Here is a 56,845-nt window from a genome sequence, read left to right on the forward strand (position 1 = left end):
ACCGTGCGGGACGCCGGGGCCAGGCGTACGCCGCGGACTTCAAGGGGACGGTGCGGTGGACGATCATCCTCGACGAGCACACCGGACGCATCCTGGGCACGGAGCTCTCCAGCATCAGGACCGACCCGGAGATGCGGCTCGAGCCCGGTGACGTCGAGCAGTACGACGCCTACCTGGGCTGAGGCCCCGCGGCTCCTCGGGCGGGCCGGGCCGCCGCGGCCTCGACGTGGGCGAGCTGGGCGCCGAGCAGTTCCACGAACGCCTCGCGGCGGTCCACCCCGAGCGGGCGGACCTCGCGGGCGAAGTGCGACAGGGCGGGGAAGCGCTCCGGGTCGGCGCCGAGCACCGCGACGCGGAACAGCTCCATGCCCTGGTCGTACTCCTGGGGGGTGATCGTGCTGACCCCGGCCTCGGAGGCGACCAGCGCGGAGATGAGGACCGCGAGCCGGTGATAGTGCGCCGGGATCTCCTCGTCGGGCAGGCCCGACGCCCGCAGGTCCTGCAGCACCGCTTCCATCACCAGCCGGGAACCGGCGCCGCTCGACGCGTAGCGCCCCCAGACCGAGGCGAGCTGCGGCTGCCGGCCGAAGGCCTCCCGCAGCCGCAGGCCGAGGGAGGTGATGCGCTGCTTCCAGTCGCCCTCGGGGCGGTAGCCGTCCATGGCGGCCAGGAGAATCCGGTCAGCGACCGCGCGCAGCAGTTCGGTCTTGCTGCGGAAGTGCCGGTACAGGCTGGAGGAGTCGGTCCCGAGGACCGCGGCCAGCTTGCGCACACTGAACGACTCCGCGTCGCCGGTGCGCAGCAACTCCGCCGCCGCATCCAGGATCTCCTCGGTCGACCAGCGCCTTCTCCCTGCCATCCGGTTCCTCTCGTCCCGTTCGCCGGGTCCCAGCCTAACGTATGCGTTTGGTGTTGCACGCACCGCGTGCATAATGAGGGCATGAGCGTGCCGAGCAGCCGGCAGCAGACCGGCCGGCCTGCCCGCGTACCCCGTCACCCGGTCCGTGCCGCCGACGCCGAGGCCACCCCGGGTCCACGAAAGGACGCAAGCCGTGACGAACACACTGGACCCCGCTCAACTGAACGCCGCCATCGACAACGTCCACCGCGCCGGAATGCCGGGCCTGTTCGCCGAAGTACGCGACGGCGACCGGACCTGGCGCGGAGCCGCCGGGACCGCCGACACCACCACCGGCCGCCCCGCCACCGCCGGCATGCGACACCGCGTCGGCAGCGTCACCAAGACCTTCACCGCCGCCGCCGTACTGCAACAGACCGAGAACGGCCGGATCGGCCTCGACACACCGATCGGCCGGTACCTTCCGCAGCTCGTTCCCGGGGAACGCGGTGAGGCCATCACCGTCCGCATGCTCATCAACCACACCAGCGGCCTCGCCGAGTACCTCCCCTACGCCTACCCCTCCCTCAAGGGGTTCCCCGACATGGCCAACACCGGGCCGCAGAGCCTGGACGACAACCGGTTCACCCGCTTCGACCCCGTCGAACTCATCGAAATGGGAGTCCGCGCACCCGCCACCGGAGCCCCGGGCAGCACACCGGGCATCTACTCCAACACCAACTACCTGCTCCTCGGCGAACTCCTGGAACACACCACCCACACCACGGCCCAGCAGTGCATCACCCGGAACGTCATCGAACGCGCCGGACTCCGCAACACCGCGTTCCCCACCGGACCGCACGTCGACGGCCCGCACTCACAGCTCTACGAGTCGTGGTTCGGCATGATCGACCCCCCGCGCGACTACAGCGTCTACGACATGTCCTGGGTGGGACCGGCGGCCGGACTGATATCGACCGTCACGGACCTCAACCGCTTCTACGGCATGCTGCTCGCCGGCAAGATCGTCGGCCCCGCATCCCTGGCCCAGATGCAACGCACCGTCCCGGTCGTCTCCCAGGAAGGAAAGACGATCGAGTACGGCCTCGGCCTGTACCCGACCGAGGCACCCGGCCAGGCCACCTTCTGGGGCCACGGCGGCACCGTATGGGGCGGCGGAACGCTGTCCGTGACCCGCGCCGACGGCAACCGCCAACTGTCCCTCGCGCTCAACCTCCAGCGGTGGAACGCCCTCGACCCCGCCGGCAGACCGCGCCCCCACCCCATCGACGACGCACTCGCGGCCCTGTGCCGCACAGCGATGTACGGCTGACCGCACAACGGGGCCCGAGACCGGGCCAGGAGCGGCAGGACCGGACACAAGCCGGGGCCGTCGCCCGGAACCGCACCCTGGTTCCGGGCGACGGCCCCGCACCTATACCAGCCGAACCCCCACAACCCCACCCCCATCGCACACCCGTCCCCCTTTCGAGTTCAGATCACCGCGCTCACCGGCCACGCCACCCAAAACCCGGACAAGCTGGGATGTCCACCCATGCGCTCCGAAGGGCCACCACCTCCATGCCCACCCCGCCCCTCGCCGGAGGCACCACCGGCCCCGCCGCCCTGCGCCCCCTCATCGACACCGTGCTCACCGCGCTCCACGACGGCGCCCGCCGACGCGACGGCCCCCTCCCCGCCGGCGGCCCCGACACCGTCACCCCCCGCCTGCGCACCGCCCTCCACCCCGTCATCCCGGACCACGGCACCGGCGCCCACCACGCACTCGCCACCCTCATCGGCGCCCTCACACAGGGCGCCGCAGACCCCGCCGACCCCCTCTGCGCGGCCCACCTCCACACCCCGCCGCTCGCCCTCGCCGCAGCGGCCGACCTCGCCGCCTCCGCCCTCAACCCCTCCATGGACTCCTGGGACCAGGCCCCCGCCGCCTCCGCCCTCGAAGCCGACCTCACCACCGCACTCGCCGCCGAGATCTACCCCCACAGCACCGCGCCCGACGCCCTCGTGACCACCGGCGGCACCGAAGCCAACCAACTCGCGCTGCTCCTCGCCCGCGAACGCCACGGCCCCGTCCGGACCATCCAGGGCGCCAACGCCCACCACAGCATCACCCGCGCCGCCTGGCTCCTCGGCCTCCCCGAACCCCTCACCATCCCCGCGCCCACCGGCGTCATGGACCTCACCGCCCTCGCCGACACCCTCGCCCGCCTCCACCGGCGGCCCGGCGCCCCCCTCCTGGTCACCGCCACCGCCGGCACCACCGACACCGGCCAGATCGACCCCCTCCCCGAGATCGCGGCCCTCTGCGCCGCCCACGGCGCCGAACTCCACATCGACGCCGCCTACGGCGGACCCCTCCTCTTCAGCCCCACCCACCGCAACAAGGTCCACGGCCTCGACCGCGCCCACAGCGTCACCCTCGACCTGCACAAACTCGGCTGGCAACCCGCCTCGGCAGGCATCCTCGCCGTCCCCGACCACCACCGACTCGACGCCCTCCACCACCACGCCCCCTACCTCAACGCCGACGACGACACCGAAGCCGGCCTCCCCGACCTCCTCGGCCGCTCCCTGCGCACCACCCGCCGCCCCGACGCACTCAAGATCGCCGTCACCCTCCAGGCCCTGGGCCGCACCGGACTGGCCGACCTCATCGACCGCACCTGCGCCGCCGCCCACCAACTGGCCGACCTCATCACCAAATCGCCCACCCTCGACCTCTACGACCACCCCACCATCTCCACCGTCCTCTTCCGCCCCACCGACATGGACGACCACACCGTCGCCACCATCCGCCGCACCCTCCTCACCCGCGGCCACGCCGTACTCGGCCGCACCCGCACCCGCGGCCGCCTCTGGTTCAAAGCCACCCTCCTCAACCCCCACACCACCCCCGACGACCTGCAGGAACTCCTCGACCTCGTCACCCACCTCGCCACAGAGATCACGGAAGGCAGCACCCCCCGATGACAGCCCGGCCACCCCGACCCGACCGGCCCACCCCCGAGACCGATCAGCCCCACGACCTCGTCGGCATCGGCATCGGCCCCTTCAACCTCTCCCTCGCCGCCCTCGCCCACGGCATCCCCGGCAACCCCCGCCCCCTCGCCGCCACCTTCTACGAACAACGCCCCGCCTTCCACTGGCACCCCGGCCTCCTCATCGACGGCGCCAGCCTCCAAGTCCCCTTCCTCGCCGACCTCGTCACCCTCGCCGACCCCACCAGCCCCTGGACCTTCCTCAACTACCTACGCACCCGCGACCGCCTCTTCCCCTTCTACTTCGCGGAGCGCTTCCACATCCAACGCGCCGAATACGACGCCTACTGCCGCTGGGTCACCGAACAGCTCCCCGGCCTCCACTTCGGCCACCAGGTCGACGCCATCCGCTGGAACCCCGAACGCGCCTTCTTCGAAGTCGACTTCACCCAGCTCGACGCCCGCGGCGAAGCCGAGGCACTCGGCCGCGCCCACACCCGCAACATCGCCCTCGGCGTCGGCACCGAACCCCACATCCCCGAACCCCTCAAACCCCTCGCGGAAGCCGGATCCGTCCCCGTCATCCACTCCGCCGACTACCTCCACCACCGCGAACGACTCCTCGCCGCCGAACACATCACGGTCATCGGCTCCGGCCAGTCCGGCGCCGAGATCTTCCTCGACCTACTGCGCGCCCGCCCCGCCGGCCACGAAAAACTCCACTGGCTCGCCCGCACCCCCGCCTTCGCACCCATGGAGTACTCCAAACTCGGCCTCGAACACTTCACCCCCGACTACACCCGCTACTTCCACGCACTCCCCGAACCCGTCCGCGACGAGCTCGTCCCCGACCAGTGGCAGCTCCACAAGGGCATCGACCACGACACCATCACCGCCATCCACGAGGAGCTCTACCGCCGCACCCTCCACGGCGGCTGGCCCGACGCCACCCTCACCCCAGGCGTCCACGTACGCACCGCGGGGCGCGTCGCCACCACCCGCGTCGAACTCCACCTCGAACACACCCAGCAAGGCACCCGCTCCCGCCTCACCACCGACGCCGTCGTCCTCGCCACCGGCTACCGCGAACGCCCCCTCGACCAGATGCTCGACGGCCTCCGCACCCACCTGCGCCGCGACAGCTCCGGCCGCCCCCGCATCGACGAGCAGTTCCGCCTCGACCTCGACCCCGCCATCACCGGCAACATCTACGTACAGAACGCCGAACGCCACACCCACGGCGTCGGCGCCCCCGACCTCGGCCTCGCCGCCTGGCGCAGCGCCACCATCCTCAACAACCTCACCGGCACCACCGCCTACCACCTGCCGCAACGCACCGCCTTCACCACGTTCGGCCTCACCCCCCACACGTCGAACATCCCCACCCAGGCCCCCACCCTCACCCCCCTCGTCCAGAGCAACTGACACCCCGCCCCACCTCAGCGCACAGAGAAGCGGCCGCCCCCACCCCGAAAGGAAAGGAGACGGCCGCCCCATTACGGACTCAGAACACCGGCGTACCGTCCCGCGTCAGCCGCCAGTCCACCGAAGCGAACTGCGCACCGTCCACCGAACCCTTCGCCTGCACCCACGCGATGATCGTGTTCCGGATCTCCTCCGAATTGGCCCACAACTGCTTCGCGGCCGGCACATGCGGGAAGTTGCCCCCACCACTGGCCCGGTAGTTGTTCACCGCCAGCACGAACTGCGCCGCCGGATCAATCGCCTTGCCCTCGAACGAGAGACCGACAATCCGCGAACCGTTCGGCTTCGCGATGTCGATGTCATACGTCAGACCCGACACCGCGTCATAGTTGTAATCCGGAGTGTTGTCCGCGTTCGTCAGCTTCGCCGTGTCCACCGGAGCACCGGCCGCCGTCTGCACGTAGTACCGCGCCGAGAACTCCAGATAGTCCTTGATCTGCGCACCCGTCACCAACCGCGCCTCAAGCGTGTTCTCGAACGGATACAGACCCGCCGCGTCCTTGATCGTCACATCACCGGCCGGGATCTGCGCCGTACGCGAGAAGCACGACGCCTGCGACAGCACCGGAAGCGCCGCGTACTCGCCACCCGCCAGCGCCGCCTTCACCGTCTCCGCCTGCACCACATTGATCAGGTCGATGATCGGCTCGTCCTTCCACGCCGCCTCCGCCGTGGTCATCGCCGCCGTCGACGTACCGATCACCTGGTTGACGTACGCCACAACCTTCTTGTGCTCGTCCGCCAGCAGCCGCGTGATCCGCCGGTCCTCCACCGCCGTGTTGGAGTTCAGCACCTGCGAACCGGCCTTCTCGACCACCCAGCGACCCTTCTCCCACACCAGGTCGAAGTCGAACAGCGTCAGCCGCTGCCCCCACTTCAGCGGCTCCGAAAGAACGACCTTCTTGCCGGTCTCCTTGTTCTCCACGAAGTACTCGGGGATCTCCAGATGCGCGTGGCCCACCAGGATCGCGTCGATCCCCGGCACCTGCTCCGCCACCAGACCCGCCGCGTTCTCCACGTACGGAATCTGATCCCCGTACGACGACGTCCCGCTGTTCCCCGAGTGCGCCGACACGATCACCACATCCGCACCCATCGACCGAAGCCGCGGCACGAACTTCGCCGCCTGCTCCTCAAGACCCGGGAACACCATCTTGCCGCCGACGTTCACCTTGTCCCAGATCGCGATACCCGGATTCGTCAGCCCCAGGATCGCCACCTTCACATCCCGGCCGTGCGGCGTCCGCAGCTTCTTGATCACATACGGCGCGAACGCCGGCTTCAGCGTCTTCGCGTCCAGCGCGTTCGCACCCAGCAGCGGGAAATCACACTGCTCCTCGAACTTGCGCAGCACCGGAATCCCGTAGTTGAACTCGTGGTTGCCCAGCGCCGCCGCGTCGTAGCCGATCACGTTCATCGCCTGCGCCATCGGATGCACCGGACCGCGCTTGGCCGTGATCGGATCGATCTTCGCGTAGTAGTACGACAGCTGCGTCCCCTGGATCGTGTCACCCGCATCGATCATCAGGGTGTTGTGGCGGCCCTTCTCCCGGCGCACCTGCTCCACCAGCGTCGAGATCTTCGCCAGACCGACGTCGTTGTGATCCTTGTCGTCGAACTCCTTGTCCGTGAAGTAGTCCCAGTTGAAGACATTGCCGTGCAGATCCGTCGTACCCATCACGGTGAACGAGTACCGCTTCTGCGGACGCCCGTGGTCGTGCCCGTGCCCATGCCCGCGACCGTGTGCCCCGGCCGGAACCGCGGCACCGCCCACGATCGCGGCACCGGCGCCGGCCGCGGCCGACGTACCCAGGAACGTCCTTCGGTTCAGCGGCATCTCGTCTCCCACATCTCAGTTCTGTCCGTACTCGGTGCTCTCGTGCACAACGCGCGTAGATCCCGCACACGCGCGGACAACGCGCGTAGATAATCACCCACGCACCGCACCCGGCAACACCCCTCGCAGGTTTCGTTTCGATGACCACCAGCTGTCGTACCCGAGTGCGAGAGTGGGCCCATGACCGACACCCCGTACTCCTACGGCACCCCCGACCACCCCCGCCTCGCCGTCCGAGGCGAAGCCCGCCTCGAATTCGACCCCGAGACCGCGCGCGTCGGCATCACCGTCAGCGCCCGCGGCCGCGACCGCCGCGCCGCCCTCGACGACCTCACCCAGCGCAACACCACCGTCCTCGAACTCGCCCGCACCTACGGGCCGGCCGTCGAGAAACTCGAAACCGGCGCCTTCTCCATCACCCCCGAACTCACCCAACGCGGCCGCGACGAGAAGATCCGCGCCTACCACGGACGCGTGCACATCACGGCCGTACTCAATGACTTCACCGCACTCGGTGAATTCACCACCCGCATCGCGGACCTCGACATGACCCGCATCGACGGCCCCTGGTGGAACCTGCGCCCCGACTCGCCCGCCCACGGCGAAGCCCGCCGCCAAGCCGTACGCGAAGCCGTCAAGCGCGCCCGCGAGTACGCCGACGCCGTCGGCGCCGGACTCGCGGCCCTCGTCGAACTCGCCGACCTCGGCGCCGAGAACACCGCCCCACCCATGCCGGCCGCTCCCGGCGGTTACGGCTTCACCCGCGGATACGGCGGCGCCCCCGCCGAAGCCGCCCCCGCACTCGACCTCGAACCACAACGCCAGACGGTCTACGCACAGGTGAACGCCCGCTTCATCATGACCCCGCCGAACCTCTGACCGGAATGCTCATCCGAGCACCCCGCCGCACAATTCAACACTTGTCAAAAGGCCTTCACCCAAAGGATGTTGGGCAGTCATCCGGAGCCAATTCACTACCCGTAGGTAAGGTCTAGGCTCAAACCATGCGCCGAGCAAAAATCGTTTGCACCCTAGGACCCGCCACCGACACATATGACCAGATCAAGGCCCTGGTCGCTGCGGGAATGGACATCGCCCGTCTCAACCTCAGCCACGGCACCTACGCCGAACACGAAGAGCGATACCACCGAGTACGCAAAGCATCCGACGAAGCCGGACGCAGCGTCGGAATCCTCGCGGACCTTCAAGGCCCGAAGATCCGCCTGGGACGCTTCCGTGAAGGCCCCGTACTCCTTGAACGCGGCGACGACTTCACCATCACCGTCGAGCCCATGGAGGGCGACCGCCACACCTGCGGCACCACCTACGACGGCCTCAACACCGACGTCGCTCCCGGCGAGCGCATCCTCATCGACGACGGCCGGGTCACCCTCGAAGTGACCGCCGTCGACGGCCCCCGCGTCCACACCACCGTCATCGAAGGAGGCATGGTCTCCGACCACAAGGGACTCAACCTCCCCGGAGTCGCCGTCTCCGTCCCCGCCCTCTCCGAGAAGGACATCGACGACCTCCGCTGGGCCCTGCGCACCGGCGCGGACATCATCGCCCTCTCCTTCGTGCGCAGCGGACGCGACATCGAACCCGTCCACCGCATCATGGACGAGGAAGGCCGGCGCCTGCCCGTCATCGCCAAGGTCGAGAAGCCCCAGGCCGTCGAGAACATCGACGACATCGTCGCCGCCTTCGACGGCATCATGGTCGCCCGCGGCGACCTCGGCGTCGAAATGCCGCTGGAGCAGGTGCCGATCGTCCAGAAGCGCGCGATCAAGCTCGCCAAGCGCAACGCCAAGCCGGTCATCGTCGCCACCCAGATGCTCGACTCGATGATCGACAACTCCCGCCCCACCCGCGCCGAGGCCTCCGACGTCGCCAACGCCGTCATCGACGGCACGGACGCCGTCATGCTCTCCGGCGAGACCAGCGTCGGCAAATACCCCATCGAGACGGTCCGCACGATGTCCCGCATCGTCGAAGCCGCCGAGGAGGACATTCTCGCCAAGGGCCTCCCGCCGCTCACCGACCGCAACAAGCCCCGCACCCAGGGCGGCGCGGTCGCCCGCGCGGCGGCGGAGATGGGTGACTTCCTCGGCGCGAAGTTCCTGGTGGCCTTCACCCAGAGCGGCGACACGGTCAAGCGCCTCTCCCGCTACCGCTCGCCCATCCCGCTCCTGGCCTTCACCCCGGACCCGGCCACCCGCTCCCAGCTGAACCTGACGTGGGGCGTGGAGACGTTCCTGGGCCCGCACGTGGAGTCGACGGACGCGATGGTCGCCCAGGTCGACGAGGAGCTGCTGAAGATCGGCCGCTGCCGGAAGGGCGACGTCGTGGTCATCACGGCCGGCTCGCCGCCCGGAGTCGCGGGCTCGACGAACCTGGTGCGGGTGCACCACATCGGCGAGGACGACAGCCCGAAGTAGCGGGCTCGCTCAGTATTTCGGCCCGACGTGAGCGTCCATGAGGGCGACGGACGCCCGTCGGGCTACGGAGATGTTTTTCCTGTTGGCGTGCTTCCATTCGACCCCGACCTGGTCGAGCGTGCTGGTGAAGAGGCCCAGAATGTCGGCGGACAGGTTGGTGAAGAAGTAGCGGGGGTACTCGTAGCGTCGTTGAACGCCGCCGACGAGGCGTGTGGTCCAGTTGGTGATTCGGCAGCCGTCCGAGTGGATGAGGCCTCGGATGAAGTCCCACGGGTGTTCATCCACGATGTCCTGCTGCCAGGCGGCGAGAGCGATTCTGCGATCGTGCTTCTTGCCGGCGCCGTGCTGGGGAAACAGGCAAGGCCAGTGCTTGCTGGAGCATGTGACGTACTGACATCCCGGACTCGACACGAGACAGACTTTGTTGGCCGGTCGCGCGATCTGTACGGCTTCGACGCAGGCTTGGATGAGGCCTGGCCAGGCGTCTGCGCATGCGATGCGCAGGCTGTACACGCCTCGTTTGGTCGCGCTGATACAGCCGTCGCCGAGGTAGAGGCCGAGCAGGTACGAATATGCGGCTGGGGCGTCGGGAGATCTGGGCGTATCGCCGCATCGAGGGCATTCGCGGCCGCGGTCGTATCCAAGCGGTTCTATTCGTGCGAGCCAGGAACGGATGGCAGCTCGGGAAATGCCGGTCTGCTTGCTTACGGAGTTCTGACTGAAGCCCTGATCGAGGAGAGCCAGCGCCTGCTTACGTGAGTCGAGGTCGTACACGTGGCCGAGCTTGAAGGGTTCTTTGCGCTCAAGGGGAGGAATGGCGCTGCAGTTACACGATCACGTGAATCCACGCCATTTATGTGCGGCCTTGGAATCCAAGGAAAAGTGCCCCAGGTGGGATTCGAACCCACACTGTCCGCTGTTTGAGAGCGGCCTCTCTAACCAGTTGGAGTACTGGGGCCTTAGAAAAGAAGGGTATCCCCTGCCCTGCGTAGTGCCACCATATCGTAGCTAGGTAGGCTCGTGGGAGCTGTACCTGCCCTGGAACAAGGAGCCCCCGTGACCACCCCCGAGTCGCCCCAGCCCGTCGCCGACGACGACAAGTCGCACGTCCCGCCGCTGACGACCCGCGTCGTCATCGCCGAGGACGAGGCGCTCATCCGCCTGGACCTCAAAGAGATGCTGGAGGAAGAGGGGTACTCGGTCGTCGGTGAGGCCGGGGACGGGCAGCAGGCTGTCGAGCTCGCCCGGGAGCACAAGCCCGACCTGGTCATCCTCGATGTGAAGATGCCGGTCCTCGACGGGATCTCGGCGGCCGAGAAGATCGCCGAGGAGTCCATCGCGCCGGTCCTGATGCTCACCGCGTTCTCGCAGCGCGACCTCGTGGAGCGGGCCCGGGACGCCGGGGCGATGGCGTACCTGGTGAAGCCGTTCAGCAAGAGCGACGTGGTGCCGGCCATCGAGATGGCGGTGTCGCGGTTCGCGGAGCTGAAGGCGCTGGAGGGCGAGGTCGCGGACCTGTCGCAGCGGCTGGAGACCCGGAAGCTGGTGGACCGGGCGAAGAGCATCCTGCAGACGGACTACGGGCTGTCCGAGCCCGCCGCGTTCCGCTGGATCCAGAAGACGTCGATGGACCGGCGGCTGTCGATGCAGCAGCTCGCCGAGGCGTTGATCGAGGACGCCGAGGAGAAGAAGAAGGCCGCGGAGTAGCTCCGTACACCTACGCAGAAGGCCCGCGCCCCGGACGGCTCAGTCCGGGGCGCGGGCCTTCTGCGTACGGGCTCAGTCCTCGCCGAGGTAGGCCTTGCGGACCGACTCGTCGTGGAGGAGGTCCGCGCCGGTGCCGGAGAGGACGATCTTGCCGACCTCCATGACGTGGCCCTGGTCGGCCAGCGAGAGCGCCGCCTGGGCGTTCTGCTCGACGAGCAGGATGGTGGTGCCCTGGGCCTTGAGCTCGACGATGGTCTCCATGATCTTCTGCATCATGATCGGGGAGAGGCCCATGGAGGGTTCGTCGAGCATCAGGAGCTTGGGCTGGCACATCAGGGCCCTGCCCATGGCGAGCATCTGCTGCTCGCCGCCCGAGAGGGTGCCGGCGGCCTGCTTGCGGCGTTCCCCGAGGATGGGGAAGAGGTCGTAGGCGCGCTGGATGTCCTTCTCGATGCCTGCCCTGTCGTTGCGGAGGTAGGCGCCGAGCTGGAGGTTCTCGGTGATCGTCAGCCGGGGGAAGATGTGGCGGCCCTCGGGGGAGTGGGCGAGGCCCAGGGCGACGATCTTGTGGGCGGGGATGCCCGTCAGCGGCTTGCCCTCGAACAGGATGCGGCCGCCGAGCGGCTTGAGCAGTCCGGAGAGGGTGCGCAGGGTGGTGGTCTTGCCCGCACCGTTGGTGCCGATCAGGGTGACGACCTGGCCGGCCTCGACGCTGAAGGAGATGCCCTTGACGGCTTCGATCTTGCCGTAGGCGACGCGGAGGTCCTCGACCTCTAGCAGTGCGGTCATCGGGTGTCCTCCTCCTCGGTGCTGGTGGTGTCGGTGGTGGGTGCGGTGGTGGCCGCGGGTGTCTTGGTGGCCACTGCCTCGGCGGCTTCGACCTCGGCGAGCTCTTCGGCGCCGGGGGCGCCTTCGAAGGGGGTGCCGAGATAGGCGGCGACGACGCGTTCGTCGCTCTGGACGACGTCGGAGGTGCCCTCGACGAGCTTTTCGCCCTGGACGAGGACGGTGACGCGGTCGCAGAGGTTGAAGATGAAGCGCATGTCGTGCTCGATGACGAGTACGGCGATGCCCTGGTCGCGGATGGCGAAGATGAGCTCTTCGGTGACGCGGGTTTCCTGCGGGTTCATGCCGGCGGTGGGCTCGTCCAGGAGGAGGAGTCCGGGGTCGCTGGCGAGTGCGCGGGCGATTTCCAGCTTGCGCTGGTCCCCGTAGGGGAGGTTGCGCGCGAGGTGGTCGGCCTTGTCCTGGAGGCCGATGAACTCCAGGAGTTCCATGGCCCGTTCCCGGCTGGCGTTCTCGGCCCTGGTGAATCCGGGGAGGCGCAGGAGGGCGGACCAGAGGCCTTCCTTGGTCCTGGTGTGGCGTCCGACGAGGACGTTCTCCAGGACGGTCATGTTGGCGAAGAGCCGGATGTTCTGGAAGGTGCGGGCGATGCCTGCCTGGGTGACGAGGTGGGGCTTGGGGGGCAGGACGGTGCCCTTGTAGCTGACCTTGCCCTCGGTGGGGACGTAGAGGCCGGTGAGGCAGTTGAAGAAGGTGGTCTTCCCGGCGCCGTTGGGGCCGATGAGGCCGACGATCTCGCCCGCGTTGACGGTGAGGTCGACGTTGTGGACGGCGGTGAGGCCGCCGAACCGCATGGTGACGCCGCTGGCGTCGAGCACGGGGGTGCCGGTGTTCGTGGTGGTGGTCATGGTGGTCACGCCCCCGCCTTGGCGATGCCCGCGTCGACGTCGTCGGATTTCCGGGGCTCCGGTACGTCGAGCTGGTCGGTCTCGTGGAATTCGAGCTGCTTCCGGCGGTCGGCGACCAGTCCTTCGGGGCGCAGGCGCATCAGGAGGATGAGTGCGACGCCGAAGAGGAAGAGCTGGTAGTCCTGCATGAACTGGAGCTTGGCCGGGATGAGGTAGAGCAGGGCCGCGCCGACCAGGGGTCCGCTGAGGGTTCCCATGCCGCCGAGGATGACGGCGGCGAGGAGGAACGCGGAGTTCGGCGGTACGGGGCCGGCGAACTGATACTGCTCGGGCGTCACCGTGTAGTTGACGTGTGACTGCACGGTGCCGGCGAGTCCGGCGAGGGTGGCGCCGAGGGCGAAGGCGAGCAGCTTGAGCCGGAAGGCGTTGATGCCCATGGCGGTGGCGGCGGTCTCGTCCTCGCGGATGGCGACCCAGGCGCGGCCGATGCGGGATTCCCCGGAGCGGCGGAAGACGAGGACGACGACGGCGGTGAACAGGAGCATCAGCAGGTAGTAGTTGGCGGACCTGCCGAGGGTGAAGCCGCCGATGTCGTGCTTGAGCCCGAAGTCGATTCCGAAGAGGTTGAGGTCGGGGATGCTCGGGATGCCCTGGGAGCCGTTGGTGAGGTCGGGTCCGCTGTTGCCGTTGAGGTTGTTCACGGTGAGGCGGAAGATTTCACCGAAGCCGAGCGTGACGATGGCGAGGTAGTCGCCGCGTAGTCGCAGGGTTGGGGCGCCGATGAGGACGCCGAAGACCAGTGAGGCTCCGGCGCCGGTGAGGATGGCGGCCCAGAAGGGGAATTCGACGCCGATGGCCGACATGGTGGAGCCGGAGACCAGGGCGGCGGCGTAGGCGCCGACGCCGAGGAAGGCGACGTAGCCGAGGTCGAGGAGGCCGGCGAGGCCGACGACGACGTTCAGGCCGAGCGCGACGGTCGCGAAGATGAGGATGTTGGCGCCGATGAGCGCGTATTCCTCTTTCTGCTGCGTGAAGGGGAAGCAGACGGCTGCGACGAGTGCGGCGGTGAGGGTGATGTTGCGGTGCTTCGAGGTCAGCGCGGTGATGCGGGAGATGAGTCCGGCGCGGTTCAGCGCGGTGAAGGCGAAGGCGGCGGTGATGAGGAAGCCGATGAAGAGTTCGGTGTAGTCGGTGTCGATGCCGTAGGCGAAGATGAAGAGGCCGATGCCGAAGGCTATGACGATGGTGAGGATCTCGGCCCAGGCGGGCAGGGGTGCCGCGCGGCGGGCGGAGGGTGCGGCGAGGCCGTTGCGGAAGCGCTGCCAGCCGGAGCCCGCGTTCCCGGTGTCGGGGAGGGGCTGGTCGGCGGGGAGCCCGTGGGCGGCGATGACGGCGAGGAGTGAGCCGATGCCGCTGACCCAGGCGCCGGGTTCGAGGTTGACGACGCCGCCGAGGTCGTAGGTGATGGCGCCGATGGTGTAGGCGGTGGTGCCGAAGGTCCCGAGTGCCAGGAGGCGTACGGGGCTGTTGGTGCCGCCGGGGGTGAGCCAGCCGAGGCCGCGGATGCCGTACCCGGAGAGGGTGAGGAGCAGGGTGAGTGCGGCGCCGATGAGGGTGAGGACCTGGAGGCCGCCGGGGTAGCCGGTGACGGTGAGGTCGCCGGGGAACTGGTCGGTCCAGGTCCAGGCGAGGAAGGTGCCGACGAGGGCGACGGCGGCGCCTGCCGTGGTCGCGATGCGGGCCGCGGAGGCGGGCATCGGGATCGGGGCGGCGGCGGGGGGCGTGGTGGTGTTGGTGGTCATCCGTATCACGCCCGATCCGCGACGCGTTCGCCGAGCAGGCCCTGGGGGCGGAGCAGCAGGACGATGATGAGGAGGACGAAGGCCCATACGTCCTTCCAGGCGCCGCCGCCGAAGAGTTCCATGCCGGGGACGTCGCTCATGTAGCCGGTGGCGAGTGATTCGGCGATGCCGAGTACGACGCCGCCGAGCATGGCGCCGTAGATGTTGCCGATTCCGCCGAGCACGGCCGCGGTGAAGGCTTTGAGGCCCATGATGAAGCCCATTTTGAAGCCGATCTGGCCGCTCTTGAGCCCGTAGGCGACGGCGGCGACGGCTGCGAACGCGGCACCGATGGCGAAGGCCATGACGATGATGCGGTCGGTGTTGATGCCCATGAGCTTGGCGGTGTCGGGGTCCTGGCTGGTGGCCTGCATGCCCCGGCCGGCGCGGGTCTTGGAGACGAAGAGGCCGAGGGCGATCATGCAGACGGGTGCGCTGATCAGGACGAAGAGGTCGCCGCGCTGGATGTGGGCGCCGAAGATGTCGAGGGCGTCACCCTTGAACTGGGGGAAGGAGCGGTCCTTCTTGGCGTCCGGGTACCACTTCCAGATGGCCTGCTGGAGGGCGAGGGAGAGGCCGATGGCGGTGATGAGCGGGGCCAGCCGCGGTGCGTTGCGCAGGGGCCGGTAGGCGAAGCGTTCGGCGGCTGCGCTGATGGCGACGGAGCAGACGACGCCGCCGATGATCATGAGGGGGATGATTGCGAGGAGGTTGGAACCGGCCGGCATCCAGAGGTAGACGGTGAGGGCCCCGAAGCCTCCGATCATGAAGATCTCGCCGTGGGCGAAGTTGATGAGCTGGATGATTCCGTAGACCATCGTGTATCCGATCGCGATGAGTCCGTACATCGCGCCGAGGATGAGTCCATTGGCCAGCTGTTGCGGCAGTTCGTGCACCGCAGGGCCTCCGTGGAGTGGTTCGGATATGGCACCGCGCGGGAGCGCTCTTGGCGCTCCCGCGCGGTCTGGTGTCAGTCAGTGGTGACCGGGGAGCTGGTTACGGCTTGTAGGCCTCGCTGAGCTTGGAGGCCCACTTGCCGCCGTCGACCTGGTAGGCGGTCATCATGGTGTTGGTGGTGTCGCCGAACTCGTCGAAGGAGACGGGGCCGGTGACGCCGTCGAACTTGACCTTGCTCATGGCGTCGAGGACCTTGGCGCGCGGGTCGTCGGGGAGCTTGCCGTCGTTCTCGGCGACGACGAGCTTGACGGCCTCGATGATCGACCAGGTGGCGTCGTAGGTGCCGCCGCCGTAGGCCTCGTAGGCGTCCTTGTATCCGGCCGTCTTGTAGTCCGCGATGAAGGTCTTGGCGGAGTCGAGCTCCTCGACGGGCTTGCCGACGGAGGTGGCGATGTCGCCCTGGGCCTTCTTGTTGAGCTTGATGAAGTCGGCGCTGTAGAGGCCGTCGCCGCCCATGAGGGGGATCTTGACGCTGTCCTTGAGCTGCTGGCTCAGGGGCGCGCCGGCGGGGTACTCACCGCCGTAGTAGACGGCCTTGGCGCCGGACTTCTTGACCTTGGTGACGACGGCGTTGAAGTCGCGGTCGTCGGGGTTGATGTGGTCGGCGCCGGAGATCTTGCCGCCGAGGCCGGTGAAGGTCGCCTTGAAGGAGGCTGCGAGACCGGCGCCGTAGGGCTTCTGGTCGTCGATGAGGTAGACCTGCTTGATCTTCGCGTTGTTGTAGAGGTACTTCGCGGCGAAGGCGCCCTGGATCTGGTCCGTGGTGGCGGTGCGGAAGTAGGTCTTGAAGGGGCGCTTCTTGTCGCCGGTCTTCCAGTTCTCGCCCTGGGTCAGTTCGGTGCCCGTGTTGGCGGGGGAGACCTGGGTGAGGCTGGCGTCGTTGAGCGGCTTCTGCATCGACTGCGAGACGCCGGAGTTCAGGGGGCCGACGACGCCGAGGACGGTGTCGTCGTCGATGAACTTCTGGGCGTTCTGCTGGCCGACGGAGGGCTGCGCCTGGTCGTCGAGGGGCTGGACGACGAACTTGATGCCGGGGACGGTCTTGTCCTTGTTCGCCGTCTTGGCGGCGAGGTCGGCGGAGTTCTTGATGCCGAGGCCGAGCGCGGACAGGTCACCGGTGATGGGTGCGTCGACGCCGATGACGACGGTCTGGGTGCCGCCGCTGTCGCTGCTCTTCTTGTCGTCGTCGCGCGACCCGCAGGCGGTGAGTGTCAGTGCTCCTGTGGTGAGCACTGTGGTGAGGATGAGCAAAGAACGGTGTCGCACGAAAAGTCCTTTCCCTGGCGCGGCCTCCTCTGCTTGAGGTGCCGTGTCGTTCGCCGGGCCGTACTGGTTGGTACAGGGCCGTGCCGCAGTCGCGCCCGGCGGCGCGGTGACTGGCGGTGACTCTAAGGGCAGGGGCGGGGGTCGGGGATGGGTCAGCCGAATGATGTGACTGTCTTGTTATGCCTTTGAGGAAGGCTTGAGGTGGCTGTGGGGACATGTACGGCTTTTTACTGGAGCGCGAAGTGACCGCATTCTGAGAACGCGCAGCTCTGCTAAGGGGCTTGAAGCGATCTTGCTGCTGTCGCGTGGTGGGGGCGCGGGAGGCCGCGTGAGCGCGCGCGGAAGTGCCCGGTGCCTGCGGGGCCGGGTGGCCCGGGGTGTGCCGGGGAGGGTTCACATTGCGCAGATGTTACGCAGTGTTACGTCGGGGGCGGTGTGGTCGACGCGGGGTGGCGGGTACGCGGGCGGGCGTGGCTGCTGAGTGGGCCATAGAACGAGGCTCGGGGTCAAGGGTGTTGGGCGGTGCGGGTGGGCAAGTTCGTTGTGCGGGGCGGTGATTGTGGGTGGATATGGCGCTGCCCGGCCGGTTTGCGGTCCGGCCGGGCAGTGGGGGTGCGGGGGTGCCGGGCGGTCAGGCGGTCTCGTTCTTGGGCACGTCGCGCAGGAGGCAGGTGAGGCGGGCGGTGCAGACGCGCTTGTCGTGTTCGTCGGTGATGACGATCTCGTAGGTGGTGGTGGTGCGGCCCCGGTGTACGGGGGTGGCGACGCCGGTGACGAGGCCGCTGCGTACCCCTCGGTGATGGGTGCAGTTCAGGTCGACGCCGACGGCGACCTTGGTGGCGCCGCCGTGGAGCATGGCGCCGACGGAGCCGAGGGTCTCGGCGAGGACGGCTGAGGCGCCGCCGTGCAGGAGTCCGTAGGGCTGGGTGTTGCCCTCGACGGGCATGGTGCCGACGACGCGGTCGGCGGCGGCCTCGGTGATCCGGACGCCCATGCGTTCGCCGAGGTGTCCGGCGGAGAAGAGGGCCGGCAGGTCGACGCCGAGGGCGGCGTACTCGTCGATGATCTCCTGGGGGAACTTGGGTGCGGTGTGCTCGCCCATGGGTCCGGCTCCGTCTCTCTGCGGTGGTGCGCTGTGGCGTGTGGTGTCCGTTGTTCTTATCAGACGGCTGAGCGGGCGCTTAGGTTTTGTCGCCGGGATCACGCCCGGCCCGGGTGTCAGCGGACGTTCTCGAAGCGGATCACGACGGATTTGCTGGCGGGGGTGTTACTGGTGTCGGCGGTGGAGCCGAGGGGGACCAGGACGTTGGTCTCGGGGTAGTAGGCGGCTGCGCAGCCCCGGGCGGTGGGGTAGCGGACGACGCGGAAGCCGGGGGCGCGCCGCTCGGTTCCGTCCTTCCATTCGCTGACGAGGTCGGCGTAGGCCCCGTCGGCGAGGCCGAGGGCGGTGGCGTCGTCGGGGTTGACGAGGACGACGCGGCGGCCGCCCTTGATGCCCCGGTAGCGGTCGTCGAGGCCGTAGATGGTGGTGTTGTACTGGTCGTGGGAGCGCAGGGTCTGCAACAGCAGGCGCCCTTCGGGGAGTTCGGGGAACTCGACGGGGGCGGCGGTGAAGTTGGCCCGGCCGGTGGCGGTGGGGAAGCGGCGGGAGTCGCGGGGGCCGTGCGGGAGGGCGAATCCGCCGGGGTGGGCGACGCGTTGGTTGAAGTTGTCGAAGCCGGGGACGACGCGGGAGATGCGGTCGCGGATCGTGCCGTAGTCCTTCTCGAACTCCTCCCACGGTGTGGTGGAGGCGGGTCCGAGCACGGCGCGGGCGAGGCGGGCGACGATGGCGGGTTCGGAGAGCAGGTGGGGGCTTGCGGGGGTGAGGTTGCCGCGCGAGGCGTGGACCATGCTCATGGAGTCCTCGACGGTGACGAACTGCTTGCCGCCGGCCTGGACGTCCTTGTCGGTGCGGCCCAGGGTGGGCAGGATGAGGGCGCGGGTGCCGGTGACGGCGTGGGAGCGGTTGACCTTGGTGGAGACGTGGACGGTGAGGCGGGCCCGGCGCATGGCGGCCTCGGTGACGTCGGTGTCGGGGGTGGCTGCGACGAAGTTGCCGCCCATGGCGAAGAAGACCTTGGCGTCGCCGTCGCGCAGGGCCTGGATGGAGCGGACCACGTCGTAGCCGTGGTGGCGCGGTGAGGTGATGCCGAACTCCTGGTCGAGGGCGTCGAGGAATTCGGGTGCGGGCCGTTCGAAGATGCCCATGGTGCGGTCGCCCTGGACGTTGGAGTGGCCGCGGACGGGGCAGACGCCGGAGCCGGTGCGGCCGATGTTGCCGCGCAGGAGCAGGAAGTTGACGACTTCGCGGATGGTCGGCACGGAGTGCTTGTGCTGGGTGAGGCCCATGGCCCAGCACACGATGGTGCGCCTGGAGGCGAGGACCATCGTCAGGGCCTCTTCGATGGCGGCGCGCTCCAGGCCGGTGGCGGCGAGGGTCTCGTCCCAGTCGGCCTCGGCGGCCGCTTCGGCGAACGCCTCGTAGCCGTGGGTGTGTTCCGCGACGAAGGCCTCGTCGACGGCGCCCTCGGTCTGCAGGATCAGCTTGTTGAGGAGCCGGAAGAGGGCCTGGTCGCCGCCGATGCGGATCTGGAGGAACAGGTCGTTGAGGGCGGTGCCCTTGATCATGCCGAGCGGGGTCTGCGGGTTCTTGAACCGTTCGAGGCCGGCCTCGGGCAGCGGGTTCACGGAGATGATCTTCGCGCCGGCGGACTTGGCCTTCTCCAGGGCGGAGAGCATCCGGGGGTGGTTGGTGCCGGGGTTCTGTCCGGCGACGATGATCAGGTCGGCGTGGTGCAGGTCCTCCAGGGACACCGAGCCCTTGCCGACGCCGATGGTCTCCGTCAGCGCCGAGCCGGAGGACTCGTGGCACATGTTGGAGCAGTCGGGCAGGTTGTTGGTGCCGAATTCGCGAGCGAACAGCTGGAGCAGGAACGCGGCCTCGTTGCTGGTGCGCCCGGAGGTGTAGAAGAGGGCCTCGTCGGGGGAGCCGAGCGCGCCGAGCTCCTCGGCGATGATGGCGAAGGCGCGCTCCCAGGTCACGGCCTGGTACCGGTCGGCGCCCTCGGGCAGGTACACGGGCTGCGTGATGCGTCCCTGCTGGCCGAGCCAGTAGCCGCTGCGGGTGGCGAGGTCGGCGACGGGGTGGGCGGCGAAGAAGTCCGGGGTGACGCGGCGCAGCGTCGCCTCCTCCGCGACGGCCTTGGCGCCGTTCTCGCAGAATTCGGCGGTGTGCCGCTTGTCGCCCTCGGGCCAGGCGCATCCGGGGCAGTCGAAGCCGTCCTTCTGGTTGACCTTGAGGAGGGTCTGCGCGGTGCGGCGCACCCCCATCTGCTGCTGGGCCATGCGCAGGCTGTGGGCGACGGCGGGCAGCCCGGCGGCCGCGTGCTGGGCCGGTTCGACCTGCGGCGCGTCCTGGACCGGGTCTCCTGCGGGCGGCTTGCTGGCCATCGTCTTTCCCCTTTGAGCCGGCTGCGGACCGGCTGGGGTCCGCTGTGCGTGTTTCCTTCTCTCCCGATCCTGGCACGCGGCGCGCCGCAGCGGCCCGCCGAGCGGTCCGGGGGCGGCCGCGGACCGCGGCCGGTCCGGATTGTCAGTGGTACGTGGCAGGATCGGGGGCGTGGCTGAGACGGCATCGAAGAAGACGGCAGACAACCGACCGCGCCTGCTCCTGATGGACGGGCACTCCCTGGCGTACCGGGCGTTCTTTGCGCTGCCTGCGGAGAATTTCACGACCGGGGCGGGGCAGCCGACGAACGCGGTGTACGGCTTCGCGTCGATGCTGGCGAACACGCTGCGTGACGAGGCGCCGACGCATTTCGCCGTGGCGTTCGACGTGTCCCGCAAGACCTGGCGCTCGGAGGAGTTCCCCGAGTACAAGGCGAACCGGTCGAAGACCCCGGACGAGTTCAAAGGCCAGGTCGAGCTGATCGGGGAGCTGCTCGACGCGATGCACGCCGACCGTTTCGCGATCGACGGTTTCGAGGCGGACGACGTGATCGCCACGCTGGCCACCCAGGCCGAGGCGGCCGGGTTCGAGGTGCTGATCGTCACCGGTGACCGGGATTCCTTCCAGCTGATCACGGACAACGTGACGGTGCTGTACCCGACCAAGGGTGTCTCCGAGCTGACCCGCTTCACCCCGGCGAAGGTCGAGGAGAAGTACGGGCTCACCCCGCAGCAGTACCCGGATTTCGCGGCGCTGCGCGGTGACCCGTCGGACAACCTTCCGGGCATCCCCGGGGTCGGCGAGAAGACGGCCGCGAAGTGGATCAACCAGTTCGGTTCGTTCGACGAGCTGGTGGAGCGGGCCGAGGAGGTCAAGGGCAAGGCCGGGCAGAATTTCCGCGACCACCTGGACGCGGTGCGGCTGAACCGGCGGCTGACCGAGATGGTCCGCGACGTCGCGCTGCCGAAGACCCCCGTCGACCTCGAGCGCGCCCCGTACGACCGCACCGCGGTCACCGGAGTGCTCGACGTGCTGGAGATCCGCAACCCGAGCCTGCGCGAGCGGCTGCTGGCCGTGGACCCGGGCAAGGCGGAGGACGAGGCCCCGGCGCCGGCCGCGGGCATCGAGCTGGACGGCGCGGTGCTGGGCGCGGGCGAGGTCGCCCCCTGGCTGGCCGAGCACGGCGGGCAGCCGCTCGGCGTCTCCACGGCCGACACCTGGGCGCTCGGCAGCGGCACGGTCACCGAGATCGCGCTCGCCGCGGCCGGCGGGGCCGCCGCCTGGTTCGACCCCGCACAGCTCGACGAGGCCGACGAGCAGGCGTTCGCGGCCTGGGTCTCGGACGCCACCCGGCCGAAGGTCATGCACAACGCGAAGAGCGCCATGCGGGTCTTCCCGGAGCACGGCTGGCGGATCGAGGGCGTCTCGATGGACACCGCGCTCGCCGCGTACCTGGTCAAGCCCGGCCGGCGCTCCTTCGCGCTGGACGCCCTGGCGGTGGAGTACCTCGGGCGGGAGCTGGCCCCGGCGGCCGCCTCGGACGGGCAGCTCGCCTTCGGCGCGGACGACCGCGCGGAGGCCGACGCGCTGATGGCGCAGGCCCGTGCGGTCCTGGACCTCGGGGACGCGTTCACCACCCGGCTCAAGGAGGTCGGCGCCGCCGAGCTGCTCCACGACATGGAGCTGCCGACGTCCATCCTGCTGGCCCGCCTGGAGCGGCACGGCATCGCGGCGGACCGCTCCCATCTGGAGGGCATGGAGCAGCAGTTCGCGGGCGCCGTGCAGCAGGCGGTGAAGGAGGCGCACGCGGCGGTCGGCCGGGAGTTCAACCTCGGCTCGCCCAAGCAGCTCCAGGAAGTGCTGTTCGGCGAGCTGGGTCTGCCGAAGACGAAGAAGACGAAGACCGGTTTCACCACGGATGCCGACGCGCTGGCGTGGCTGGCCGCGCAGACGGAGCACGAGCTGCCCGTCATCATGCTGCGCCACCGCGAGCAGGCGAAGCTCCGGGTGACGGTCGAGGGCCTGGTCAAGACGATCGCGGCGGACGGCCGCATCCACACCACGTTCAACCAGACGGTGGCGGCGACCGGCCGGCTCTCCTCGACCGACCCCAACCTGCAGAACATCCCCGTCCGTACGGACGAGGGCCGGGCGATCCGCCGGGGCTTCGTCGTCGGCGAGGGCTTCGAGACGCTCATGACGGCGGACTACAGCCAGATCGAACTGCGGGTGATGGCCCACCTCTCCGAGGACGCTGGCCTGATCGAGGCGTTCACCTCCGGTGAGGACCTGCACACCACGGTCGCCTCACAGGTCTTCGGCGTCGAGAAGACCGCCGTCGACCCGGAGATGCGGCGCAAGATCAAGGCCATGAGCTACGGGCTGGCCTACGGTCTCTCCGCGTTCGGCCTCTCCCAGCAGCTGAACATCGAGGCGGGCGAGGCCCGCGGCCTGATGGACACCTACTTCGAGCGCTTCGGCGGGGTCCGTGACTATCTGCACCGGGTGGTCGAGGAGGCCCGAGCCACCGGTTACACGGAGACGGTCTTCGGCCGCCGCCGCTACCTGCCCGACCTGAACAGCGACAACCGCCAGCGCAGGGAGACGGCCGAGCGGATGGCGCTCAACGCCCCGATCCAGGGCACGGCGGCGGACATCGTGAAGGTCGCGATGCTCCAGGTCGACCGGGCGCTCACCGAGGCGGAGCTGACGTCCCGGATGCTCCTCCAGGTGCATGACGAAATCGTGCTGGAGATCGCCGCGGGCGAGCGGGAGCAGGTGGAGAGCATCCTGCGCCACGAGATGTCGACCGCGGTGCAGCTGCGCGCCCCGCTCGATGTGTCGGTCGGCGTCGGCACGGACTGGGAGTCCGCGGCGCACTGAAAGCCGGGGCCGTCGGGGCCCCCGGGCCGCGCGGGTCCTGCGCGTCCCCGGGCCCCGGCGGGCGCCGCCCTCAGCTGTCGGACGGGTTCGTGCTGCGGGCCCGTTCCGCAGCGGGCAGTGGCGGTGCGCCGGGTCCGCCGCGTCCCGGGAGCCGCATCCACACCCCGTAGAGCACCAGCCCCACCGCGAGTCCGGCGCCCGCGCCGAAGCACGCGGTCGGGATGATGTCGAGCGGGGTGTTGATGTGCCCGAAGTACGCGTACCAGCGCGCGCACCGGTGAGCGGTGCCCAGCAGCACGCACAGCCCGATGGCTCCGCCCGCGTACCACCGCGCCCGCCGCTCCAGCACCGGAACGGAGGCGGGCGCCGGCTGCGCGCCGGTGCGCCGCAGCGCGGAGAGCGTGAACCAGGCGAGCACGGTCAGCGCCAGGGCCGAAGTGCCGTACTGCACCAGCTGGAACACCGGGTATCCGCCCACGTCACGGCTGAGCACCGGCACCAGCCGCACCCCCCACCGGTCGTGGTGGGTGAACGCGTCCCAGACGACGTGCGTACCGGCCCCGATGACCGCCGACGCCACGAACCACGCACCGTCCCGGGCCCCCCGACGCCCCGGGGCGCGACGGGCTCCCCGTACCAGCGCGTACACCCGCCCCTGACGCTTCCGAGGCAGCAGCGCCACCAGTGGTTCGCGCAGCAGCAGCCACAGCCCGACGGCCGCCGCCGTGATCAGGACGTCCACCGTGAACACGCCCCACACCGCGTGCGTTACCTCCCCGAACTCCATGGCGCCGGGAACGGCGGTGTCCGCGTAGTACGTGAGGTCGGGGGCGAACGAACCGGCGACGAGAGCCGAGGCGACGAGCGGCCCGCGCCCTGTTCCGTCGCGGTGGAGCCCCGGCAGGACGGCCGCGGCATGGCTGAGAGTGAACGGCATGGTCGAAGTATGGGTGAGCCACCGTCACCGGGCCGCCGCCCCCTGTACACGTTGTGGCCCGGAACGTGAGAAACCGGTGAGAAGCGGTAAGGCCGCTGTGTTCGGGCGCCACAAGTTGCCGTAGGGTCGCCTGAGTCCAGGCGCAGGGGAGCGCGGACAGCCGACGACGGGGAGGGCCCACACGTTATGGCAGTGCAATTCGGTCGCCGACTGCGCAGAGGAGCGACCACCACTGCTGTGGCCGCCGCCGCCGTCGCGGCACTCTCCGCGTCGCAGGGCCCCGGTTCGCCCCTGATCGCGTCCGAGGACGACCAGCCCGCCGCCGGTGCGACGCCGTCGGACGACAACGCGGCCTCCGGCAACTCGCCCTACTTCACGGACCTCCCGCCGCTGAACACGCCGGACAAGCCCGGTACTTCCGTCGATCTGCCGGTGACCGGCAGCGCGGAATCGGGCATACCGGCCTCGATCCTGGCGGCGTACAAGAAGACCCAGCAGACCGTCGCGGGCACGGACGCCGCCTGCCGGCTGCCGTGGCAGCTCCTCGCCGCGATCGGGAAGGTCGAGTCCGGCCAGGCCCGCGGCGGCCGCGTCGACGCGCAGGGCACCACGCTCTCCCCGATCCTCGGCCCGGCCCTCAACGGCCAGGGCTTCGCCCTGATCAAGGACACCGACAACGGTGCCTACGACGGGGACTCGACGCACGACCGCGCGGTCGGCCCGATGCAGTTCATCCCGTCCACCTGGGAGACCTGGGGCCAGGACGGCAACGGCGACGGACGCAAGGACCCCAACAACATCTACGACGCGGCCCTGGCCGCCGGACGCTACCTCTGCGCCGGCTCCCGCGACCTGTCGCTCGCCGCGGACCTGGACCGGGCGGTCCTGAGCTACAACCACTCGGACGAGTACCTGCGTACCGTCCGCTCCTGGTTCGAGTACTACAAGCGCGGCACCCACGAGGTCCCGGACGGCAGCGGCGTCCTGCCCGCCGTCCTCGGCAGCGGCAACGACACCGTCCGGGACCCGGCCCCCGGCCGCGCCGGCACCACGCCCTCACCCGGCCCGTCGCCCACGCCGCACGGTTCGACGACTCCGAAGCCCCCTTCGAAGCCGAGCCCCGGCCCGTCGGACCCCGGCGGTCCGGCCGAGAAGCCGTCCTACCCGCCGCTGACGCCCGACCCCACGCCGTCCCAGGTCCTCGCCGGTGTGCGGAACGCGGGCACCGGCGAGCTGACCGCCACGGCGGGCGACGCGTTCGCCGAGCGGATCAAGGTGCGGGCGCGGAACGGCCTCGGCGGCCCGCTCGCCAAGGTGTCCGTGACCTTCGCCGTCACCGGTGACACCGACGCCGCCTTCACCGGCGGGAAGCGCACCGTCATCCTCACCACGGGCGCCGACGGCACGGTCACCGCACCCGTACTGAAGGCGGGCGAGAAGACGGGCGGGTTCACCGTGCGGGCGACGGCCACCGGCACCTCGCTGCCCGCCGTGAGCTACCCCGCGACGGTCACCGCCAGGCAGGCCGACACGATCGCCAGGACCGGCACCGAGAAGCTGACGGCCGAGACCGGCGCCACCTTCGACGACATCGCGTTCAAGGCGCTGTACAAGAAGGCGGCCGCCGACGGTGTCGCCGTCACCGCCACCATGATCACCGACGACGAGAAGCCGGTCGAGAACGACAAGGGCCCCTACTTCGAGGAGAAGGACGGCAAGCAGGTCCGCACTCTGACGGAGCTGAGCACCGACGCCGACGGGAAGCTCGTCCTCGCCAAGATCCACGCCGGTGACACCGCGGGCACGTACAAGCTGCGCCTCACCGCCGAGGGCGGCGCCACCGTCGTCATCGAGCTGACGGTCGAAGCGGCGACCGATGCCGGAACCGGCACCGGCGCCGGAACGGGCACCGAGACCGGCACCGGGACAGGCCCCGAGGCCGGCGCCTGACCTGACGTCCGTAACCGCAACAGCCCCCGCGCCGGGACCCGGCGCGGGGGCTGTTCGCCGTCGTGACGGGTGCCGGGCGTGAGGTGTCAGGGGCTCAGCAGTTCGGCCGAGACCGCCCAGAGGCGCCTGGCGTCGTCGGGGTCGAGTGCCCATTCCTTGACGCCGTGCGGGTGCTGCGCGAGTTCGGCGTCGTCCGGCACGGTGCGGGCCTCCTGCGCATCGTCGAGGTAGTGGCCTCCGGAGTGGGCGAACTCCGGGGCGACGGCCGCGACGACGGTGGTGGCGGCGCCCTGCCCGACCGACTTGTACGAGAACACACCGGCCGCCTCCGCCGCGTCGAGGGAGGCCTTCTGCCGCGCGGTGAAGTTGCGCTGCAGCCCCGTCGCGACACCGCCGGGGTTCACCGCGTTCGTGACGATGCCGTCCGATGCCCAGAGACGGGTCGCCTCGACGGCGAACAGGGAGTTCGCCGTCTTCGACTGGGCGTAGGCGATCTGCGGGTCATAGGCGCGACGCTCGAAGTGGAGGTCGTCGAAGTCGATGCCGGCACGCATGTGGGCCGTCGAACTGACCGAGACGATCCGTGCCCCGTCGCGGTCGGCGGCGCCCAGAACAAGGGCCTCGTGGAGGCCGGTGGCGAGGGCGAAATGGCCGAGGTGGTTGGTCGCGAACTGCAACTCCCAGCCCTCGCGGGTGCGTTCCAGGCCGCCGGTGACCACGCCCGCGTTGTTGACCAGCAGGTGAAGCGGGCCGCTCCACGTGTCGGTGAACCGCGTGACGGTACTCCGGTCGGCGAGGTCGAGGCGGACGACCCGGGGCCGGACGCCCCCGGCCGACTCGTGGATCGCCCCGGCGGCGGCGTCACCCGCGGCGGTGTTCCGGACGGCGAGCGTCACCTCCGCCCCGGCCGCCGTCAGCGCGCGGGCCGTCTCCTTCCCGAGCCCGGCGGAGCCTCCCGTCACGATCGCGCGGAGGCCGGTGAGGTCGACGCCCTCCAGTACCTCGTCCGCGGTGCTGGAAGCGGTGAAGCGGGTGGAGACCGGGGCGGGGCCGGGGCCGGGAGTGCTGGGGGAGCTGTGGGGGTGATGAGTCATGGCGCCGACTGTATGCCGCGGTCCTGCGGGCTCCGGAGGGCGATATCGCGGGGCCGGCCGTCTCCCCTTCCGGTCGCGGGGTACGCCGGGTGTTCTCATCTCGCGCCCCGGTTGCTACGGTGCCCCAGCCCTGACGCCCCATCAGTTCCGCGCCCCGGGAGGCCGAGTTTGCGTGCCCTAGTCGCCGCCGCCATCGGACTGGCCGCCGCCCTCGCCCTCGTGCTCACCATCAGCGCGGTGGGCGCACCACCCGGCGAGACCTCGCCCAAACCCCTGCTGACCACCGTCCCGGGCCCCAAGAACTAGCCGCCCGCACCCGCCGCACGAAGCCATCACCGCACCACGCCGTCCGCACCACGCAATGCAGAGGGAGGACACCCCATGCGCCGCCGAGCCAGCCTCGTACTCCTGGCCTTCGCCGTCTTCTTCGCCGCGCTGTCGCCGCTGCTGCGCTGGTACGCCTTCCCCCGGCTGGCGAAGATCCCGCCGAACCAGTACCAGGAGACGGTGCTGGAGGCGAAGCCCGCGACCCTGCTCGACTACAGCACCCTCACGGCCAAGAAGGTCGACAAGATCACCATCGTGCAGACGCTCAAGGGTGACGTGGAGGCGTCCGAGAAGATCGAGCGCAGCGCCGGCCGTGACGTGGTCGTCTGGAACGCGCTCTCCTACGTTCAGGGTCCGGACGGCAAGATGGTGTCCAAGATCCCCGAGCGCTACATCTTCGACGCGCACAGCCAGGCCCCGGTGCACGCCACCGGCGAGATGGTCGACGGCGACCGGGTCAGCCGCGAGGGCATCGAGTACAAGTGGCCCTTCCTTACGGAGAAGCGCGACTACGAGTACTTCGACGCCCAGACCCGCACCAGCTCGCCCATTCACTACAAGGGCACCCAGAACTTCCGGGGCATGGAGGTCTACTACTTCGAGCAGACCATCCCGTGGACGAAGGTCCCGATGCCGAAGACGATGCCCATCAAGGGCATCACCCCCGAGCAGATCGCCAAGACCGGGATGACCCGCTGGTACACCACCAAGCGGATGTTCTGGGTCGACCCCGTCACCGGGGCGCCGGTCAACGGCGAGGAGATCCACAAGGAGGAGATGCGGAACGCGAAGGCGATGGGCATGCCCGAGGACACCGTCACCGTGTTCGCCGGGCACGTGAAGATGCGCGAGGACTACATCGCCTCGATCGTCGACCAGGTCAAGTCCCAGCGGGTGCTGGTCCTGCTGCTGACCTCGTACCTGCCCTGGGGCTTCCTCCTCCTCGGCGCGGCGCTCCTGGCCCTCTCGCTCTGGCTGGAGGCCCGCTCCCGGCGGCCGGGCGCACCGAGGCCGCACGCCGCACCGGAACCCGTCCCCGACCCGGAACCTACTCCCGCTTGAGCCGGGCCTTCGTGAACCGGGTCGCCTCCACCGTCGCCGGGTCCTCGGGCCACGGATGCTTCGGGTACCGGCCACGCAGCTCCGCGCGCACCGCCCGGTAGCCCTCCCGCCAGAACGAGGCCAGGTCGGCCGTCACCGCGGCCGGGCGCCCGGCCGGGGAGAGCAGGTGCACCAGGACCGGCACCCCGGCCACCCGAGGGGTCTCCTGGAGCCCGAACAGCTCCTGGAGCTTCACCGCCAGCACCGGCTGCGCCCCGCCGTACTCCACCCTGATCCGCGAACCGCTCGGCACCTCGATCCGCTCCGGCGCCAGCTCGTCCAGCCGGGCCGCCTCGCCGGTCGCCCACGGCAACAGCCTGCGCAGCGCCTGCCCGGCGTCGATCCCGGCCAGCGCCGAGCGGCGCCGGGCCCGCGACAGCTCGGGCTCCAGCCACTCCTGGGTACGGTCCAGCAGCGCCTCGTCCGACACGTCCGGCCAGGGCTCGCCCAGCTCCCGGTGCAGGAAGGCCAGCCGCTCCCGCAGCGCTCCGGTGTCCCGGGTCCAGCGCAGCAGGCCGAGCCCCTCCCGCCGCAGCCCCTCCACCAGGGCCTCGCGGACCAGGGCGGGATCGGGCTGCTTCAGCGGGCGCGCCGACAGCTCGACGGCGCCGAGGCGTTCCACCCGGCGGGCCACCACGTCGTGGCCGTCCCAGCGGACCTCCTCGCCCGCGAACCGCAGGTGCCCGGCGGCCAGGCGTGCCGTGTCCTCGTCGATGACGGCGGCGAGCCGGACCCGCGCCGACGCGGCGTGCGCCGGACGGTCGGCGACCGCGACGGCCAGCCAGGCGGCGCTGCGCAGCCGTGAGCCGTCCCGCAGCTCCGCGCCCGTGCCGGACACCATCAGGAACGCCCCCTCGCCGCGGGCCCGCGCCACCCGCTCCGGGAACGCGAGGGCCGCCACCAGGCCGACGGCGGCATCGTCCGGCCCCGGCCCGCCGCCGGCACCGTCCTCCCCGCCCTTCGCGTCCTTCGCGTCCTTCAGCGAGGACGACAGCCGCCGTACCTCCTGGCGCCAGCGGGCCGCGTAGGCGTCCTTGCCCTGGCGCGCGGTGCGCAACGCGGCCGCCAGGTCGTCCCCGTACTCCCGGGGAGGCTCCTCGCTCAGCAGCGCCACCACCTCGGCGGCCCGGCGCCCGCCGACCTCGGCCGCCCCGTCCAGCAGCGCCCTGGCCAGCCGTGGATGCAGCCCCAGCCGGGACATCCGGACGCCGCGCGCGGTCACCCGGCCGTCGGCGGCGACCGCGCCGATCGCCGTCAGCACTTCGTGGGCCGCGCCCATCGCACCGGCCGGCGGTGCGTCGAGCAGGGCGAGTCCCGTCGCGTCCGGATCGCCCCAGCAGGCCGCCTGGAGTGCGAACGCGGCGAGGTCGGCCACCTTGATCTCGGGGGAGGGGAAGCGGGCGAGCCGCCCGTCCTCCGCCTGTTCCCAGCAGCGGTACACCGCCCCGGGGGCCTCGCGGCCGGCCCGGCCCGCCCGCTGCCGGCCCGCCGCCTGCGAGGCCCGCACCGTCGTCAGGGCGCTCAGGCCCCGGGCGTGATCGGTGCGCGGCTCCCTGGCCAGCCCCGAGTCGACGACGGTCCGCACCCCGGGCACGGTCAGCGACGACTCCGCCACCGAGGTCGCGAGCACCACCCGGCGCCCCTCGGACGAACCGGCCAGCACCGCGTCCTGCACCGCCGCCGGCGCCCGCCCGTGCACCTGGAGCACCTCGGCCGCGACGCCGGACAGCTGCCCCGCCACCCGGCCGATCTCGCCCACCCCGGGCAGGAAACACAGCACATCGCCGTCCCGCTCGGCCAGCGCCCGCCGCACCACCGAGGCGACATGGCTCAGCAGCGCCGGGTCCACGCGCATCCCGTGCGGCGGCCGCACCGGCCTCGCCGGCGGCGCCCACACCACCTCCACCGGATGGGACACCCCCTGTGCCTCGACCACCGGGGCGTCCCCGAGCAGCCGGGCCCAGCCCTGCGCGTCCGTCGTCGCGGACGCGGCGACCAGCCGCAGATCGGGCCGGATCGCCTCCCGTACGTCCAGGAGGAACGCGGCCACGGTGTCGGCGTCCAGATGGCGTTCGTGGCACTCGTCGATGATCACCACGTCGATGCCGGACAGCTCCTGGTCGCGCTGGAGCCGCTGGAGCAGCACCCCGGTGGTGACCACCTCCACCACGGTGCGCGGGCCCGTCACCCGCTCCCCGCGCACGGTGAACCCGACCTGCTCGCCGGGCCGCTCACCGAGCAGCCAGGCCATCCGCCGTGCCGCCGCACGGGCCGCGATCCGCCGGGGTTCGGCCACCACGACCCGGCGCACCGGCCCGTCGCCGGTCAGCCCGGCCAGGACCAGCGGGACGAGAGTGGTCTTGCCGGTGCCGGGGGGTGCGCACAGCACGGCCGTGCCCCGGTCGTCGAGGGCCCGCCGCAGCGCGGGCACGGCGGTGCGGACGGGCAGCTGGTCCAGGGCGTCGGTGCGGATCACGTGCCCAGTCTCGTACGGCGTGGCGCCGCGCCCCGCACCGGCCGGTGGCTCAGTCGCGCTCGCAGACGAAGATCGCGGTCCCGGGGATCAGGCTGCCGCGCAGCGGCGACCAGCCGCCCCACTCCTGGCTGTTCCAGGCCGGCCACTCCGGTTCGACCAGGTCGACCAGGCGGAAGCCGCCCGCCACCACGTCCCGCACCCGGTCACCGACGGTCCGGTGGTGCTCGACGTAGACGGCTTCGCCGCGCTCGTCCTGCTCGACATAGGGGGTGCGGTCGAAGTAGGAGGCGGCCACCGACAGGCCCTCGGGCCCCGGCTCGTCCGGGAACGCCCAGCGGACCGGATGCGTGACCGAGAAGACCCAGCGGCCGCCGGGCCGCAGCACTCGGTGAACCTCGCGGAACACCTGGACCGGGTCGGCGACGAACGGCACCGCCCCGTAGGCGGAGCAGGCCAGGTCGAAGCTGCCGTCGCGGAAGGGCAGCACCCCGGCGTCCGCCTCGACCAGGGGGACGCCGCCGCCGATCCGCAGCGCGTGCTGGAGCTGGCGGTGCGAGAGGTCCAGGGCGACCGGGCGGGCGCCCTGGGCGGCCAGCCAGCGGGAGCACTGGGCCGCGCCCGCCCCGATCTCCAGGATGTCCAGACCCGCCAGGTCGTCCAGGGGGCCGAGGAGCCCGGCCTCCATCTCGTCGAGACCCTCCGGGCCCCAGACGAACCTGTCGTCGCCGAGGAAGGTCCCGTGCTCTATCTGGTACTCGTCGGCGTTGCTGTTCCACCAGCCGCGGCTGGCCCTGCTGCTCTCGGCCTCGCCGGCGCTGCGGCGCGTCACCTCGGGTTCGGTCCGGTCGGTCTCTTGGCTCATCGTGCCCGTCGCTGTAGTTTGCCTTCACCCCGTCGTACGCGGTACGTACCAAGGGGAGATCTGGGTGGCGCCAACCCGTGTGTCCCGGCCACCATCGGGGCCGATGTGGCCTCGGTGAACACGAGTTGTGCCGGGTATGGGGCCTTCCGCCCCTGGTGTGCGCCTTCGCGCATTGACCCTGCCCTGCTGCCCCCGTATGCTACAAGTTGCGCTGCGAGCCTGCGCGCCTCAGACCTAGCAGGCCGCGCTCGCATCTGTTGTATGTCCCCTCGGTTCACGAGGCGCCTCCCGCTCGCGGGATTCGGCGCTTCCCAGGCTGTCCGGCTTCTGCAGAGGCGATACGGGCTCACGGCGTAGCAGTAACTTCGACTCACTGTCCGTACCGGAGCCCTTTCCCACATGACGAGCAGCACCGAGACCACCGCCACCACTCCGCAGGTTGCGGTCAACGACATCGGCGACGCGGACGCGTTCCTCGCGGCCATCGACGAGACGATCAAGTACTTCAACGACGGCGACATCGTTGATGGTGTCATCGTCAAGGTTGACCGCGACGAGGTCCTCCTCGACATCGGTTACAAGACCGAAGGTGTCATCCCGAGCCGCGAGCTCTCGATCAAGCACGACGTCGACCCCAACGAGGTCGTCAAGGTCGGCGACGAGATCGAGGCCCTGGTTCTCCAGAAGGAGGACAAGGAAGGCCGCCTGATCCTCTCGAAGAAGCGCGCTCAGTACGAGCGTGCCTGGGGCACCATCGAGAAGATCAAGGAAGAAGACGGCATCGTCACCGGTACCGTCATCGAGGTCGTCAAGGGTGGTCTCATCCTCGACATCGGCCTCCGGGGCTTCCTGCCGGCGTCGCTCGTCGAGATGCGCCGCGTCCGCGACCTCCAGCCGTACGTGGGCAAGGAGCTCGAGGCCAAGATCATCGAGCTGGACAAGAACCGCAACAACGTGGTCCTGTCCCGCCGTGCCTGGCTCGAGCAGACCCAGTCCGAGGTTCGCCAGACGTTCCTCACGACCCTCCAGAAGGGTCAGGTCCGCTCCGGCGTCGTCTCCTCGATCGTCAACTTCGGTGCCTTCGTGGACCTGGGTGGCGTCGACGGTCTCGTGCACGTCTCCGAGCTGTCCTGGAAGCACATCGACCACCCCTCCGAGGTTGTCGAGGTCGGCCAGGAAGTCACCGTCGAGGTTCTCGACGTGGACATGGACCGCGAGCGCGTCTCCCTGTCGCTCAAGGCGACGCAGGAAGACCCGTGGCAGCAGTTCGCCCGGACGCACCAGATCGGGCAGGTTGTTCCCGGTAAGGTCACCAAGCTCGTTCCGTTCGGTGCGTTCGTGCGCGTCGACGAGGGCATCGAGGGCCTGGTCCACATCTCCGAGCTGGCCGAGCGCCACGTGGAGATCCCGGAGCAGGTCGTCCAGGTCAACGACGAGATCTTCGTCAAGGTCATCGACATCGACCTCGAGCGTCGTCGCATCAGCCTCTCGCTGAAGCAGGCCAACGAGTCCTTCGGTGGCGACCCGGCCTCGGTCGAGTTCGACCCGACGCTGTACGGCATGGCCGCGTCGTACGACGACCAGGGCAACTACATCTACCCCGAGGGCTTCGACCCCGAGACCAACGACTGGCTCGAGGGCTTCGAGTCTCAGCGCGAGGTCTGGGAGACCCAGTACGCCGAGGCGCAGACGCGCTTCGAGCAGCACCAGGCCCAGGTCATCAAGTCCCGCGAGGCCGACGAGGCCGCTGCTGCCGAGGGCGCTGCCGCCCCGGCCGGCGCGGCTCCGGCTGCCTCCGGCGGCAGCGGTGGCGGCGGCGGCGGTTCGTACTCCTCGGAGTCCGCGGACAACTCCGGCGCCCTGGCGTCGGACGAGGCCCTGGCTGCCCTGCGCGAGAAGCTGGCGGGCGGCCAGAGCTGACGCTCTGACCCTCCGGCCGGTCATCGGCTGCAGTAGATGAAAGTGAGGCCCGCTCCCCTCGGGGGGCGGGCCTCACTCATGTCCGCGACGGGTTCGCGGAGAGCCGGTCTACGGGGTGACGGGAATGTTGGTGAGGCCCTTGCCGCCGGTCACGGTGTTGCTGCCGTAGACAGTGGTGGTACAACTCCCGCTGTTGTTGGTGACGTTGATTGCGAGCTGCTTGTCGCCCGTCGAGCCGGACAGGTCCGAGGTGTTGTTCCGGAAGACGGTCCCGCAGCCCCAGCCGCTCTGCTGGGTGTGCGTCTCGTAGCCGTTGTTGGTCGTACGGGAGCCGTGGTTGCCCTCGATCAGCACGTCATTGCCCTTCACGTCGACCCAGGAGTCGTCGTAGTTGGCGCCGGTCAGCCCGCTGCCGTCGAAGGTGTTGCCGGTGATCCGCGCACCCGTGGTGCCCTCCTTGATGTCGACGTTCTCGCCGCCGACGTCCGGACCGATCGTGTTGTCCAGGATCTGGACCCGGTCGCTCCGGTCGGAGAGGTCGCCCGCCGTGCCCACGTAGACGCCCTCGCCCATGCCCCGGCCGTCGTGCCCGGTGTCGTAGATCCGTGAGTTCCTGATGACGCCGTCGCTGGAGGACTTGCGGAAGTGGACGCCCTCCATGTCCAGGTCGTGCACGGTCACCGAGTCGATGACGACGCCCTTGGCGCCGTCGGTCACGATGCCCTTCTGACCGCCGGAGACCGTCACGCCCTTCACGGTCCAGTACGAGGCGCCGTTGAGGTGCAGCCCGTAGCCGCCGCCGGCCGTGAGGACCGCGCCGGCGGAGCCGGTCAGGGTGATCCGTGCGGAGGCGGTGCCGGGGACGGTCGCCTTGAAGTTTCCGGTGTACGTGCCGTCCGCGAGCCGGATCGTGTCGCCGGGGCCCGCCGCGGTGAGGGCCGACTTGAGCTGGGCCGCGGTGCCCACCTCGATGACCGTCGCGGCTCCGGCGGTGGCGGCCGAGGCGAGGATCAGGCCACCGGTGGCGAGAGCGGTGCAGAGCAGGGCGGGGAGCAGCGTGCGGGTGCGCATGGGGGTGCCTTCCCGTCAGGAGTTCAGGGTTCTCGTACATGAATGTGGGGCGAGTTTCTGAACGTGCTGCCCAGTGACGGTAGGGACAGCGGGATGCCGTGTCAAGGTCTGGACCATTGCCGGACCGGTGGTGGGCGTGGTGAACAGAGAGAAACGTGCGGGATACACGAGTAACTGACGGCGCGTAACACGGCCTTGCCAGGATCCCGGCAACCCCAGGATCCGGACAGGAGCCGCTCCATGACCCAGACTTCGCACCACTCCTCGGTGACACCCGGCGACAGTCGCCGCACCTTTCTGCGCAACGTGGGGATCACCGGCGGTGCGGGCGCCATGTTCGCCACCATGGGGGCGCTCGGCCTCGCCCCCACGGCCCAGGCCGCGGGCCGTGAGCCCGCCTTCCGGGCCCCCAGCGAGGGGGACTTCTCGCTGACCGGCAGGGCCGCGGCCAAGGTGGTCGTCGTGGGCGGCGGCATCGCCGGCCTCGCCACCGCCTACGAGCTGGGCAAGGCGGGCTACGACGTGACGGTCCTGGAGGCCCGCGGCCGCACGGGCGGCCGGAACTTCACCGTGCGCGGCGGGGATTCCACCACCGACATCCACGGCAGCCGGCAGACGGCCCGGTTCAGCGACGGCCAGTACATGAACTGCGGGCCCGGCCGGATCCCGCAGTGGATGGTCACCCTCGACTACTGCCGCGAACTCGGTGTACCCATCGAGATGTTCACCAACGTGAACGCCAACGCCTATATCTACAACGAGAAAGCGGGCATGAAGGCCCCGGTGCGCTACCGCACCGCCAAGGCCGACGTGTACGGCTATGTCGCCGAACTCCTCTCCAAGGCCACCGACAAGGGGGCGCTCGACCGGCAGATCACCGCCGACGACCAGGAGCGGCTCATGGAGTTCCTGAAGGACTTCGGCGATATCGGCGACACACTCGACTACACCGGAAGCCCCCGGCGCGGCTACCGGGTCGACCCCGCCGCCGCCGGGACCCCGGGCGAGCAGCTGGGGTCCGTGCCCTCCGCGTCGGAGGTCTTCGCCAGCGGTGTCGGGCGCTACTTCGCCTTCGAGTTCGAGTACGACCAGGCGATGCTGATGTTCCAGCCGGTCGGCGGCATGGACCGGATACCCACCGCGCTCACCCGGGCGATAGGGGAGCGCAGGATACGTACCGGCGCGGCCGTCACGAAGATCACCGACACCGCGCACGGCGTCACCGTCGCCTACACCCGGTCCGGGCGAACCCGCAGCATTCAGGCTGACTACTGCGTGGCCGCGCTGCCGCCCAACATCCTTGCCAAGACCGCCCACAACCTGGGCCCGGCCGTGCAGAGCGCCCTGGAGGCCTGCAAGCCGTCATCGGCCGGAAAGATCGGCCTGGAGTACCGCAGCCGCTGGTGGGAGAGCGATCACCGGATCTACGGCGGCATCACCGAGACCGACATGGACCTGGCCCACATCTGGTACCCGTCCTACGGCCACCAGGGCAGGCGGGGCACCATCATCGGGTACTACAACACCGGCGCCAACGCCGACGCGTACGCCGCCCTCACCCCGGCGGAGAGGGAGGCGCGGGCCGTCGCCCAGGGCGTGAAGATCCACGGCGACAAGTACCGGAGCGAACTCGCCACGTCCTTCTCCCACCACTGGCGGCAGACCCCGTACCTGGAGGCCTCCTGGCACTCGCTGTCCGGGGGCCCCGACGCCCCGGTCTTCGCACCGCTCAACCGGGCCGCCGGACGGGTCTACTTCGCGGGCGACTACCTGAGCTACGCGGACGCCTGGCAGCACGGCGCGTTCACCTCGGCACGGAAGGCGGTCACCGCACTGCACGCGCGCGTACTTGGGTAAACACCATGTGAAGGGGCACGGGAGGGAATGACCGTGCCCCTCGGGGCGTTCTTCTTCAGGAACACAAGGAGGAGCGGTAACCGTGGCTGATCCGCAGAGTTTGTACGAGTGGGACCCGAAGGGCCTGGCCGTCGTCGACATGGCACTGGCCCAGGAGTCGGCCGGCCTGGTCATGCTCTACCACCTCGAGGGGTACATCGACGCGGGTGAGACCGGTGAGCAGATCGTCGACGGCCTGCTCGAATCGCTGCCGCACCAGGTGGTGGCCCGCTTCGACCACGACCGCCTCGTCGACTACCGCGCACGGCGTCCCCTGCTGACCTTCCGGCGCGACCGCTGGACGTCGTACGAGACCCCGACGCTGGACGTCCGGGTGGTCCAGGACGCGACCGGCGCACCGTTCCTGCTGCTGTCCGGGCCGGAGCCCGACGTGGAGTGGGAGAGGTTCGCCGCCGCCGTCGAGCAGATCGTCGAACGGCTCGGCGTGCGCCTCGCGGTCAACTTCCACGGCATCCCGATGGGCGTCCCGCACACCCGCCCGGTCGGCATCACCCCGCACGGCAACCGCACCGACCTCATGCCCGGCCACCGCAGCCCGTTCGACGAGGCGCAGGTGCCCGGTTCCGCCGAGGCGCTCGTCGAGTACCGGCTGATGGAGGCCGGACACGACGTGCTCGGCGTCGCCACCCACGTGCCGCACTACGTCGCCCGCTCCGCCTACCCCGATGCCGCGCTCACCGCGCTGGAGTCGATCACGGCCGCGACCGGACTCGTCCTGCCGGCCATCGCGCACGCCCTGCGCACCGAGGCGCACCGCACCCAGACGGAGATCGACCGGCAGATCGGGCAGGGCGACGAGGAGCTCGTCTCGCTGGTCGAGGGCCTTGAGCACCAGTACGACGCGGTGGCGGGCTCCGAGACCCGGGGCAATCTGGTCGCCGAGCCGGTGGACCTGCCGTCCGCCGACGAGATCGGCCTCGAATTCGAACGGTTCCTGGCCGAACGGGAAGGCGACAGCTGACCCCGGCCGGAGCGGCTGCCCCGCGTCCGCCCGCCGCTCCACCGAGGCGACGCGGGGCGCCCGCTCCCGTCAAGGGGCGTTGCCGGACAGGCACTAGGCTGCCGGCATGCTGAAAGTGGGCCTGACCGGTGGAATCGGCGCCGGCAAGAGCGAAGTGTCCGGGCTGCTCGTCGGCCTCGGAGCCGTCCTCGTCGACGCCGACCGGATCGCGCGCGAGGTCGTCGAACCCGGCACCCCCGGGCTCGCCGCCGTCGTCGAGGCGTTCGGCACCGGGATCCTGGCCCCGGACGGCACGCTCGACCGGCCCAAGCTCGGCGCGCTCGTCTTCTCCGACGCCGAACGGCTGGCCGCCCTCAACGCGATCGTCCACCCGCTGGTCGGCGCCCGCTCGGCCGAGCTGGAACGGGCCGCGCGCCCCGGTTCCGTGGTCGTCCACGACGTACCCCTCCTCACCGAGAACGGCCTCGCCCCCCTCTACGACCTGGTCGTCGTCGTCGACGCCGGTCCCGGGACCCAGCTCGACCGGCTCGTGCGGCTGCGCGGGATGACGGAGGCGGACGCCCGCGCCCGGATGGCTGCGCAGGCCACCCGGGAGGAGCGGCTGGCCGTCGCCGACCTGGTCATCGACAACGACGGACCGGTCGAGGCCCTGGCCCCGCAGGTGCGTGAGGTCTGGTCGGAGCTGGTGCGCAGGGCCGAGGCGGTCTGAGACCGCAGCCGCCGTGCTCCGACCCGGACCGCACCGGAATACCGGACCCCGGGGCGACGTTCACACCGAGGTGGCCGAGGGAAGGATGCGACTGTGCCCGAGAGGAACCCGGAAACCCACGTCATAGACTTCCGCGCGGCCGAGCAGCTGCTGGCGGCGCGCGATCCCCGGGGTGCCGTGAAGCTGCTCGACTCGGTCATCGCCTCGCACCCGGAGAACACCGCCGCCCGGCTGCTGCGCGCCCGTGCCTTCTTCGCGGCCGCCCAACTGCGTCCCGCCGAGCTCGAATTCGAACTCGTACTGGAACGTGAACCGGACAACGCCTTCGCGCACTTCGCACTGGCCCGCACCTTCGAGCGCGCCGGCCATCCGGAGCGGGCGACGCGCCACTTCAGGCTCGCGGCGGCTCTCGACCCCAACCCGGAGTACCTGAGGGCCGCTCGCTTCGACGGTTGATGCGGTGGACGATCACCACCAGATCCACCAGGACCAGGACGAGGAGCACGCCGCAGGCGGCGGCCCACCCCGGGCGGCCCGTCAGCGTGAACGCCGTCAGGCCGAAGACGGCCCAGGCCAGGCCCCATAGACTCAGCCAGAGCCGCAGACGCAGAGAACTGCGCGCAGTCGTCGGTTCACTACCGGTACGCATGGCCATCGCCTCTCCTACCAGCATGGACCCGCGACGGCGCAATGCGGCGGATCCGAGCCACGAGAGTGGACCGACGAGAGATGGCGGGGGTGCCGGCGATGAGCGGTGCGGCATGGGGAAACGGGTACGTTCGCAGGGCCCGGGTCAGGGGCTGCCTGCTAGGCGGCGCGATAGGGGACGCCCTGGGCAATCCGGTGGAGTTCCTGTCGCTCGCGGGTATCCGGCGGGCACACGGTGAGCAGGGCGTACGCGGTCTGACGGCCGACGAGGACGGGGTGACCGGGCGCGTCACGGACGACACCCAGATGACGCTCTTCACCGCGGAAGGGCTGATCAGGTCCCACTCCCGGGCCACGTCCAAGGGCATCGGCGGCGCCGAGACCGCCGTCATCAGGCACGCCTACCTGCGCTGGCTCGACACCCAGAACCACCCCGCGCCCCCCGCCCGGGGCGGGGACGACCTGATCCGCACCGGCTGGCTCAGGGAGCAGCCCTGGCTCTACGCGCGACGGGCCCCCGGCAACGCCTGCCTGACCGGGCTCGCGGCCGGGCACACCCCCGACCCGAGGGCCCCGCTCGGCGGGCCCGGCCCGGTCAACACCGGCTCCAAGGGCTGCGGCACGGTGATGCGCTCCGCCCCCTTCGGGCTGACCGGCGGACCTGCGGACGAGGCCTTCACACTGGCCGCCCGCTGCGCTCGGATCACCCACGGCCACCCCACCGGCGGCTACGCGGCCGGCGCGCTCGCGGCGATCGTCGCCCACCTGCTGGAGGGCGACTCCCTGCCCGGAGCCGTACTGCGGGCCATGGAGCTGCTGGCCCGCCACCCCGGCCACGAGGAGACGGCCGCCGCGCTCCGGTCGGCCTTCGAACTGGCCGGCCGGGGCGCACCGAACGCGGAGAAGGTGGAGTCGCTCGGCGCGGGCTGGGTGGCCGAGGAGGCCCTCGCCATCGCCGTGTACTGCGCGCTGGTGCTGCCGCGCGCGGACCAGGTGGGCGAGGCCCTGCTGCTCTCGGTCAACCACTCGGGCGACAGCGACTCCACCGGCGCCGTCTGCGGCAACCTGCTCGGCGCCTACCACGGCGACGTACACCTCCCGCCGTCCTGGCTGGTGCGCACCGAGGGGCGGGCGGTGATCGCCGAGGTGGCCGACGACCTGTCCCTGGAGTTCGAGCACGCGGTGGACTGGCCGTCCGGCCGCTATCCGGGGTGCTGAGGTGAGCCGGGCCGTGCGTCAGCCGGTCAGGAGCCTGGTGCGCAGGGCTTCCACGGTCGCCGCGTTCGCGACCTGGTGGTCGCCGTAGGTCCTTGGCGTTGCCCGCGACCTCCAGCACGTCCTCCAGCACCTCAGCGCCGCACCGGTCGCGCGCCGGCCGGTGTGAGGGCGGTGCGGGGAGGGGAGGAGGGGAACGGCGCCGGCGGGCCGTTCGTTCGGCGAAGTATGAGCGGACCACTGGTACGTGAGGGTTATTCGGGAACGGGACCCGGCGGAATCACTCCGGACGGCTGTGCGGTGGAGCTGTACACCCGGCTGCCCGTGGGTGACGAACCGGACGTGATCGCGGCGGCGGTTCCCGCCGGATCGAGCATCCTGGAGCTGGGCTGCGGCGCGGGCCGGGTGACGCACCCCCTGGCCCGGGGCGGCTTCGAGGTCACGGCGGTGGACGAGTCGCCCCAGATGCTGGAGCACGTGCACGGCGTACGGAAGGTGTGCAGCCCCATCGAGTCCCTCGACCTCGGTGAGGAGACGTTCGACGTGGTGATGCTGGCGTCCTTCCTGGTGCACGCGGGCGACCACCGGGTGCGGGACGCGCTGCTGCGGACCTGCCGCAGATATGTGCGCGACGGCGGAGTGGTGCTCATCCAGCGCGAGGGCGGGGACTACCACACCGGCCTGCCGCGCGAACGGGTCGACCCGTCCGGGTACACGATCCGGATCGTCTCCTCGGAGCCGGTCGGCGACGGGGTGCGTTCGGTGCGCGCCGAGTACGACTTCGGCGACGCGCGATGGACGCAGACGTTCCGGGCCCGGCCGTTGTCGACGGAGCAGTTCGAGCACCATCTCGGGACGGCCGGGCTCCGGGTGGACCGGTATCTCACCGACGACGGGGTGTGGGTGCGGGCCGTGCCCGGATAGGCGTGGATCCGCCCCCGCCGCCCGCCGGTGACCCGGACCCCGGTGGGCAGGGGGGGCTCCGGTCAGTGGACCGTGCTGAAGCTGCGCCAGGGCAGCGAGCTGGGCGCCCTCTGGTCGGTGACCGTGGTGGCCACGTAGGTCGTGCCGGGGCCGGTGCAGTCCCGGGTGCGGTACAGGATGATGTCGATCAGGGTGCCGTTCTGCACTTCCTTGGCGCCTGCGGGGGCCAGCCGGTGGCAGCCCTTCACCGAGGGGCTGTTCACCATGATCACGGCCTCGCGCTCGGTCGTGTAGGTGACCGGACCGACCGCGGTACGGCCGAGGCCCGAACAGCCCGCGACGGTGAGGGTCAGCAGGGCGGCCCCGGCCGCGGTGCCGAGGCGGCGGCGTCGGTTGTCGATCACGGGCATGGGCAGGTCCTCGTCTGTCTCGTCCGGCTCATCCGTACGCGCTCCGTCACGCGGCCCGTGTGTGCCACGGGGTACGTGCTGACGCTGGTCACCTTGCCCGCTCCCCGCCCGCCCGGCATCCGGGACACGGCCGGGCGGGCTACCGGTGCGTGGAATGTACGGAATGTACGGGCAGAGGTTCGACTGCTGTCGGAACAGGGCATACCGTGGTAATAGCGTCATATCCGGCGCGGAGTGAGTGTTCGGTGTTTCCGGCTGGCAGGGGGCCGTCATGGTCCAGGTGCTCTTGACCGCTTTGGTAGTGCTGGTCCTGGCGGGTGTCGCCTACACGGTGGCCGCCGCCCGGGTCGTCAAGCAGTACGAGCGGGGTGTGGTGCTCAGATTCGGCCGGCTCCGGGACGACGTACGAGGCCCCGGTTTCACCATGGTGCTCCCCGGCGCGGAACGGCTGCGCAAGGTCAACATGCAGATCGTGACGATGCCGGTGCCGGCCCAGGACGGGATCACCCGGGACAACGTCACGGTCCGCGTCGACGCCGTCATCTACTTCAAGGTGGTCGACGCCGCGAGCGCAGTCGTCGAGGTGGAGGACTACCGCTTCGCCGTCTCGCAGATGGCGCAGACGTCGTTGCGTTCGATCATCGGCAAGAGCGATCTGGATGATCTGCTGTCCAACCGGGAGAAGCTGAACCAGGGCCTGGAGCTGATGATCGACAGCCCCGCGGTCGGCTGGGGCGTTCAGATCGACCGGGTGGAGATCAAGGACGTCTCGCTGCCGGAGACGATGAAACGCTCCATGGCCCGGCAGGCCGAGGCGGACCGTGAGAGGCGCGCCCGGGTCATCAACGCGGACGCCGAACTCCAGGCTTCGAAGAAGCTGTCCCAGGCCGCAGCCGAGATGTCCTCCCAGCCCGCGGCACTGCAGCTGAGGCTGCTCCAGACCGTGGTGGCGGTGGCCGCGGAGAAGAACTCCACCCTGGTGCTGCCGTTCCCGGTGGAGCTGCTCCGCTTCCTGGAGCGGGCACAGCCGCAGACACCGCAGCAGTCCGTGGAGCCCGCACCGCAGGTGCCGAAGGCTCCGGCCGGTACGGCGCCGCCCGTCGAGCCGGCGGAGGCCGCGGATGGCGCGGAGCCGGTGGAGGCCGTGGCGTCCGCGGACGGCGGGGAACCCGCGCCTGCGGCCACGTCCGCGCCGCCCGGACCGGCGCGGACGGCCCCCGCACCCAAGCAGACCCCGGCCGCCGCGCGGCCCAGGCCCCGGCCCCGCCCCGCTTCCGCCGGCCCGAAGCCGCTCGCGAGGCACTGACGACACCACCCCGGCCCGCCGCCGCCCCCGCCCGCAAGGACGGGGGCGGCGGCGGGCCCGTGGTCCGCTGTCAGACCGCCCGCCTAGACTCGCCAGTCGGAGGGATCCGGTGCCGCTCGGGGCGCCGGGGACCGGGACTCGAAGCCCTTGACCAGGGCCTTGGACGTGAGGGGAGGGGCCGGTGGCCATCGCATCACCGCCGCAGGACGCGGCCGTCGGCCGGCTGTTGCGCTGCGCGGCGGTCTTCCTTCCCGCGTCGCTGCCGAGGGAGGGCCGCGTCGCGTTCTGGGACCCGGAGGGGGCCCCGCTCCCCGGCCCCGACCTGCCGGCCGCGCCCGGTGGGACGAGCGGCGGCGGACCCGCTCCCGGCCCGGACGACGACCGCGTCGGCGAGATCACGGTCGTCCGGCGGCACGGCGATCAGGGTGACGTCCGCCGCCACACCGTGCCGGCCCTCGTACTGCCCCTGGCCGACGCCGTGCCCCTGCTGGCCCGTGCCCGGCACCAGCAGTCCGCCCACCCCGCCACCCGCTGCTGGGGCGCCGCCGCGCTGCACGCGCTCCACCTGGTGGCCGGTGGCCGGATGCTCCCCGGGCTGACGCCCGACGACCACGACGCCTGGCGGGCCGGCCCCCGCGCCGCCGAGGACGTCGCACATCTGCGCGCGGTCGCCGCGGCCATGCCGCCCGAGGGATACGCGGTGCCCTTCCCCGACCGCACGCCCCTCCAGCTCCCCGAGCCCGAACCGCTCATCGCCTCGTTCCTCGACGCGGTGGCCGACACCCTGCCCCGCACCCCCGCTGCGGCCTTCGCCATGGGGGCGCCCTTCGCCGCCGGAGCGGCCCAGCACCTGCCCGGCGCCCGTGAGTGGGCGGTGGCGGTCGCGGCCGGACTCGACGCGGGCGTACGGGTGTCGCTGCGCCTGGACCTCTCCGCGTACGAACTCTTCGACACGACGGGCTCCCCGGGCGCCGCGGACCCGGGCGACACCGACGGCGTGACGGACACCTGCGGCAACGACGACACCTACGGCAGCGATGTGGTGCCGGGCAGTTCCGGCGGATCCCCGGACTCCCGCCATGCCGCCGCAGCCGTCACCCAGGTGCACAGCCTCGCGGACCCGACCTACGTCGTCGACGCCGCCGCCCTGTGGGACGGCCGGGCGGGCGAGCCCTTCGGACCGCGCGCCCGGATCGACGCCGTGCTCGCGCTGCGCCGCGCCGCCCGGGTCTGGGCCCCGCTGGAACGGCTGCTGGACCAGCCCGTCCCCGACGTACTCGCCCTCAGCGAGGACGAGTTGTACGAGCTGCTGAGCGACGCCGGGGCCCGGCTCGCGGCCGCCGGGGTGAGCGTCCACTGGCCCCGGGAACTGGCCCGTTCGCTGACCGCGGCCGCCGTGGTGCGGCCCGCGCCCGGCACCGCCACCGACGGCACGGCGTTCTTCGACGCCGAACAGCTCTTCGCCTTCAACTGGCAGCTCTCGCTGGGCGACCAGCAGCTCACCGAGGCCGAGATGGACGTGCTGGCCGAGGCCCACCGGCCCGTCGTGCGGCTCCGCGACCAATGGGTCGTCGTCGACCCCGCGCTGGTGCGCAAGGCGCGCAAGCGGGAGCTCGGCCTGCTCGATCCGGTGGACGCCCTCGCCGTCGCCCTGAGCGGCAGCGCCGAGGTGGCCGGCGAGCAGGTCGACGCCGTGCCGGTCGGGGCACTGGCCGCGCTCCGCAGCCGCATCCTCGACGACGACACCACGATCGCACCGCCGCCCGGCCTCGACGCGACGCTCCGCGACTACCAGCTGCGCGGGCTCGCCTGGCTGGACCGGATGACCGCGCTGGGCCTCGGCGGCTGCCTGGCCGACGACATGGGCCTCGGTAAGACGATCACCCTCATCGCCCTGCACCTGCACCGCGCCCACCCCGCGCCCACCCTGGTCATCTGCCCCGCCTCACTGCTGGGCAACTGGCACCGGGAGATCAACCGCTTCGCCCCCGGCGTCCCCGTGCGCCGGTTCCACGGCACCGACCGCACCCTCGACGAGCCCGACGGCGGCTTCGTCCTCACCACGTACGGCACGATGCGCTCCAGCGCCGCCGAACTGGCCGCGCACAGCTGGGGACTGGTCGTCGCCGACGAGGCGCAGCACGTGAAGAACCCGCACTCCTCGACGGCGAAGGCGCTGCGCACCATCCCGTCCCCGGCCCGGGTCGCCCTGACCGGCACCCCCGTCGAGAACAACCTCTCCGAGCTCTGGGCCCTGCTCGACTGGACGACGCCCGGACTGCTCGGCCCCCTCAAGGCGTTCCGCGCCCGGCACGCCCGGATCGTGGAGAACACCGGCACGGCAGCCGGGATCGGCAACGACGAGGCGGTCGAACGGCTCTCCAGGCTGGTCCGCCCGTTCCTGCTGCGCCGCAAGAAGTCGGACCCGGGCATCGCACCCGAGCTGCCGCCCAAGACGGAGACCGACCACCCCGTCTTCCTCACCCGCGAACAGGCCACGCTCTACGAGGCCACGGTGCGCGAGACCATGGCGTACATCGAGGCGTCGGAGGGCATCGCCCGGCGCGGCCTCATCATGAAGCTGCTGGCCTCGCTCAAGCAGATCTGCAACCACCCGGCGCAGTACCTGAAGGAGGAGCCGACCCGGCTCACCGGCCGCTCCGGGAAGCTCGCCCTGCTCGACGAGCTCCTCGACACGATCCTCGCGGAGGACGGCTCCGTCCTCGTCTTCACCCAGTACGTGACGATGGCCAGGCTGCTCTCCGCACACCTCACCTCGAGGGCGATCCCCTCCCAACTCCTGCACGGCGGCACGCCGGTGGCCGAACGGGAGCGGATGGTGGACCGCTTCCAGTCCGGCGAGGTGCCGGTGTTCCTGCTCTCGCTGAAGGCGGCCGGCACCGGGCTGAACCTCACCAGGGCCGCCCACGTCATCCACTACGACCGCTGGTGGAACCCGGCCGTCGAGGAACAGGCCACGGACCGCGCCTACCGCATCGGCCAGACCCAGCCGGTCCAGGTGCACCGGCTCATCGCCGAGGGCACGGTCGAGGACCGGATCGGCGAGATGCTGCTCGCCAAGCGCGCCCTGGCCGATGCCGTGCTCGGCACCGGAGAGACCGCGCTGACCGAGCTCAGCGACCGCGACCTGGCCGATCTCGTCTCCCTGCGGAGGCCGTCATGAGCCCCCGCCCCCAGCCCGCCGCCCGCCAGGACGCGCGGCCCGTCACCCGGTCCAGGCCCGGCCCCGACGACCTGCGCCGGACCTTCGAGGCGGTACCCGCGCGGACGTCCGGCGACGACGAGCCGTTCGCGGACAGCTGGTGGGGCCGGGCCTGGGTGGCGGCCCTCGAAGCCCTCTCGATGGACGCGGCGAGGCTCGCCCGGGGCCGCGCGTACGCGGACGGCGGGCACGTCGCCGCGGTCACCGTCACCCCCGGCCGCGTCGTCGCCTACGTACACGGCAGCCGGCCCCGGCCCTACCGTGCCGAACTGCGCCTGCGCCCCTTCACCGACGCCGACTGGGAGACCTTCCTCGGCGCGGTCGCCGCCCGCCCGGACCACCTGACCGCACTGCTCACCAAGGAGATGCCGCACTCCCTGGCCGACACGGCGGCCGCCTCCGGCGTCACCCTGCTCCCCGGCGCGAACGACCTGGACCCCACCTGCTCCTGCCCCGACCACGGCTGGCCCTGCAAGCACGTCTCGGCGCTCTGCTACCAGATGGCCCGCCTCCTGGACGCCGACCCGTTCGTCCTCCTGCTGCTGCGCGGCCGGGGCGAGCGCGAACTCCTGGAGGACCTGGGCCACCGCAACGCCGCGCACTCCGCACGGGAGCGGCCCGAGGCCCCCGCCACCCCCTCCGTACCGGCACGTGACGCCCTGGCGGAGCGTTTCCTGCCGCCGCTGCCCGCCCCGTTCCCGGTGGCGCCGCACCCGGGGCAGCCGCCCTCGTACCCGAGCCTGCCCGGCAGCCGCGACCCGCTCGCGCTCGACCAGCTCGCCACGGACGCCGCCGCCCGCGCCCACGCGCTGCTCACCACCGGCCGCGACCCGCTCGCCGGGCTCACGCCCTGGCAGGACGCCGTCCGGCTGGCCGCCGCCCGCCCCACCGCCGGGCTGACCGCCACCACCCGTGCCCTCTACCGCGAACTGGCCTCCGCCACCGGCCGCAACATCACCGACCTGGCCCGCGCGGTCGCCGCCTGGCGCCAGGGCGGGGCCGAGGGGCTGGACGTCCTGGAGACGCAGTGGGACCCTCCGGCGGGCCCGTTCGACCGGGCCCGCCCGGCGCTCGCCGCCGCCGGCTTCCCCCGCTTCCAGCCCTGGCGCAACCACCTCACCCACCCCGGTGGCACGCTCCAGCTCCGCTTCGGCCACGACGGCCGCTGGTACGGCTACGAGTCCGACCCGGGCCAGGACGAGTGGTGGCCGCGCGCCGCACCGGACACCGACCCGGTGGGCGCACTCCTGGAGCTCAGCGGCGGCTGACCGCTCCTCCTCGCGAGGAGAGGCTCCCGAGGAGGAGCATCAGCCCTTCAGGAGGAACAGCAGACCGATCAGCAGGACGGCGACGACCGGCAGCACGATCAGCCGCGCCTTGCGGAACGACTCGTCCTCCTGCTGCGCCAGCCCCCGGGTCGCCGCGTGCGTGGTGGCCAGGTGCTCCCCGGCCATGTCGACGATCCGTTCCATGGTCAGGAGCGAGGGACGCCAGTCGCAGTGGGCGCAGACCAGGAAGTCGCGGTACGGGTCGTAGCGGAAGTCCCGCTCGATGTTGACCGTGAAGACCTGTCCCTGCTCGGTCGTGGCGGTGAAATGACGTATCGCGGCGCCCATGCGGCCTGCCCCCTGCTGATCGTTGTCCGGTGCTCCGGCACCCGGCGGCGGCACAGTACCCGAACGTCCGGGGACGGTGCGGAGCGGGAGGCGGCCGGGGCGCGGGCTCAGAAGTCGGCGGTCGTGCGCTCCTCCAGCCGCGCCACCGAGTCCTGCGCGTACGCCTTCTCGTAGGCGTCACGGATCCGCTCGATCTGCGGATCGCGCTGCCGCGCCTCGGACGACGGGTAGAGCAGGGTCAGTTCGTAACTCCGCTCCCGTTCGATCACCCCGTTGGAGTCCCGCCACTGGCCCCGCCCGTCCTGGATGGTCAGCCCGTCCGGGAACCGCGGGGTGACCTCCCTGTCGATGAAGGCAAGGAACTGGCGGTCGCTCACATCGGCGCCTCCGTCGGGCCGTTCGGTGCCGAAGAACAGCCGGGTCTCGATATAGGCCTTGCCCCGCGAAGCGGTCGAAGTCGCGGGCCGCGGTTCGGGTGAGGCGCCGGTGCCCAGCGTGGCGTACGCGACGGGTGTGCCCACGGCCAGGAGGGCGAGTCCGGCGCCCGCAGCGGCGAGCGTGGCACGCCGTCGCGGGCGCAGGCGGACGTCCGGGGAATCAGGGGAGCCGAGGGAATCAGGGGAGCGGCGGGAGGAGCCGGAGAGACGGGGCTCGGGGAAAGGCATGGGGGACCCTTCGTTCCAGGTGCGGGGGAGGGGGCGCGGACGCGCGGTCCTCACTCTGGCAACCGGCCCCCGCCGCGGGGCCCCGGAACAGGTACGCCGCCGGGAATCCACCCGAACGGACCGCCGCGCACGGGCGCACCGGACGGCGCACCCGGCGCTTCCGGCGCCCGCTGGGCGGGCAAAAAGCGCTGGTGCAGGCTGTGTTGATGTTGCTAGCTTCCTGGTGTGGCGAAACTCAATCAGATCATCGCAGTGGAGAAGGGCGTCAAGTCCAAGGCTCACCAGGACCTGACGGCGGCGCATCACGGCCTCCAGAAGGCCGGCTTGCTGGCCGGGATCTCCCGGACGTACCAGCCGAAGGACGAGGAGGGCGAGCAGCTGCCGCCCGAGTCGACGCCGGTGCAGATCAAGGCCGAGGACGTACTGCGCGAGACGGCGCGCACGCTCACCCGGCTGTTCGACGTGACCGCCACCAAGGACTGGGCGAACTGCGAAGCCCGCGCCGACATCTCGGTCGACGGCCGGGTGCTGGTGGCGGGTGCGCCGGTGTCGTACCTGCTCTTCCTGGAGAAGCAGCTCACCGACATCACCACGTTCATCCGCAAGCTGCCGGTGCTGGAGGCCTCGGAGGCCTGGGCCCAGGACCCGTCCACCGACTCCTGGAAGACCGAGCCGGTGCGGACCCTGCGGACCAAGAAGGTGCCCCGCAACCACGTGAAGGCGGAGGCCACCGAGAAGCACCCGGCGCAGGTCGAGGTGTACTACGAGGACGTTCCGGTCGGCTACTGGACGACGGTGAAGTTCTCCGGGGCGCTGCCCGCGCGCCGGATCAACGAGCTGTCCGACCGGGTCGAGAAGCTCCAGCAGGCCGTCAAGTTCGCCCGCGAGGAGGCCAACGGCGTGGACGTCACGGACCAGCGGGTGGGTGATGCGGTATTCGGTTACCTCTTCGGGTGACCGGCCAAGGAATCCCCGGCGGCGGTCGAAGCCGCTGGGGTGCGCGAGGAGCGCAAAGCTGAAACTGAAGTTTGTCGTGACGACGCGGTTACGGTGGAGGTTCGAGTCCTCCCCCCGGCACTTCCGTCCCTTCGTACCTGGCTTGCGGGTGCGGGGCACGGATGCGGGCCGGGGTGGCCCAACCCGGCAGAGGCAGACCGCGATCAATCTCAGACTCTTGCTCCAGACTCAGCATGCGCCGCCTATCGCCGAATCGACCGGGCCCGTGCCCGTGTGCGTCGAGATGCCGGTTCGACTCCGGCCCGTGGAGCTTCGGTCCGCGGTCGTCTAAAGGCAGGACGCGATGACATAAAACTGATACGGGACCTTAAACGTGTCGGCGTGCAGTACAGGTGGCATCACAGGGCTCGGGGGTCGGCTACGCCCCCGGGCCCGCTCCTGTTCGGGGGCCGGTGCGTCAGACCCGCGCGGACAGCGAGACCCCGCGCCCGGCGAAGAAGCGGGCGAACTCGGCCAGCGGAAGCTCTGCGGTCCTGGTCGAGGCCGTGATGCCCGACGGGTTGTGGAAGTGCACGCCCGCGCCGTCGGCCGTGCGTGAGGTCAGAAGCACCAGGTGCCCGCCCCGTCCCGGCGCGGGCCGGTCCGGATGACGGATCGCGTAGTGCACCGACGCCATGACGGACCGCCCCTCGTCGAGCAGGTCCGGGATCTCCTCCGGGGCGAGGTGCCGGTGGACGGTGGCGTCGAGGCCGTGGCTCTCGCGTACGTAGTCGGCGAAGGGGGCGTAGACCAGGCCCCGGATCGCGCCGTCGTCCGGGTCCTCGGTGTACGCGCCGTACCCGAGCGCTCCGTCGCGCAGGGCGAACAGCGGCGGGGCCCCGGCGCCGAGGGCCATGCGCAGACAGGTCATCCCGCACAGATGCCCCGCCCAGCGCGCGTACTCCGCGGGCGACTTCGCGCCGGTCTCGGCCCACGCGGGGTCGGTGGCCGGGTCGAGCCCGCCCTCGACGATCGGCCCGACCAGGTCGAACGAGGCGAACTGGGTGTGCACGGGGACCCGGCAGCTGGGACAGGCGGAAGAGACAGCAGAGACAGCAGAGACAGAAGAGGCGGGAGGAACAGTAGAGGCGGGAGGAGTGGGAGAGGTGGCGCGGGTGGAGCGGCTCACGATCGGTATCCGTTCGTCCCCGGGCGCCAGGTCACTGCCGGTACCCGGTCAGGAAGCGGCCGATCCGGCTGATCGCCGCGTCAAGATCGTCAGCGTACGGGAGGGTGAGGATGCGGAAGTGGTCGGGCCGCGGCCAGTTGAAGCCGGTGCCCTGCACGACCTGGATCTTCTCCCGCAGCAGCAGGTCCAGCACGAACTTCTCGTCGTCGACGAGCGGGTGCACCTTCGGGTCGATGCGCGGGAAGGCGTACAGCGCGCCCCTGGGCTTCACGCACGACACGCCGGGGATCTCGTTCAGCTTCTCCCAGGCGCGGTTGCGCTGCTCGTACAGCCTGCCCCCGGGCACCACCAGCTCCCGGATCGACTGCCGGCCGCCGAGCGCGGCCTGGATGGCGTACTGCGCCGGGGCGTTGGGGCACAGCCGCATGGAGGCGAGCATGGTCAGCCCCTCCAGATAGCTGCGCGCGTGCTGCTTCGGTCCGGAGACCACCATCCAGCCCGAGCGGAAGCCGGCCACGCGGTACGTCTTGGAGAGGCCGCTGAAGGTGAGGCAGACCAGGTCGGGGGCGAGGACCGCCACGCTGTGGTGCTCGGCGTCGTCGTAGAGGATCTGGTCGTAGATCTCGTCCGCGAACACCATCAGGCCGTGCCTGCGGGCCAGATCGAGGATGGCTTCGAGGACCTCGCGCGGGTAGACGGCGCCGGTGGGGTTGTTCGGGTTGATGATCACGACGGCCCTGGTCCGGTCGGTGATCTTCGATGCCATGTCGGCCAGGTCGGGGTTCCAGTCCGAGGCTTCGTCGCACATGTAGTGCACGGCCTTGCCGCCGGCCAGCGTCGTCACCGCCGTCCACAGGGGGTAGTCCGGGGACGGGATCAGCACCTCGTCACCGTCCTCCAACAGCCCCTGCACGGCCATCGAGATCAGCTCGGACACCCCGTTGCCGAGGAAGATGTCGTCCACGCCGACACCGGTGAGCCCCATCGCCTGGTAGCGCTGCGCCACGGCCCGGCGGGCGGACAGGATGCCGCGCGAATCGGTGTAGCCGTGGGCCTGCGGGAGCATCCGGATCATGTCCTGGACGATCTCCTCGGGCGCCTCGAAACCGAACTGTGCCGGGTTGCCCGTGTTGAGGCGGAGCACGCTGTGGCCCGCCTCCTCCAGGGCGTTGGCGTGCTCGATGACCGGGCCCCGGATCTCGTAACAGACCTCGTTGAGCTTGCTGGACTGGCGGAATTCCATGCGGTGCTGCCTCCCCGATCCGATTGCGGTACTTGGTTTTACCAAGCTTGAGCTTGGAAAGTCCAACAACATGTCTAGACTGCGTCGCATGCCACGTCAGCAACAGCCCGAGACCCGCCCGGCCCGCCGCCGGAGTTACGACCAGTTCTGCGCCGGCGCCCGCGCGCTGGACGCGGTCGGTGACCGGTGGACCCTGCTGATCGTCCGTGAACTGCTGGCCGGTCCGCGCCGGTACACCGATCTGCACGCGGACCTGCCGGGCGTGAGCACGGATGTCCTCGCCTCCCGGCTCAAGGACATGGAGCAGGGCGGGCTCGCCACCCGGCGCCGGCTGCCGCCGCCTGCCGCCGCCTCGGTGTACGAGCTCACCGAACGCGGCCACGGACTGCTGCCCGTGCTCGCCGCACTGGCCGAATGGGGAGCTCCCGCCCTCGCGGAGCGGCGGCCCACGGACGCGGTCCGGGCGCACTGGTTCGCGCTGCCGCTGCTGCGGGCGCTGGACGGTCCCGGCGGGCCGGCCGGTGACGGAGTGCTGGATGTGCACCTGGACGAGGGCGAGTTCCACGTCCGCACGGGGACGCGGGCGCCCGGCAGCGCGGTCTACGGGGACGGCCCGGCCGAGCGGGCCGATGCGCGCATCGCGCTCGACGCCGAGCTCTGCCTCGCGCTCGGGCGCGGCGAGGCGACCTTCACCGATGCGGTCAGGGACGGGCGGATCGAGGTGTCCGGCGAGGGGCCGCTGGCCGCCGAGCTGCGGGGCGAATGACGGCGGCGGGCGCGGGACGGTTCGCCCGGCCGGCTCCTGGGTAGCGTCGGGGCATTTGGGATGCCAGGGGCAGCACTGATGCCCGGGGCACTGACGCAGAGGAGTTGCCCATGAGACTTGGCAGACACCAGGGGCGGCTGGGCAAGGCGCTTGTCATCGGGGGCTGCGTGGCAGCGCTCTGCTTCGTGCCGTCTGCGGCCGTCGCCACGCCCGGCAGCGGGGTGAGCGGCACCGTCGTGGCGGAGGGCACGTCACCGGGCAAGCTGAAGGTGAAGACGCCGAAGGGCCGTACCGACGTCACCTTCCGGAAGATCACCGTCGAGCCCGGCGGCTCCACCGGCTGGCACACCCATCGCGGCCAGCTGATCGCGGTCGTCCAGCAGGGGACGCTGACCCGCACCCTGGACGACTGCTCGGTCGAGGTGACGCCCGCCGGAACGTCCTTCATCGAGCCGTCCGGGACGAAGCACCGCCACATCGGGCGCAATCTGGGGACCGAGCCCGTCGTCCTCTGGGTGACCTACCTGCTGCCCGAGGGCAGCGCACTCTCCGACGACGCCGACGCGGTGGACTGCGACGGCAAGACCAGTGGCAAGACCGACGGTGAGGCCGGTGGCAGAACCGGCGGCAAGGCCGGTGGCAAGCACTGAGGCGGCGCTGAAGGCCGCCCCCGTTCTTCCCGTCGCCCGCTGTCGTTCCCCTGCCGTCAGCGGGCGAGCGTCTCGCCGTAGGCGCCGAGGCCGCCGATCACCAGCCCGTCCCGGAACGTCAGCACCTCGTACACCCGTCCGCCGATCTGGTTGCGGTAGTCGATCACCAGGGTGTCGACGCTCACCCGGACGTCCATCACCTCGAACGCCAAGTCGGGGATGAGCTCAAGCCCGCGCGCCCAGTAGGCCCGCAGCCGGTCCTTGCCGCGCACGGTGCCGGAGGGGTCGCCGGTGAACCGGGCGATCATGGGCGAGCTGAACGTCACGTCGTCGTGATAGTGCGTCAGGATGCGTTCCAGATCGTGGGAGTTCCAGTCGTCCTGCCACCGCGAGGCGAAGGCGCGGGCGAATTCGAGGTCCATGGGGAGGAGCGTACGAGGGTGACGGCTGAGGGTGGCGGGGCGGTGGGTGAAGAGGAGCTCGATCCGGCGCGCCGGGCCGCGCTGGCGCGGCAGCTTCTGCGCGCGCTGCGCGCCCACTGCGCCGGGTCGCGGGCGGAACCGAGGGGATCGCTCGCGCGCGGGAGCGCCGACGCGTACAGCGATATCGACCTCCTGTGGATCGTGCCCGACGGCCGGTTCGCGGACTGTGCGGCCGCCGTTCCCGGGCTGCTCGGCACGGTGCGTGACGTCGCCTCCCTGCGGATCGACCCCGAGCTGGGCAACTCCCGGGGCAGACGGCTGCTCTTCGTCGACTTCGACGGGCTGCCCCTCTTCTGGCGGCTGGACCTGGAGATCGTCGCGGAGTCCTTCGCCGGGCTGCCCGGCTACGACCAGGACAACCCGGCGGCACGCAGTGACAACTGGTCCAGGCCCGCCAGTGCGCTGGCCAACGCCGTCGCCGCGGTGAAGGCGCTGCTGCGCGGCCGGCCGGAGACCGCCCGGGGCCTGCTGGAGCGCGGCTTCGCCCGTATCGGGGCGGCGGACACGCTCTCCGGCGACTGGTTCGCCGACATCACCCGCCTCGCGGAGGCAGCCGCCGCGCTCGAACCGGCCCGGGGCCCGCTCGCCGGACGCGTCGTACGGCTGGCGGCGGACCACCGGCCGGAGCTCGGCCCACGGGGGTGATGATGGAGGCGTGCGATTCGAAGCGATCACCTGGGAGCGGCTGGCCAACGCCCTGGCCGCGCACACCGACGCGCTGGAGCCGTCCGACGGCGGGCCCTGGCTCAAGGTCGCCGTCGACGGGGCCCCGGCCGCCCGGACCGGTGACCTGGCCGAATCGCTCGCCCAGGCGCTGCGGCTGCGCGGCCGGGCCGTGCTCCCCCTCTCCACGGCGGGGTTCCTGCGGCCGGCCAGCTTGCGCTACGAGTACGGCAAGAGGGACCCCGACTCGTACTACGGCAGCTGGTTCGACACCGGGGCGCTGTGGCGTGAGGTGTTCGGGCCGCTGGAGGCGGGCGGCAACGGGCGGGTGCTGCCCGACCTCTGGGACCAGGCGACGGACCGGGCCACCCGGAGCCCGTACCGGCTCCTGCCGGCGGGCGGGGTGCTGGTGGTGCACGGGCCGCTGCTGCTCGGGCACTGGTTCCCGTTCGACCTGAGCGTCCACCTGCGGCTGTCACCGGGCGCGCTGCGGCGGCGCACCGAGGAGGCCGAGCAGTGGACCCTGCCCGCCTTCGCCCGGTACGAGGACGAGGTGGCGCCCGCCGAGAGCGCGGACGTGGTCGTCCGGGCCGACGACCCGCGCCACCCGGCCTGGACGGGACTGCGGGGGAACGCCGACGCGCCCGGAGCGTAAGGCCTGTCTTCAACTGCCGTCCGCCGGACGACGGCAGGTGGAAGACAGGCCCAAGGGGCAGGGCCGCCCGGCGCGCAGCCGCTATCCGTCTCCGGGCAGGGGTGGCCGCCCGCCCACGGCCATGACGGCTCGCGCTCCCGAGAGGCAGCCCGCCGCGGCGGCCGTCACGGCGTCGTCGCCCGCCAGCAGCGCCGCGAGGAAGCCGCCGGTGAAGGCGTCGCCCGCCCCCGTGGAGTCCACCGGGTCCCGCACGGCCCGGCCCGGCACCCGGCCGGTCACCACGCCCCCGGTGGCGAGCAGCGCGCCGTCCCGGCCCAGTGTGACGACGACCTGGCGGACCAGCAGGCTCAGCTCGGCGGCAGCCTCGGCCGGTCCGGGGAGGCCGGTGAGCAGCCGGGCCTCGTCCGCGTTGGGGAGCAGCAGGTCGACGCCCCCGACCAGGTCCAGGAACCGGTCGGCGCCCAGTTCGGCCAGGAAGCCGGCCGAGGCCGGGTCGACGCTCACCGGGATCCTCCGCCGCCCGGCCTCCCGCAGCGCGAGCAGGGCCGTCGCGCGGCTGCCGGCGGCGAAGAGCAGGTAGCCGGAGAGGTGGAGGCGGCCGATCCCGTCGAGCATCGACGGCGACCAGTCCCCGGGCGCCAGGCGCAGGGCCGCGCCGCTGTCCGTGAGGAAGGTGCGTTCGGCGGCGGGGTCGACCAGGGCGACGACCGTCGCGGTCGGCGCCCCGTCGTCCACGGCCAGCAGTGCGCGTACGCCCGCCCGCCGCAGCCGGTCCCGGTGCCAGGCCGCGGAGTCGGCGCCGACCCGGGCCAGCAGCCGAACCTCCGGGATGCCGGAACGTACCGCCCAGCAGGCCACGTTGGCCCCGGCCCCGCCGGGCAGTGTCCGGATGCCGGCTTTCGTGTCCGTGCCGTGGACCAGCGCCGTTGCGTGCCGGGCCACCACGTCGGTGACCACGTCCCCGACGACGAGGAGGCCACCGGTCACCTGGCGGCCCGGACCGCGGCGATCCGGGCGGCGAGCGCCACGTTGCCGCGGACCGCCGCCAGGTTGGCCTCCAGCGAGGCGCCCCCGGTCCGCCGCGTCAGCTGGTCGAGCAGATACGGCGTGACGGCCTGTCCCACGATGCCGCGCTCCCGGCACGAGTCCAGCGCCTCGGCCAGCACCCGGTCGTGCAGGGCGGGCTCCAACTGCTCCTCCTGCGGTACGGGGTTGGCGACGATCAGCGCGGTGTCCGGGCCACCGAGCGCGTCCTGGGCGGCCATCACCTCGGCGACCTCCTCCGGGGAGTTCACGGTCCAGTCGACCGGTTCGCCCGAACTGCTCAGATAGAACCCGGGGAAGCGGTCGGTGCCGTATCCGAGCACCCCGACGCCGAGCGTCTCCAGCCGCTGGAGCGTGGCCGGCACGTCCAGGATCGACTTCACGCCCGCGCAGACCACGGTGATCCCGGTCCCGGCCAGCAGCCGCAGGTCCGCCGACTCGTCCTGGGTC

Annotated in this window: 50 protein-coding genes and 2 tRNA genes (2 of these 52 running past the window's edge); 27 read left to right on the forward strand and 25 right to left on the reverse strand. The window is 71.1% G+C overall.

The features are described from left to right. A protein-coding gene (locus tag EDD93_RS21280) for a CU044_5270 family protein (RefSeq protein ID WP_123526662.1) crosses the window boundary here: on the forward strand, positions 1-182 show its 3' portion. Its footprint begins 856 nt before the window's first position; 182 of the gene's 1,038 nt are visible here — the last part of the coding sequence; its start codon lies beyond the left edge, outside the window; its stop codon occupies positions 180-182. On the opposite strand, the gene EDD93_RS21285 is transcribed toward EDD93_RS21280, so the two are convergent. Beyond that, complete coding sequence (locus EDD93_RS21285; RefSeq protein ID WP_123526663.1) at positions 170-859, reverse strand: TetR/AcrR family transcriptional regulator; 690 nt, start codon at positions 857-859, stop codon at positions 170-172. The genes EDD93_RS21280 and EDD93_RS21285 overlap by 13 nt on opposite strands. A 193-nt stretch (positions 860-1,052) precedes the next feature. On the opposite strand from EDD93_RS21285, the gene EDD93_RS21290 reads away from it, so the two are divergent. The 3 genes from EDD93_RS21290 to EDD93_RS21300 all read left to right on the forward strand — a co-directional run bounded on the left by EDD93_RS21290 (position 1,053) and on the right by EDD93_RS21300 (position 5,262). After that, positions 1,053-2,171, forward strand: a complete 1,119-nt coding sequence (locus tag EDD93_RS21290) for a serine hydrolase (RefSeq protein ID WP_185092398.1) — start codon at positions 1,053-1,055, stop codon at positions 2,169-2,171. A 248-nt stretch (positions 2,172-2,419) separates the two neighbouring features. Then, a complete protein-coding gene (locus EDD93_RS21295; RefSeq protein WP_123527902.1) occupies positions 2,420-3,829 on the forward strand; it encodes an aminotransferase class V-fold PLP-dependent enzyme in 1,410 nt (469 codons plus the stop codon). After that, a complete protein-coding gene (locus EDD93_RS21300) occupies positions 3,826-5,262 on the forward strand; it encodes a lysine N(6)-hydroxylase/L-ornithine N(5)-oxygenase family protein (RefSeq protein ID WP_123526665.1) in 1,437 nt (478 codons plus the stop codon). Before EDD93_RS21295 ends, EDD93_RS21300 begins: the two co-directional genes overlap by 4 nt. 79 nt (positions 5,263-5,341) lie before the next feature. On the opposite strand, the gene EDD93_RS21305 is transcribed toward EDD93_RS21300, so the two are convergent. Beyond that, complete coding sequence (locus EDD93_RS21305; protein WP_123527903.1) at positions 5,342-7,159, reverse strand: bifunctional UDP-sugar hydrolase/5'-nucleotidase; 1,818 nt, start codon at positions 7,157-7,159, stop codon at positions 5,342-5,344. Between the two features lie 180 nt (positions 7,160-7,339). Between EDD93_RS21305 and EDD93_RS21310 the strand changes: the two genes are divergently transcribed. Together EDD93_RS21310 and pyk are read left to right on the forward strand one after the other, a co-directional pair. Continuing rightward, complete coding sequence (locus EDD93_RS21310; RefSeq protein WP_123526666.1) at positions 7,340-8,038, forward strand: SIMPL domain-containing protein; 699 nt, start codon at positions 7,340-7,342, stop codon at positions 8,036-8,038. 125 nt (positions 8,039-8,163) lie between these two features. Continuing rightward, positions 8,164-9,597 carry a pyruvate kinase gene (pyk, locus tag EDD93_RS21315; protein WP_123526667.1) on the forward strand — a complete coding sequence of 478 codons (1,434 nt, stop codon included), beginning with the start codon at positions 8,164-8,166 and terminating at the stop codon, positions 9,595-9,597. 9 nt (positions 9,598-9,606) lie between these two features. Here pyk and EDD93_RS21320 read toward each other — a convergent pair whose 3' ends face one another. Together EDD93_RS21320 and EDD93_RS21325 are read right to left on the reverse strand one after the other, a co-directional pair. Beyond that, positions 9,607-10,371, reverse strand: coding sequence for a helix-turn-helix domain-containing protein (locus tag EDD93_RS21320; protein WP_123526668.1), 765 nt, complete (start codon positions 10,369-10,371; stop codon positions 9,607-9,609). 109 nt (positions 10,372-10,480) lie between these two features. Further along, positions 10,481-10,555 (reverse strand) — tRNA-Leu (locus EDD93_RS21325). A gap of 98 nt (positions 10,556-10,653) precedes the next feature. On the opposite strand from EDD93_RS21325, the gene EDD93_RS21330 reads away from it, so the two are divergent. Then, the gene (locus EDD93_RS21330; RefSeq protein ID WP_123526669.1) at positions 10,654-11,304 is read left to right on the forward strand and encodes an ANTAR domain-containing response regulator; all 651 of its coding nucleotides are present in this window, start codon (positions 10,654-10,656) and stop codon (positions 11,302-11,304) included. 72 nt (positions 11,305-11,376) lie between these two features. On the opposite strand, the gene EDD93_RS21335 is transcribed toward EDD93_RS21330, so the two are convergent. From EDD93_RS21335 to EDD93_RS21365, 7 genes are all read right to left on the reverse strand, one after another. Further along, positions 11,377-12,093 carry an ABC transporter ATP-binding protein gene (locus tag EDD93_RS21335; protein WP_123526670.1) on the reverse strand — a complete coding sequence of 239 codons (717 nt, stop codon included), beginning with the start codon at positions 12,091-12,093 and terminating at the stop codon, positions 11,377-11,379. After that, positions 12,090-12,998, reverse strand: a complete 909-nt coding sequence (locus EDD93_RS21340; protein WP_185092509.1) for an ABC transporter ATP-binding protein — start codon at positions 12,996-12,998, stop codon at positions 12,090-12,092. Before EDD93_RS21340 ends, EDD93_RS21335 begins: the two co-directional genes overlap by 4 nt. Before the next feature lie 5 nt (positions 12,999-13,003). Next, on the reverse strand, positions 13,004-14,800 hold the full coding sequence (locus EDD93_RS21345; RefSeq protein ID WP_123526672.1) for a branched-chain amino acid ABC transporter permease: 1,797 nt from the start codon (positions 14,798-14,800) through the stop codon (positions 13,004-13,006). A gap of 5 nt (positions 14,801-14,805) precedes the next feature. Next, the gene (locus EDD93_RS21350) at positions 14,806-15,735 is read right to left on the reverse strand and encodes a branched-chain amino acid ABC transporter permease (protein WP_123526673.1); all 930 of its coding nucleotides are present in this window, start codon (positions 15,733-15,735) and stop codon (positions 14,806-14,808) included. Between the two features lie 100 nt (positions 15,736-15,835). Further along, positions 15,836-17,047, reverse strand: coding sequence for a branched-chain amino acid ABC transporter substrate-binding protein (locus EDD93_RS21355; RefSeq protein ID WP_123526674.1), 1,212 nt, complete (start codon positions 17,045-17,047; stop codon positions 15,836-15,838). Positions 17,048-17,693: 646 nt separating this feature from the next. After that, on the reverse strand, positions 17,694-18,164 hold the full coding sequence (locus EDD93_RS21360) for a PaaI family thioesterase (RefSeq protein WP_123526675.1): 471 nt from the start codon (positions 18,162-18,164) through the stop codon (positions 17,694-17,696). A 116-nt stretch (positions 18,165-18,280) separates the two neighbouring features. Next, on the reverse strand, positions 18,281-20,554 hold the full coding sequence (locus tag EDD93_RS21365) for an FdhF/YdeP family oxidoreductase (protein ID WP_123526676.1): 2,274 nt from the start codon (positions 20,552-20,554) through the stop codon (positions 18,281-18,283). A 169-nt stretch (positions 20,555-20,723) separates the two neighbouring features. Here EDD93_RS21365 and polA point away from each other — a divergent pair, with 169 nt between their 5' ends. Next, entirely contained in the window at positions 20,724-23,435 is a 2,712-nt protein-coding gene (polA, locus tag EDD93_RS21370) for a DNA polymerase I (protein WP_123526677.1), read from the forward strand. 70 nt (positions 23,436-23,505) lie between these two features. On the opposite strand, the gene EDD93_RS21375 is transcribed toward polA, so the two are convergent. Then, positions 23,506-24,372: a DUF4184 family protein gene (locus EDD93_RS21375; RefSeq protein ID WP_123526678.1), complete on the reverse strand. Its 867-nt coding sequence runs from the start codon at positions 24,370-24,372 to the stop codon at positions 23,506-23,508. A 186-nt stretch (positions 24,373-24,558) separates the two neighbouring features. Here EDD93_RS21375 and EDD93_RS21380 point away from each other — a divergent pair, with 186 nt between their 5' ends. Further along, entirely contained in the window at positions 24,559-26,322 is a 1,764-nt protein-coding gene (locus EDD93_RS21380; protein WP_123526679.1) for a lytic transglycosylase domain-containing protein, read from the forward strand. An 86-nt stretch (positions 26,323-26,408) separates the two neighbouring features. Here EDD93_RS21380 and EDD93_RS21385 read toward each other — a convergent pair whose 3' ends face one another. After that, positions 26,409-27,416 (reverse strand): SDR family NAD(P)-dependent oxidoreductase, encoded by a 1,008-nt coding sequence (locus EDD93_RS21385; protein ID WP_123526680.1) that lies wholly within the window; start codon positions 27,414-27,416, stop codon positions 26,409-26,411. A gap of 168 nt (positions 27,417-27,584) precedes the next feature. Here EDD93_RS21385 and EDD93_RS21390 point away from each other — a divergent pair, with 168 nt between their 5' ends. Both EDD93_RS21390 and EDD93_RS21395 read left to right on the forward strand, forming a co-directional pair. Next, the gene (locus EDD93_RS21390) at positions 27,585-27,722 is read left to right on the forward strand and encodes an SPW_0924 family protein (protein WP_123469382.1); all 138 of its coding nucleotides are present in this window, start codon (positions 27,585-27,587) and stop codon (positions 27,720-27,722) included. A gap of 75 nt (positions 27,723-27,797) precedes the next feature. Then, positions 27,798-28,805 carry a DUF3068 domain-containing protein gene (locus EDD93_RS21395; protein WP_123526681.1) on the forward strand — a complete coding sequence of 336 codons (1,008 nt, stop codon included), beginning with the start codon at positions 27,798-27,800 and terminating at the stop codon, positions 28,803-28,805. Here EDD93_RS21395 and hrpB read toward each other — a convergent pair. Further along, positions 28,792-31,320: an ATP-dependent helicase HrpB gene (hrpB, locus tag EDD93_RS21400; protein WP_123526682.1), complete on the reverse strand. Its 2,529-nt coding sequence runs from the start codon at positions 31,318-31,320 to the stop codon at positions 28,792-28,794. The genes EDD93_RS21395 and hrpB overlap by 14 nt on opposite strands. A 49-nt stretch (positions 31,321-31,369) precedes the next feature. Beyond that, complete coding sequence (locus EDD93_RS21405; protein ID WP_123526683.1) at positions 31,370-32,182, reverse strand: class I SAM-dependent methyltransferase; 813 nt, start codon at positions 32,180-32,182, stop codon at positions 31,370-31,372. Between the two features lie 399 nt (positions 32,183-32,581). On the opposite strand from EDD93_RS21405, the gene rpsA reads away from it, so the two are divergent. Next, positions 32,582-34,102: a 30S ribosomal protein S1 gene (rpsA, locus tag EDD93_RS21410; RefSeq protein WP_123526684.1), complete on the forward strand. Its 1,521-nt coding sequence runs from the start codon at positions 32,582-32,584 to the stop codon at positions 34,100-34,102. Positions 34,103-34,210: 108 nt separating this feature from the next. On the opposite strand, the gene EDD93_RS21415 is transcribed toward rpsA, so the two are convergent. Beyond that, complete coding sequence (locus EDD93_RS21415; RefSeq protein ID WP_123526685.1) at positions 34,211-35,173, reverse strand: right-handed parallel beta-helix repeat-containing protein; 963 nt, start codon at positions 35,171-35,173, stop codon at positions 34,211-34,213. Between the two features lie 333 nt (positions 35,174-35,506). Here EDD93_RS21415 and EDD93_RS21420 point away from each other — a divergent pair, with 333 nt between their 5' ends. The 4 genes from EDD93_RS21420 (at position 35,507) to EDD93_RS21435 (ending at position 39,216) form a co-directional block, all read left to right on the forward strand. Beyond that, positions 35,507-37,030 carry an FAD-dependent oxidoreductase gene (locus EDD93_RS21420; RefSeq protein ID WP_123527904.1) on the forward strand — a complete coding sequence of 508 codons (1,524 nt, stop codon included), beginning with the start codon at positions 35,507-35,509 and terminating at the stop codon, positions 37,028-37,030. 82 nt (positions 37,031-37,112) lie between these two features. Beyond that, positions 37,113-38,051 (forward strand): PAC2 family protein, encoded by a 939-nt coding sequence (locus EDD93_RS21425; RefSeq protein ID WP_185092399.1) that lies wholly within the window; start codon positions 37,113-37,115, stop codon positions 38,049-38,051. Positions 38,052-38,157: 106 nt separating this feature from the next. Continuing rightward, positions 38,158-38,760, forward strand: coding sequence for a dephospho-CoA kinase (gene coaE / locus EDD93_RS21430; protein WP_123526687.1), 603 nt, complete (start codon positions 38,158-38,160; stop codon positions 38,758-38,760). Between the two features lie 93 nt (positions 38,761-38,853). Next, positions 38,854-39,216: a tetratricopeptide repeat protein gene (locus tag EDD93_RS21435; RefSeq protein ID WP_024492382.1), complete on the forward strand. Its 363-nt coding sequence runs from the start codon at positions 38,854-38,856 to the stop codon at positions 39,214-39,216. On the opposite strand, the gene EDD93_RS39930 is transcribed toward EDD93_RS21435, so the two are convergent. Beyond that, complete coding sequence (locus EDD93_RS39930; protein WP_398904409.1) at positions 39,152-39,523, reverse strand: DUF6343 family protein; 372 nt, start codon at positions 39,521-39,523, stop codon at positions 39,152-39,154. The two genes, EDD93_RS21435 and EDD93_RS39930, sit on opposite strands and share 65 nt — an antisense overlap. On the opposite strand from EDD93_RS39930, the gene EDD93_RS21445 reads away from it, so the two are divergent. Further along, entirely contained in the window at positions 39,508-40,626 is a 1,119-nt protein-coding gene (locus EDD93_RS21445) for an ADP-ribosylglycohydrolase family protein (RefSeq protein ID WP_185092400.1), read from the forward strand. The genes EDD93_RS39930 and EDD93_RS21445 overlap by 16 nt on opposite strands. 225 nt (positions 40,627-40,851) lie before the next feature. Further along, a complete protein-coding gene (locus EDD93_RS21450; RefSeq protein WP_123526689.1) occupies positions 40,852-41,547 on the forward strand; it encodes a bifunctional 2-polyprenyl-6-hydroxyphenol methylase/3-demethylubiquinol 3-O-methyltransferase UbiG in 696 nt (231 codons plus the stop codon). 62 nt (positions 41,548-41,609) lie between these two features. On the opposite strand, the gene EDD93_RS21455 is transcribed toward EDD93_RS21450, so the two are convergent. Next, positions 41,610-41,957, reverse strand: a complete 348-nt coding sequence (locus EDD93_RS21455; RefSeq protein WP_123526690.1) for a hypothetical protein — start codon at positions 41,955-41,957, stop codon at positions 41,610-41,612. A 271-nt stretch (positions 41,958-42,228) separates the two neighbouring features. Here EDD93_RS21455 and EDD93_RS21460 point away from each other — a divergent pair, with 271 nt between their 5' ends. From EDD93_RS21460 to EDD93_RS21470, 3 genes are all read left to right on the forward strand, one after another. Then, a complete protein-coding gene (locus tag EDD93_RS21460) occupies positions 42,229-43,263 on the forward strand; it encodes a slipin family protein (RefSeq protein WP_260255802.1) in 1,035 nt (344 codons plus the stop codon). A gap of 181 nt (positions 43,264-43,444) precedes the next feature. Continuing rightward, positions 43,445-46,447 carry a DEAD/DEAH box helicase gene (locus tag EDD93_RS21465; protein WP_123526691.1) on the forward strand — a complete coding sequence of 1,001 codons (3,003 nt, stop codon included), beginning with the start codon at positions 43,445-43,447 and terminating at the stop codon, positions 46,445-46,447. Beyond that, positions 46,444-47,754 carry an SWIM zinc finger family protein gene (locus EDD93_RS21470; RefSeq protein ID WP_123526692.1) on the forward strand — a complete coding sequence of 437 codons (1,311 nt, stop codon included), beginning with the start codon at positions 46,444-46,446 and terminating at the stop codon, positions 47,752-47,754. The genes EDD93_RS21465 and EDD93_RS21470 overlap by 4 nt, the downstream gene beginning before the upstream one ends. Before the next feature lie 39 nt (positions 47,755-47,793). On the opposite strand, the gene EDD93_RS21475 is transcribed toward EDD93_RS21470, so the two are convergent. Both EDD93_RS21475 and EDD93_RS21480 read right to left on the reverse strand, forming a co-directional pair. Next, positions 47,794-48,102: a hypothetical protein gene (locus EDD93_RS21475; protein WP_123526693.1), complete on the reverse strand. Its 309-nt coding sequence runs from the start codon at positions 48,100-48,102 to the stop codon at positions 47,794-47,796. Between the two features lie 107 nt (positions 48,103-48,209). Next, complete coding sequence (locus EDD93_RS21480) at positions 48,210-48,767, reverse strand: DUF3574 domain-containing protein (protein WP_123526694.1); 558 nt, start codon at positions 48,765-48,767, stop codon at positions 48,210-48,212. A gap of 225 nt (positions 48,768-48,992) precedes the next feature. Between EDD93_RS21480 and EDD93_RS21485 the strand changes: the two genes are divergently transcribed. Both EDD93_RS21485 and EDD93_RS39660 read left to right on the forward strand, forming a co-directional pair. Next, on the forward strand, positions 48,993-49,724 hold the full coding sequence (locus EDD93_RS21485) for a hypothetical protein (RefSeq protein ID WP_123526695.1): 732 nt from the start codon (positions 48,993-48,995) through the stop codon (positions 49,722-49,724). A 33-nt stretch (positions 49,725-49,757) separates the two neighbouring features. Beyond that, positions 49,758-49,844, forward strand: a tRNA-OTHER gene (locus tag EDD93_RS39660). Between the two features lie 337 nt (positions 49,845-50,181). Here the strand turns inward: EDD93_RS39660 and EDD93_RS21495 are convergent. Together EDD93_RS21495 and EDD93_RS21500 are read right to left on the reverse strand one after the other, a co-directional pair. Continuing rightward, positions 50,182-50,775 carry a peptidase gene (locus EDD93_RS21495; RefSeq protein ID WP_123526697.1) on the reverse strand — a complete coding sequence of 198 codons (594 nt, stop codon included), beginning with the start codon at positions 50,773-50,775 and terminating at the stop codon, positions 50,182-50,184. Between the two features lie 148 nt (positions 50,776-50,923). After that, positions 50,924-52,135, reverse strand: a complete 1,212-nt coding sequence (locus tag EDD93_RS21500; protein WP_123526698.1) for a pyridoxal phosphate-dependent aminotransferase — start codon at positions 52,133-52,135, stop codon at positions 50,924-50,926. A gap of 88 nt (positions 52,136-52,223) precedes the next feature. Here EDD93_RS21500 and EDD93_RS21505 point away from each other — a divergent pair, with 88 nt between their 5' ends. Together EDD93_RS21505 and EDD93_RS21510 are read left to right on the forward strand one after the other, a co-directional pair. After that, the gene (locus EDD93_RS21505) at positions 52,224-52,901 is read left to right on the forward strand and encodes a helix-turn-helix domain-containing protein (protein ID WP_123526699.1); all 678 of its coding nucleotides are present in this window, start codon (positions 52,224-52,226) and stop codon (positions 52,899-52,901) included. A gap of 110 nt (positions 52,902-53,011) precedes the next feature. Continuing rightward, positions 53,012-53,551 (forward strand): cupin domain-containing protein, encoded by a 540-nt coding sequence (locus tag EDD93_RS21510; protein WP_123526700.1) that lies wholly within the window; start codon positions 53,012-53,014, stop codon positions 53,549-53,551. A 56-nt stretch (positions 53,552-53,607) separates the two neighbouring features. On the opposite strand, the gene EDD93_RS21515 is transcribed toward EDD93_RS21510, so the two are convergent. Further along, complete coding sequence (locus tag EDD93_RS21515) at positions 53,608-53,973, reverse strand: nuclear transport factor 2 family protein (protein ID WP_123527906.1); 366 nt, start codon at positions 53,971-53,973, stop codon at positions 53,608-53,610. A gap of 18 nt (positions 53,974-53,991) precedes the next feature. On the opposite strand from EDD93_RS21515, the gene EDD93_RS21520 reads away from it, so the two are divergent. Continuing rightward, complete coding sequence (locus EDD93_RS21520) at positions 53,992-54,678, forward strand: nucleotidyltransferase domain-containing protein (protein ID WP_260255804.1); 687 nt, start codon at positions 53,992-53,994, stop codon at positions 54,676-54,678. Positions 54,679-54,688: 10 nt separating this feature from the next. After that, positions 54,689-55,351: a uridine kinase gene (locus EDD93_RS21525; RefSeq protein WP_123526701.1), complete on the forward strand. Its 663-nt coding sequence runs from the start codon at positions 54,689-54,691 to the stop codon at positions 55,349-55,351. An 81-nt stretch (positions 55,352-55,432) separates the two neighbouring features. Here EDD93_RS21525 and EDD93_RS21530 read toward each other — a convergent pair whose 3' ends face one another. Together EDD93_RS21530 and EDD93_RS21535 are read right to left on the reverse strand one after the other, a co-directional pair. After that, the gene (locus tag EDD93_RS21530; protein ID WP_123526702.1) at positions 55,433-56,338 is read right to left on the reverse strand and encodes a carbohydrate kinase family protein; all 906 of its coding nucleotides are present in this window, start codon (positions 56,336-56,338) and stop codon (positions 55,433-55,435) included. Beyond that, a protein-coding gene (locus tag EDD93_RS21535) for a pseudouridine-5'-phosphate glycosidase (protein ID WP_123526703.1) crosses the window boundary here: on the reverse strand, positions 56,335-56,845 show its 3' portion. It continues 446 nt past the right edge of the window; the window shows 511 of its 957 coding nt (coding positions 447-957); its start codon lies beyond the right edge, outside the window; its stop codon occupies positions 56,335-56,337. Before EDD93_RS21535 ends, EDD93_RS21530 begins: the two co-directional genes overlap by 4 nt.

Source organism: Streptomyces sp. 840.1, assembly GCF_003751445.1.
GTDB lineage: Bacteria > Actinomycetota > Actinomycetes > Streptomycetales > Streptomycetaceae > Streptomyces.

Excerpts from the sequence above, each read along its gene's own strand:
- EDD93_RS21285 (WP_123526663.1), bottom strand. The coding sequence starts at position 859 with ATGGCAGGGAGAAGGCGCTGGTCGACCGAGGAGATCCTGGATGCGGCG.
- EDD93_RS21295 (WP_123527902.1), top strand. The coding sequence starts at position 2,420 with ATGCCCACCCCGCCCCTCGCCGGAGGCACCACCGGCCCCGCCGCCCTG.
- EDD93_RS21300 (WP_123526665.1), top strand. The coding sequence starts at position 3,826 with ATGACAGCCCGGCCACCCCGACCCGACCGGCCCACCCCCGAGACCGAT.
- EDD93_RS21305 (WP_123527903.1), bottom strand. The coding sequence starts at position 7,159 with ATGCCGCTGAACCGAAGGACGTTCCTGGGTACGTCGGCCGCGGCCGGC.
- EDD93_RS21310 (WP_123526666.1), top strand. The coding sequence starts at position 7,340 with ATGACCGACACCCCGTACTCCTACGGCACCCCCGACCACCCCCGCCTC.
- pyk (WP_123526667.1), top strand. The coding sequence starts at position 8,164 with ATGCGCCGAGCAAAAATCGTTTGCACCCTAGGACCCGCCACCGACACA.
- EDD93_RS21335 (WP_123526670.1), bottom strand. The coding sequence starts at position 12,093 with ATGACCGCACTGCTAGAGGTCGAGGACCTCCGCGTCGCCTACGGCAAG.
- EDD93_RS21340 (WP_185092509.1), bottom strand. The coding sequence starts at position 12,998 with ATGACCACCACCACGAACACCGGCACCCCCGTGCTCGACGCCAGCGGC.
- EDD93_RS21345 (WP_123526672.1), bottom strand. The coding sequence starts at position 14,800 with ATGACCACCAACACCACCACGCCCCCCGCCGCCGCCCCGATCCCGATG.
- EDD93_RS21360 (WP_123526675.1), bottom strand. The coding sequence starts at position 18,164 with ATGGGCGAGCACACCGCACCCAAGTTCCCCCAGGAGATCATCGACGAG.
- EDD93_RS21365 (WP_123526676.1), bottom strand. The coding sequence starts at position 20,554 with ATGGCCAGCAAGCCGCCCGCAGGAGACCCGGTCCAGGACGCGCCGCAG.
- EDD93_RS21375 (WP_123526678.1), bottom strand. The coding sequence starts at position 24,372 with ATGCCGTTCACTCTCAGCCATGCCGCGGCCGTCCTGCCGGGGCTCCAC.
- EDD93_RS21380 (WP_123526679.1), top strand. The coding sequence starts at position 24,559 with ATGGCAGTGCAATTCGGTCGCCGACTGCGCAGAGGAGCGACCACCACT.
- EDD93_RS21385 (WP_123526680.1), bottom strand. The coding sequence starts at position 27,416 with ATGACTCATCACCCCCACAGCTCCCCCAGCACTCCCGGCCCCGGCCCC.
- EDD93_RS21395 (WP_123526681.1), top strand. The coding sequence starts at position 27,798 with ATGCGCCGCCGAGCCAGCCTCGTACTCCTGGCCTTCGCCGTCTTCTTC.
- EDD93_RS21405 (WP_123526683.1), bottom strand. The coding sequence starts at position 32,182 with ATGAGCCAAGAGACCGACCGGACCGAACCCGAGGTGACGCGCCGCAGC.
- rpsA (WP_123526684.1), top strand. The coding sequence starts at position 32,582 with ATGACGAGCAGCACCGAGACCACCGCCACCACTCCGCAGGTTGCGGTC.
- EDD93_RS21415 (WP_123526685.1), bottom strand. The coding sequence starts at position 35,173 with ATGCGCACCCGCACGCTGCTCCCCGCCCTGCTCTGCACCGCTCTCGCC.
- EDD93_RS21420 (WP_123527904.1), top strand. The coding sequence starts at position 35,507 with ATGTTCGCCACCATGGGGGCGCTCGGCCTCGCCCCCACGGCCCAGGCC.
- coaE (WP_123526687.1), top strand. The coding sequence starts at position 38,158 with ATGCTGAAAGTGGGCCTGACCGGTGGAATCGGCGCCGGCAAGAGCGAA.
- EDD93_RS21445 (WP_185092400.1), top strand. The coding sequence starts at position 39,508 with ATGAGCGGTGCGGCATGGGGAAACGGGTACGTTCGCAGGGCCCGGGTC.
- EDD93_RS39930 (WP_398904409.1), bottom strand. The coding sequence starts at position 39,523 with ATGCCGCACCGCTCATCGCCGGCACCCCCGCCATCTCTCGTCGGTCCA.
- EDD93_RS21450 (WP_123526689.1), top strand. The coding sequence starts at position 40,852 with ATGAGCGGACCACTGGTACGTGAGGGTTATTCGGGAACGGGACCCGGC.
- EDD93_RS21455 (WP_123526690.1), bottom strand. The coding sequence starts at position 41,957 with ATGCCCGTGATCGACAACCGACGCCGCCGCCTCGGCACCGCGGCCGGG.
- EDD93_RS21460 (WP_260255802.1), top strand. The coding sequence starts at position 42,229 with ATGGTCCAGGTGCTCTTGACCGCTTTGGTAGTGCTGGTCCTGGCGGGT.
- EDD93_RS21470 (WP_123526692.1), top strand. The coding sequence starts at position 46,444 with ATGAGCCCCCGCCCCCAGCCCGCCGCCCGCCAGGACGCGCGGCCCGTC.
- EDD93_RS21475 (WP_123526693.1), bottom strand. The coding sequence starts at position 48,102 with ATGGGCGCCGCGATACGTCATTTCACCGCCACGACCGAGCAGGGACAG.
- EDD93_RS21480 (WP_123526694.1), bottom strand. The coding sequence starts at position 48,767 with ATGCCTTTCCCCGAGCCCCGTCTCTCCGGCTCCTCCCGCCGCTCCCCT.
- EDD93_RS21500 (WP_123526698.1), bottom strand. The coding sequence starts at position 52,135 with ATGGAATTCCGCCAGTCCAGCAAGCTCAACGAGGTCTGTTACGAGATC.
- EDD93_RS21505 (WP_123526699.1), top strand. The coding sequence starts at position 52,224 with ATGCCACGTCAGCAACAGCCCGAGACCCGCCCGGCCCGCCGCCGGAGT.
- EDD93_RS21510 (WP_123526700.1), top strand. The coding sequence starts at position 53,012 with ATGAGACTTGGCAGACACCAGGGGCGGCTGGGCAAGGCGCTTGTCATC.
- EDD93_RS21515 (WP_123527906.1), bottom strand. The coding sequence starts at position 53,973 with ATGGACCTCGAATTCGCCCGCGCCTTCGCCTCGCGGTGGCAGGACGAC.